Below are 55,116 nucleotides of genomic sequence, written 5' to 3'. Positions count from 1 at the left end.
TCGGCGAGGACGGCGGCTACAAGGCGGGCCTGTGCGGCGAGGCCTGCGAGTACAACCCCGACGAGGCCAAGAAGCTGGTCAGGGAGGGCGGCGGGCTGCCCGGCGGCCAGGTCAGGATCACCTACAACGCCGACACCGGCTCCCACGGGCAGTGGGTCGACGCGGTCTGCAACTCCATCAACAACGCCCTGGACAACGACCGCGCCTGCGCGGGCAACCCGGTCGGCACCTTCGCCGACTTCCGCAGCCAGATCACCGACCGCAAGATGAGCGGCCCCTTCCGCGCCGGCTGGCAGATGGACTACCCCCTCATCCAGAACTTCCTCCAGCCGCTCTACTACACCAACGCCTCCTCCAACGACGGCAAGTGGTCCGACGAGAAGTTCGACGACCTGGTCGACAAGGCCAACGCCGAGACCGACGCCGCCAAGGCCATCGGCCTCTTCCAGCAGGCCGAGGAGGTCCTGCGGGACGAGATGGGGGCCATCCCGCTCTGGTACCAGAACGGCAGCGCGGGCTACTCGGACCGGCTGTCCGACGTGGAGCTCAACCCGTTCAGCGTCCCTGTCTACAACGAGATCAAGGTCGGCTGAGGGGGCGCCATGGGACGCTACGTCGTCCGGCGGCTGCTCCAGATGATCCCGGTCTTCATCGGGGCCACGCTGCTGATCTTCCTGATGGTCAACGTGATGGGCGACCCCGTCGCGGGACTCTGCGGCGACCGGGAGTGCGACCCGGCGACCGCCGCGCAGCTGCGGCACGAGTTCGGCCTCGACCAGCCCGTGTGGCAGCAGTACCTGACCTACATGGGCAACGTCTTCACCGGCGACTTCGGTACCGCCTTCAACGGCCAGCCGGTCACGGAGCTGATGGGCACGGCGTTCCCGGTCACCATCCGGCTCACGATCATCGCCATCCTCTTCGAGATCGTCGTCGGCATCGTCCTCGGCGTCGTCACCGGCCTGCGCCGCGGCCGCCCCGTCGACACCGGGGTGCTGCTGCTCACCCTGGTCGTCATCTCCGTCCCGACCTTCGTCACCGGCCTGCTGCTCCAGCTCCTGCTCGGCGTCAAGTGGGGCTGGATCGACCCGGCCGTCTCCACCGAGGCCCGCTTCGGCGAGCTGATCGTCCCCGGCCTGGTCCTCGCCTCGGTCTCGCTGGCGTACGTCACCCGGCTGACCCGTACCTCCATCGCGGAGAACCGGAGCTCCGACTACGTCCGCACCGCCATCGCCAAGGGCCTGCCCCGCCACCGGGTCATCACCCGGCACCTGCTGCGCAACTCCCTGATCCCCGTCGTCACCTTCATCGGCACCGACATCGGCGCCCTGATGGGCGGCGCCATCGTCACCGAGCGGATCTTCAACATCCACGGCGTCGGCTACCAGCTCTACCAGGGCATCCTCCGCCAGAACACGCAGACCGTCGTCGGCTTCGTCACCATCCTGGTCCTGGTCTTCCTCGTCGCCAACCTCGTCGTCGACCTCCTGTACGCCGTACTCGACCCGAGGATCCGCTATGCCTGAGCAGCAGCAGCCGTACGAACCGGAGCGCGCCGTCGCCGGCACCGGCATGGGCGGGACGATGGACCTCGGCGCGAGCGAGGCGGTGACGCTGGAGAAGACCCCGGGAGGCCCGGGAGGCCCAGAAGGGGGAGGCCCGGACGGCGGACCCGGCCCTCAGGACAAGCCCCGCAGCCTCTGGTCCGACGCCTGGCACGACCTGCGCCGCAACCCCGTCTTCATCGTCTCGGCCCTGGTGATCCTCTTCCTGGTCGTCATCTCGGTCTGGCCGTCCCTGATCGCCTCCGGCAGCCCCCTCAAGTGCGACCTCGCCAGGGCCCAGGAGGGCTCCCGGTCCGGCCACCCCTTCGGCTTCAACGGCCAGGGCTGCGACGTCTACACCCGCACCGTCTACGGCGCCCGTACGTCGGTGGCGGTCGGCGTCCTCGCCACCCTCGGCGTCGCCGTCCTCGGCAGCGTCCTCGGCGGGCTCGCCGGCTTCTTCGGCGGCGCGGGGGACGCGGTCCTGTCCCGGATCACCGACGTCTTCTTCGCGATCCCGGTCGTCCTCGGCGGCCTCGTCCTGCTCTCCGTCATCACCAGCAACACCGTCTGGCCGGTCATCGGCTTCATCGTGCTGCTGGGCTGGCCGCAGATCTCCCGCATCGCCCGCGGCTCCGTCATCACCGCCAAACAGAACGACTACGTCCAGGCCGCCCGCGCGCTGGGCGCGTCCAACTCCCGCCTCCTGCTGCGGCACATCGCGCCCAACGCCGTCGCCCCCGTCATCGTCGTGGCGACCATCGCGCTCGGCACCTACATCTCCCTGGAGGCGACCCTGTCCTTCCTCGGCGTCGGCCTCAAGCCGCCCAGCGTCTCCTGGGGCATCGACATCTCCGCCGCCGCCCCCTACGTACGCAACGCCCCGCACGCCCTGCTCTGGCCCTCCGGAGCCCTCGCCGTCACCGTCCTCGCGTTCATCATGCTCGGCGACGCGGTGCGCGACGCCCTCGACCCGAAGCTGAGGTGAGCCGCCGCATGCTGCTGGAAGTGCGCGACCTGCACGTGGAGTTCCGCACCCGGGACGGCGTCGCCAAGGCCGTCAACGGCGTCAGCTACGGCGTCGACGCGGGCGAGACCCTGGCCGTCCTCGGCGAGTCCGGCTCCGGCAAGTCCGTCACCGCCCAGACGGTCATGGGCATCCTCGACGTGCCGCCGGGCCGGATCACGGCGGGCGAGGTCCTCTTCGAGGGCCGGGACCTGCTGAAGCTGAAGGAGGAGGAACGCCGGAAGGTCCGCGGCGCCGAGATGGCGATGATCTTCCAGGACGCGCTGTCGTCGCTGAACCCCGTCCTCACCGTCGGCGACCAGCTCGGCGAGATGTTCACCGTGCACCGCGGGATGTCCCGGAAGGACGCCCGGAGCAAGGCCGTCGAGCTGATGGACCGGGTCCGCATCCCGGCCGCGAAGGAGCGGGTGCGGCAGTACCCGCACCAGTTCTCCGGCGGCATGCGCCAGCGCATCATGATCGCCATGGCGATGGCGCTGGAACCGAAGCTGATCATCGCCGACGAGCCCACCACCGCCCTCGACGTCACCGTCCAGGCCCAGGTCATGGACCTGCTCGCGGAACTCCAGCGCGAGCTGCACATGGGCCTGATCCTCATCACCCACGACCTGGGCGTGGTCGCCGACGTCGCCGACAGGATCGCCGTGATGTACGCGGGCCGGATCGTGGAGACGGCGCCCGTCCACGACATCTACAAGGCGCCCGCCCACCCGTACACCCGCGGCCTGCTGGAGTCGATCCCGCGCCTGGACCAGAAGGGCCGGGAGCTGTACGCCATCAAGGGTCTGCCGCCCAGCCTCAACCGCATCCCGCCGGGCTGCGCGTTCCACCCCCGCTGCCCGATGGTCCAGGACGTCTGCCGCACCGACGTGCCACCGCTGTACGACGTGACGGAGTCCGACGCGGAGCGGGGCAGCGCCTGCCACTTCTGGAGGGAGTGCCTGCATGACTGAGCCGATCCTTCAGGTCAGGGGACTGGTCAAGCACTACCCGCTGACCTCCGGCATCCTCTTCAAGAAGCAGGTCGGCGCGGTGAAGGCCGTCGACGGCGTGGACTTCGAACTGGCCCGCGGCGAGACACTGGGCATCGTCGGCGAGTCCGGCTGCGGGAAGTCCACGGTCGCGAAGATGCTGGTGAACCTGGAACGGCCGACGGCCGGGGAGATCCGCTACAAGGGCGAGGACATCACCAAGCTGTCGGGCAAGGCCCTGAAGGCCGTACGCCGCAACATCCAGATGGTCTTCCAGGACCCGTACACCTCCCTCAACCCCCGTATGACGGTCGGCGACATCATCGGGGAGGCGTACGACATCCACCCGGAGGTGGCCCCGAAGGGCGACCGGCGCGGACGGGTGCAGCACCTGCTGGACGTCGTCGGCCTCAACCCCGAGTACATCAACCGCTATCCCCACCAGTTCTCCGGCGGCCAGCGCCAGCGCATCGGCATCGCGCGCGGCCTCGCCCTGCGCCCGGAGATCATCGTCGCCGACGAGCCCGTCTCGGCCCTCGACGTGTCCGTCCAGGCGCAGGTGATCAACCTGCTGGGCCGGCTCCAGGACGAGTTCGACCTGTCCTACATCTTCATCGCCCACGACCTGTCGATCGTCCGGCACATCTCGGACCGGGTCGGCGTGATGTACCTGGGCCGCATCGTGGAGACCGGCCGCGACGCCGAGATCTACGACCACCCGACCCACCCGTACACCCAGGCGCTGCTGTCCGCGGTGCCCGTGCCCGACCCGGAGGCCCGGGAGCACCGCGAGCGGATCATCCTCGCCGGGGACGTGCCGTCCCCGACCGACATCCCCTCCGGCTGCCGTTTCCGCACCCGTTGCTGGAAGGCCCGGGAGCGCTGCGCCCTGGAGGTACCGGCGCTCGCCGTGCCCGCCGAGTTCCGCACGGTCTCCGGCCCCGCGGCCCACGACTCGGCGTGCCACTTCGCGCAGGAGAAGCAGGTGGTGCCGCCGGAAGGGGAGACGGAAGGCGGGGGCGGCGGCGGGCACGGCAGCGGGCCGGGGTGACATGGCGCTCCCCGGCCCGCTTACGGCACCCGCACGGCCGCACGCTGACCAGCGTCGCGCGTCCGTATATCGGTGCCGATTCGATGAAGTTGCCCGCGTGTTAAAGCGGTTGGCGCATCCGTGCGGCGCTACGCCAGTGACCGCTTGAGGAAGTCCACCTGGAGCAGCAGCAGGTTCTCGGCGACCGACTCCTGCGGGGTCATGTGCGTGACGCCGGACAGCGGGAGCACCTCGTGCGGGCGGCCGGCGGCCAGCAGGGCCGAGGACAGGCGCAGGGAGTGGGCGACCACCACGTTGTCGTCCGCCAGCCCGTGGATGATCATCATGGGGCGGTGCGGCTCGGCGGGGTCGACCAGGCCCGCGTCGTCGATCACCGAGTTGCGGCGGTAGACCTCCGGCTGCTCGCCCGGGTGGCCGATGTAGCGCTCCTGGTAGTGGGTGTCGTAGAGGCGCAGGTCGGTGACGGGGGCGCCCACGACGGCGGCGTGGAAGACGTCCGGACGGCGCACGGCCGCCAGGGCCGCCAGGTAACCGCCGAAGGACCAGCCGCGGATGGCGACGCGGCCGAGGTCGAGCGGGAAGTCGGCGGCGAGCGCCTGGAGCGTGTCCACCTGGTCCTGGAGCACGACGGCGGCGATGTCGTCCTTGACGGCCTTCTCCCAGGCGGGGGAGCGCCCCGGAGTGCCCCGCCCGTCGGCGACGACGACCGCGAACCCCTGGTCGGCGAACCACTGGGAGGTGAGGTGGGCGTTGTGCGCGGCCACCACGCGCTGACCGTGCGGGCCACCGTACGGGTCCAGGAGGACGGGGAGGGGGGTGTCACCGTGGTAGTCCCTTGGCATAAGCACGGCGCACGGGACGCGGCGTGCGCCCCCCTGGGTGAGGGTTACGCGCGGGGACAAACCGGGGTCTTCGGCGTAAGAGACGACGGTCGCCGTCTGCTTCCCGTCCCGCAGCACCTGGGCCCGGGCGCCCGGCCGGCCGAGGGTGGCGGAGACGAGAACGGTCACGCCCCCGGCACGCACCGCCGAGTGCACGCCGGGCTCCTGCGAGACGCGCTCCACGCCGAGCTCGTTCACCCGGTACACGTGCACTTCGCCCGTCTCCGGCTCGGCCGCCTCCTCGCCGGCCGAAGCGGAAACCAGCACGTCGTCGCCGGAGACGTCCAGTACGGCCCGCAGGTGCAACTGGGCTCCGGTGAGCGGTCGTTCACCGACCGCCAGCACGCGCGCGCCGCCCTCGTCGGTGATCCGCACGAGCTGCCCGGAGGGACTCCAGCAGGGCACACCAGGGAAGAGTTCCAGCCAAATCGGATCTTCGTCGGCGTGCACCATCCGGGTCGCCCCGGACTCGGTGTCCACGGCGAGGAACAGCTGACTGCGCTGGTCGCGCGCCTGTACGAGGAGGAGCGGCGCACCCGCCGCTGACCAGTGGACTCGCGCCAGATACGGGTACCGCGCCCGGTCCCAGAGGACCTCCGTGCGCCCCCCGTCCAGCCCGATCGCGAACAGCCGTACGTCCGCGTTGGCGGTGCCCGCCGCCGGGTAGCGGACGTGTTGTGGATCACGCTCGGGGTGGGCCGGGTCGGAGATCCACCAGCGGCTCACCGGCGTGTCGTCCACGCGCGCCACCAGCAGCCGGTCCGACTCCGGACCCCACCAGAAGCCCCGGCCGCGCCCCATCTCCTCGGCGGCGACGAACTCGGCGAGCCCGTAGGTGACGTCCTCCGCGTCCGGCTCGGCCAGTGCCCTGTCGCCGTCCCCCTCGGCCCCCACGACCCGCAGGGCGCCCTGGGCGACGTAGGCGATGTGCCGGCCGTCGGGGGAGGGGCGGGGGTCGATGACGGGCCCGGCGGTGGGCAGTTCGCGTGCCGTGCCGGCCCGCAGCTCGGCCGCGAAGAGCCGCCCCGACAACGCGAAAGAGGCCAGCTCGACGGCCGCGTCGGTGGCGTAGCCGACGATGCCGGCGCCACCCTCGCGGCTGCGCTCACGCCGCGCCCGTTCCTCGGGTGACAGACGCTCCTCGGTGCCGCCGAGGAGGGCGCGCGGGTCGGCGGCGACGCGCTCCCCGCCCTCCTCGACGTCGAGGACCCACAGCGAGTTGGCCCGGTCCGTGCCGGTGCCGGAGCGCAGGAAGGCGACCCGTGAACCATCGGGTGCCACGGTGAACGAACGCGGCGCGCCGAGCGTGAACCGCTGGGTGCGGGCGTGCCGTTTGGGGAAGGAGTCGGACTCGGTCGTCATGCCTTGACCATATTGGCCATGCGCCCCCTTGTGCGGCTGTGCGCCGAGAGATGCGCGCGCACGGATAGTTATGATCACTAGCGCATAGTGGGTATCAACCAGATGCCCGCTGCGTGGATTTATCTGTCCCAAGGTTTCGACTGCGTTCGTTCGACTGCGTCCGACCCCCCCATGTCCCTGGGCTTATTGGAGGTGAGCCGCCGTGGCACTCTCGATTTCGGCGGTTGTGCTGCTGGCGATCATCGTCTTCCTGCTGGTCAAGAAGTCAGGGTTGAAGGCGGGGCACGCGGTCGTGTGCATGCTCCTCGGCTTCTACCTGGCCTCGTCGACCGTCGCGCCCACGATCAGTGAGCTGACGACGAACATCGCGGGGATGATCGGCAGTATCGACTTCTGACGTCGACGCCTGTCTCCGTGTGCTCGGCGCCTGTGGCGAGACGGGGACCGAGGCGGGTGGCGTGGCGTGCGCCGAGGGGGTGGTCCCCCTTCTCAGAAGGCGTGAACTTTTCGGGCCTATTGTCCTCGGGTCGCTCATGTGAGCACCCGGAGGACATTTGGCGTAGTTCGTTCATGCTTTGGGCGGAGTGTGCCCTCCGTCGGGGCCGACAGCCGCCGGATCAGCCCTCGACCACGTACGGCACGAAGCCGCCCCACGCGGCCGGTGTGAAGGCCAAGCGGGGGCCGTCCATGACCTTCGAGTCGCGGACGTGAACAGTCCGGGGCTCGGTGGCCACCTCGACGCAGGAGTCCGTCTCCGCGCCGCTGCTGTAGCTGCTCTTGAACCACACGAGATCGGTAGCGTCTCTGCGGGACGTGTCGCGGATCATGTCTCCCCCAGCAGTTGATCGATGAACGCGGCCGACTCGCGGGGTGTGAGAGCCTGCGCCCGGATGATGCCATACCGCAACTCAAGGATACGGAGCTGCCTCGGGTCGGTGACTGGTCGGCCGTTGGAAATCCCTGGCGAACGTCCCACTGCCGTACCGTCCTCGAACTTCAGCACCTCGATCGCACCGTCCACACCGGCGTGTTCCTCACGGCCCATCGGCATCACCTGGATCTCGACGTTCGGGAGCTTCCCGACTTCCAGGAGGTGTTCGAGCTGCTGCCGCATCACTGCTCCGCCACCGAGCCGCCGCAGGAGCGTCCACTCGTCCTGGACGAAGCTGAGTTCGGGTGCCGAGTCGCGTTCGAAGACGGACTTGCGGGCCGAACGGGCGGCGACACCCCGTTCCACCTCCTCCTCGGCGTAGCGGGGCCGCCGCATCCGGAACAGCGCTCGCGCGTATTCCGGCGTCTGCAAGAGGCCGTGGATGTTCACGGGGTCGTAAAGCTGAAGCTCCACCGCCCGCGCCTCCATCTGCGCCAGGTCGCGGACCTTCTTCGGGTACCGGACCTTCTTCACGTCCTCCTTCATCGCCGCGACGAGTCCGCCGGCGTTCAGTACCTCGTCCGCCGTGTCCAGATACTCGGGCCGAGGGATCCGCTTGCCGCTCTCGATCTTGTAGACCAGGTCCTCGCCGTATCCGACCGCCACCGCGAAGTCACCGACCCGCATCCCCGTCGCCTCCCGGCGGAGCCTCAACTGCCGTCCCACGGTGGCGACCACGGCGAGTGCCCAGTCGTCGTCCGGGTCCACCTCCCAGCCGGGCTCGTCCGCCTCGCTCACTACCCGCGTAGCCTCACCGTTCACCGACATGCCCGTCCTCCGTAACGCAGTGCTGTGCCGCCGAACCCTGTGCTGGGGGAGCCGCCTCGACAGTCCGGACAGCGTTGGACAGACCTTGGACCGTGGCTCTACGTAACAGGGCGATCACTCATCACGGTACGTCCGGTCGGCCACGCTGAGTGACGTGAATCAGGAAACTCATGACATCGCCGCTGTCGGTGCCCGTTCCCAACCCGGCGCCGGGTTCCGGGACTTCAGCACGCTTCTGTCGTCCACCCCGCGAGGCGCCCGCCTCGCCCGCCTGCTCGCGGTGAACGCGCTGCGGGACTGGGGGATCCCCGACGAGGCGGCGGGCCACGTCGTCGCGGAGCTGGCGGCCAACGCGGCCACCCACGGCCGACTTCCCGGCCGCAGTTTCCGCCTCGCGCTGTACGTCATCGGCGGCACACTCCGCATCGAGGTCACCGACACCCGCGGTGACCGACAGCCCGTGCCCCGAGCGCCCGACGCCGGGGCGGAGTCCGGCCGGGGGCTGCTGGTCGTCGAGGCGCTGGCCGACCGCTGGGGCGTCACCGAAGGGCGGTTCCCGCACAAGACCGTGTGGGCGGAAGTGTGCTTCGCGCCACCGGAACCCGGGACCTCGTGCTGCGGTGCCGTCGGCGACTGAAAGACAAGAAACATGGGGGAAAGCACCCCACCGAACCCCACCCCTCCCGCCCGTGGTCGCGCTCACTCGGGCGGGTGAACATCTCCGGTCCGGCTGGATTTCCGGGCATGGGAGGCCCGACGCTCAGGGCAACGCACCACCACGACCGCGGACATGAGACGGCCCCCGCCGGGACGGCAATCCCAAAGCGAGGGCCTCACCACCGAGGAAGAAGAGAGCTTCCAGAATGGGTACCAAGAACCCTAGCGTGCCCTCGCACGCCCGGACCCGCGATGCGGGCCACAACCACCCGCACCGGCGACCCGGCACGGGCCCCCGCACCGGCGGGCTCCTGCATGACAACACCCGCCACACCACCCGCTTCACGGTGGTCGGCAACCACCTCGCCCAGCACCGGGAGCTCTCGCTCCTCGCCATGGGGCTCAGCCTCCACCTCCAGTCGCTGCCCAAGGGCGCCCCGGCCGACATCAAGACCCTCGCCGCCAGGTTCCCCGAGGGGGCCACCCGTATCTCCGCCGCCCTGCGCGAACTGGAGGCCCACGGCTATCTGCGCCGGGAGCGCGTACGTACCCCCGACGGCCGTATCGTCACCCGCACGGTCTCCTGCAACCAGCCCACCCCGGCCCGTCGCCACGCCGAGGCCCCCACGCCCCCGTCGGTTCCTCCGGCGACGGCCCCACGACCGCCGGAACCGGGCGAGCCGCCCGAGCCGTACGGGCGGGATGAGCCGCCCGAGCTGCACGAGCCGCCCGAGCTGCACGAGCCGCCCGAGCCGCCCGAGCTGCACGAGCCGCCCGAGCCGCACGACGAGGGCCGCGAGCCGCGCCCGTCCCGCAAGGCGCTGCCCGCCGTGCCGCGTCCCGCATGCCCTGCCCCCGCCGCGCTCCGGGCTGCCGTCGATCTCCTCTCGGGGCTCCGCCGTCACGACCCCCACCTGCTGCTCTCCGCCCGCGACACGGCCCACCTGGCCCCCGGCGTCGCCGCCTGGCTGGAGCGCGAGGTCAGCCCGGCCGCCGTACGCCACGCCCTGACCGCAGACCTGCCACCCGAGGGGCTGCGCCGCCCCGCCGCCTTCCTCGCCCACCGCCTCACGGCTCAGCTGCCGCCCCCGCCACCGCTGCGCGCACCGGCCGCGCCGCCGCCCGTACGGCACCCCCTCCAGACCTGCGACGGCTGCGACCGCGCCTTCCGTGCCCCGGATCCCGGCCGCTGCCGCGACTGCCGAACGGAGTGGACGACCCCCACGGACGGTCTCCCGCATTACATGGACGAGGACGCGGCCTCATAGGGTGGAGCCCATGACGGAACTCCCCGCCCGGCGTCTGCTGCTGGTGCACGCGCACCCGGACGACGAGTCGATCAACAACGGCGTCACCATGGCCAGGTATGCCGCCGAAGGCGCCCACGTGACCCTGGTGACCTGCACCCTCGGTGAGCGCGGCGAGGTCATCCCGCCGGAGCTCGGGCACCTGACCGGAGCCGCCCTGGGCGGGCACCGCAGGGGTGAGCTGGCGGCCGCGATGCGCGCGCTCGGCGTCGACGACTTCCGGCTGCTCGGCGGGCCGGGCCGGTTCGCCGACTCCGGGATGACGGGACTGCCCGACAACGACGACCCCGGCTGCCTGTGGCAGGCGGACGTCGACCGGGCCGCCGAGCTGCTCGTCGACGTGATCCGCGAAGTGCGTCCCCAGGTCCTCGTCACCTACGACCCCGACGGCGGATACGGCCACCCCGACCACATCCAGGCCCACCGCATCGCCATGCGCGCCGCCGAACTGGCGGCCGAGGCGGGCTGCCCGATCGCCAAGGTCTACTGGAACCGCGTACCGCGCACGGTCGCCGAGGACGCCTTCGCCCGCCTCCGCGACGACCTGCCCGGCCTGCCCTTCGAGAAGGCGGCCGGCCTCGAGGACGTACCGGGCGTCGTCGACGACGAGCGGATCACCACCGAGATCAGCGGCGAGGGCAGCGCGCACGCCGCCAAGACCGCCGCGATGCGCGCGCACGCCACGCAGATCACCGTGGCCGGACCGTACTTCGTCCTCTCCAACGAACTGGCCCAGCCGGTCTTCACCACCGAGTACTACGAACTGGTGCGCGGCGAGCGGGCCGGTGACGGCGACGGGCGCGAGGCAGATCTGTTCGCCGGGATCGAGACCGAGGAGGCGCCGTGAGCGGGCGTACCGAACCGACGACGTCCGCGCTGGCCCAGCCGCTGCGCGCGCCCTCGCTCGGGCGGGCGGCCCTGTGTCTCGGGCTCTTCGTGCTCGGCGCCGTCGTCGGGGTGGCGGGCGCGCTGATGCAGCCGGCGTGGTTCCCGGGTGGGCTGCTGCTCGCGCTGGCCGCCGAGGCGGGACTCTGCCTCGGCGCGGGCCGCGCCGTCGGGCGCCGGAGCGGAGCCGTCGCGCCCGCCGCGGGCTGGGCCCTCGCCGTGGTCCTGCTCACCACCAGCCGCCCCGAGGGCGACTTCGTCTTCGCCGCGGGAAGCGGCTCCTACCTCTTCCTGCTCGGCGGAATCGCTGTCGCTGTGATGTGCGCCACCCTCGCGCCGGTGCGGCAACCGGACGGCGACGCCGTCCGACTTCGCAAGTGACGTACTACTTCGCCGTGGCGTGGCCGTGCGAGGCCGGTGTGGGTTTCCCCAGCGGTCACGGGATACGCCTGAGAAGTGGCCAGTATGGTGGTGCGCGCCGCCGAGCCGCCCGCTTTGAAGGTGTGACGGGCGGCGGAGCCAACCGGGAGAACCTGCCTTGAGTCGTGAAACTGACAGTTCGTCCTCCGGGCCCCACGGGCGCGGCGGAGCCGCATACCCCTCGGGCACCCCGCCCTACGGGACACCCACGGCTTCCGACGCCGGTGCGGACGCGGGCCGTTCGGCCACGCGGCCGGAGGAACGCAAGACCGAGACGACGCTGACGACCCGCATCCGGATCAACATCCCCGGATCACGGCCCATCCCGCCGGTCGTCGTGCGCAAGCCCGTCGCGGACGCCGCGGACGCCGCCGGTGACACGGAGACGACGGCCGAGTGGACCGCGCCGGCGCCGAGCGACGAGGTGCCGCCCGTGGGTGCCGTCGAGACTCCCGCCGAGGCCGAGCAGCACGCCCGGCCGGGCGAGGACAAGCCGACCAGCGACTGGTTCGCGCCGCGCAAGTCCGGCCCCGGCAAGGGCGCTCAGGGTGGCGGCTCCACCAACGGTGCCGGGATGCCCGGCGGTTCGGGAGCGCCGGCCGGTACGCCGGGCGCGGCTCCCGCGGGCCCGGGTGGTACCGGTGCTTCCGGTACCGGTACCGGTGCCGGTGCGCGACCGGGCGGCGGGAGTGGCCGTCCCGGTGGCGTCGTCGGCTCCATGAACGTGCCGGGCGGCTCCCGGCCCGGCTCCGCCAAGGGCGCCGGTCTCTCCGGGGCGACCGGCGGACCGGTGGCGCCCGGCCACGGCGGCGGCACCGGCTCCTTCGACGTGACCGAGGCACTGGCGGCGGGGCCGTTGGGCAACGGCAACGGCTCCCGCCCCGGCACCGACGGCGGCACCGCACCGCGCCGTGACGACCCGCCGTTCTTCCCGGGGAACGGGCAGGGCGGCCAAGGCTCCGGCCTCGGCCCCGGCGGTGCGCACAGCGGCCCGAACGGACAGTCCCCGTACGGCGACACCCAAGGCCCCGCGGGCCCGACGAGCGGCCCGGTCACCGGGGACAGCGCGCTGGCGCCGCCCCCGGCCGGCGGCCTCGGCGCACCCGGCATGCCCGGCGGCCCCGGCGCGCCCGACGGACAGCGCCGCCCCGCACCCCACGACGGCCTGCGCGGTCCCGGCGGCCCTGGTGGCCCCGGCGGCCCCGGTGGTCCGGGCAGGCCCCAGGGCCCCGGCGCCGGCCCGGAAGCCGCCCGTCGCGGCCCCGGCGGCGGCATGAGCGGCGGCATGAGCGGCGGTCTCAGCGACGACACCGCGATCCTCACCCCGCAGAAGCCGGCCCCCGAGCCGGGCACCCCCGGCTACGGCAACCCGGACCACGTCTCCGGGAACACCGTCACCAGCGGCATCCCCGTCGTGCCGACCGACCGGAACATGCCCTTCCAGGGCGCGTCCGCCGACGGACCGCGGCCGCACACGCCCCCGAAGCTGCCCGAGCCGGTCTCCGCGCCCCCGGCGGGCTCCGCCAAGCCGGCCAAGAAGAAGGGGCGCGGCAAGCTCCCGCTGCTCGTCGGCGGCCTGGTCGTGATCGCCGGTGTCACCTACGGCGCCGGCCTGCTCATGAACCGCTCCGACGTGCCGAAGGGCACCACCGTGCTCGGCGTCGACATCGGCGGCAGCACACGCGACGACGCCGTGGAGAAGCTGGACGACGTCCTCTCCGCCCGCGCGAACAAGCCGCTCAAGCTCACGGTGGGCGGCGAGACCGTCTCCCTGAAGCCGGACCAGGCGGGACTCCAGCTCGACACGCAGGCCACGGCCAGCGCGGCGGCGACGAGCGACTACAACCCGGTCTCCGTGATCGGCTCGCTCTTCGGGCAGCAGCGGGTCGTCGACCCGGTCATGCCCGTCGACGAGGAGAAACTGCACGCCGCCCTGGAGGAAGCCGCCGGCGGGGCCGGATCGGTGACCGAGGGCACGATCAAGTTCGAGCCCGGCAAGGCCGTCCCGGTGTACGGCAAGGCGGGCAAGGGCATAGACGTCGGCAAGTCGACCGAGGCCGTGCAGGAGGCGTACCGCGCCCAGGTGGAGACGGGCACCGCCACCCCCGTGAACGTGCCGACCACCACCCAGCAGCCCACGGTCTCCAAGGCCGAGGTCGACCGGATGCTGAAGGAGTTCGCCGAGCCGGCGATGTCGGCCAAGGTGACCGTGCGGACCGACGCCGCGCACTCCGTGCCGATGAGCCCGGAGAAGTCCCTGTGGAAGTTCCTCGGGGTCACGGCCGTCAACGGCAAGCTGACCGACAAGCCGGACCTGAAGGCCCTCGAGGACCTCTACGGCGGGGCGTTCGACGGGGTGCTCATCACCCGGGCCAACGGTGAGAAGACGCCCGTCACCCCCGAGGACGTCTACGTCGCCCTGCGCCAGGCGCTGAAGAGCAAGACCGACCGCGTCGCGGTCATCGAGACCAACCCCAGCTGACGCCGCTCACGAGGGGGCGCCCGGCGAGTGCCGGGCGCCCCCTCGGCGCAGGCGGGTGTTCCTTTCGCCGGTGTTCATCGCACCCATGTCCGGTTCGCCGGTGTTCAGTTCAACATCGCCCGGGCCGCCCGCGCCTCCCCCCGCACCTGCTCCGCGACCGCCTCGTCCACCGCCCCCACGACCTCCGCGTACGCCTCCAACTCCCCGGCCCCCGCCGAGAACTCCCCCCGCTGCACCAGCAACCGGGCCCGCTCGTACCGCAACCGCGCCGCGTGCGACGGCAGCAGCAACGCCAGCTCGATCGCCCACAGGCCGACGTCCGACCGCTCCGGCCGGGCCGCCGCCCACGCCCGGATGTTGTTCAGGACGCGCGACACCACCTCCAACGGCGTCGCGGGCTCCAGCATCGACGCACGCAGCCCCGCTCCCGTCGCCCCGGCGACCAGCACCTCCGCGTCGTTCCCGCTGAGCACCCGGCCCCCGTCGAACGGATCGGCGAGCACCCGCCCCTCCTCCGGCCCGAACCCGACCACGAAGTGCCCCGGCAGCGCTACCCCGTACACCGGCGCCCCCGCCCGCCGGGCCACCTCCAGCCACACCACCGACAGCATGATCGGCAGCCCGCGCCGCCGCCGCAGCACCTCGTGCAGCAACGACGACTCCAGCCGCTGGTAGTCCGCGGCGGCCCCGTGGAACCCGTACCGCTCGCCGAGCAGGTCCCGCAGCGCCGCCGCCCAGGCCCGCGGCGTGCCCGGCCGGAACGGCAGCTGTCCGGCGAGCCCGTCGAGCTCCATCTGCGCGGCGTCCAGCCCCGCCTCGTCCAGCGCCCCGTCCGCCTCGGCGCCCACCAGCAGGCACAGCGTGGCGAGGTCGGGCCGCTCGGACCGCGCCTCTTCGGAGAACCGCCGCCGCAGCTCGGCGGAGCGTTCCGGTGACGGGGGATGAGGGTGACGCATGACTGGCTCGTGCCCTTTCACGGCGATCGCTTACCGGGTCCGCTGACGACCGGTTACCGGTCCGCCCCGGAACCCGTGGGCTCCCGGTAGTGGTGGTAGGCGTGGTGCGCCGCGAAGCCCATCCCGGCGTACAGCGCCCGCGCGCCCGCGTTGTCCGTCTCCACCTGGAGCCACGCCGCCGACGCCCCCTCGTCGAGCGCCCGCCGGGCCAGCGCGGCCATCACGGTGGTCGCGAGCCCCCGGCGGCGCCGCGCGGGGTCCACCTCGACGGCCGCGAAGGAGGCCCACCGCCCGTCCACGACACACCGCCCGATCGCCGCCGGGGCGTCCGTACCGGGGACCGTCGCGAACCACACCGACGGCCCTCCGGCCAGCACCCGCAGGGCCACCTCGCTCACGCCCCCGCGCCGGTACCGCGCCAGCCACGCCTCGTCCGCCTCCCGGGACAGGACCGCACCGGTCCCCTCCGCCAGGTCGGCGACCGGCGCCAGAGCGCCGGTCCACACCTCGGCCGTCACCTCCCGCACCCAGCCCCGCCGCTCCAGCTCCGCGCACAGCAGCTCCTGCGTGCCCGCGGCCCCGGTGGCGGTCTGGACGTACGCGGGCAGGCCGCGTACGCCGTACCAGCGTCGTACGGCGGTCAGCGCCTCGTCGAGCGGCAGCCCCGGATCGCCGAGCGGGAGTACGGAGTTGGCCCGCCGGGTGAAGCCGGCGGCCGCCCGCAGCTCCCACTCGCCGAGCCGCTCGCTCTCCACCGGCGGCCAGGCACGCGCGGTGACCCGCGCCAGCTCCTCGTAGGAGGCGGCGGGACCGCGCCGGCGTGCGGGCGCCGGCGGCACGACCTTCCCCGCGACCAGTGCGGACTCCGCGACACGGACCGACTCGCCGCTCTTCCTTGTGATCAGCAGCACACCGTCGTCCCATGATGTGAGAACACCAACCGTGTCGGTGAACTTCTCACCCGGCGCACCAGCACCGCTCAAGCGTCGCACGGAGACTCGTTTGCCCACGTCAGCAGGGGTGATACGGACCTCGAGACGTCCTGCGGCAGAGATTTCCACGGGTCGGTTCACCCCTCCTGTTCGGATCATGCCCAAGAACGGAGATACTAGAGGCGGGCATCGACGACGCCGCGCTCCCGCGCGCCAGGCGGCGGAGCCTGAGGAGGCCCGCCAGCGCCCAATCGAGGAGGAACGACAGCGTGACCTACGTCATCGCGCAGCCTTGTGTCGACGTGAAGGACAAGGCGTGCATCGAGGAGTGCCCGGTCGACTGCATCTACGAGGGCCAGCGGTCCTTGTACATCCACCCGGACGAATGCGTCGACTGTGGTGCCTGTGAGCCGGTCTGCCCGGTCGAGGCGATCTTCTACGAGGACGACACCCCGGAGGAGTGGAAGGACTACTACAAGGCGAACGTCGAGTTCTTCGACGAGCTCGGCTCGCCCGGTGGTGCCAGCAAGCTGGGGCTGATCGAGCGCGACCACCCCTTCGTCGCCGCGCTGCCGCCGCAGAACCAGTAGGAGCGGCCCGCGCCGCCTCGGTCCCGCACGGCTGATCGCACCCGATCGGTGCCGTGCGGGACCGAGGCGTTTCGCCATGCAGCAGCACCGGCAGCACCGGCAGCACCGGCCGCACCAAGAAAGTGAGCCAGTAACCGTGTCCGCAGTCCTCGACCGCCTGCCCGCCTTCCCCTGGGACAAGCTGGAGCCGTACAAGAAGACGGCCGCCGCGCATCCGGACGGCATCGTCGACCTCTCCGTCGGCACCCCGGTAGACCCGGTCCCCGAGCTGATCCAGAAAGCCCTGGTCGACGCCGCGGACTCCCCGGGCTACCCGACCGTCTGGGGCACCCCGGCGCTGCGCGACGCGATCACCGGCTGGGTCCAGCGCCGCCTCGGCGCCCGCGACGTCACCCACCGCCACGTCCTGCCCATCGTCGGCTCCAAGGAACTCGTCGCCTGGCTCCCGACCCAGCTGGGCCTCGGCCCCGGCGACCGGGTGGCCTTCCCGCGCCTGGCCTACCCGACGTACGAGGTCGGCGCGCGCCTGGCCCGCGCAGAGTACGAGGCGTACGACGATCCCACCGAGCTGGACCCGGCGGGCCTGAAGCTCCTCTGGCTCAACTCCCCGTCCAACCCGACCGGCAGGGTCCTGTCGAAGGCCGACCTGACCCGGATCGTGGCCTGGGCCCGCGAGCACGGCATCCTGGTCGCCTCCGACGAGTGCTACCTGGAGCTGGGCTGGGAGGCCGACCCGGTCTCCGTCCTGCACCCGGACGTCAACGGCGGTTCGTACGACGGCCTGGTCGCCGTCCACTCGCTCTCCAAGCGTTCCAACCTCGCCGGCTACCGCGCGGCCTTCCTGGCGGGCGACCCGGCCGTCCTGGGCCCCCTCCTGGAGATCCGCAAGCACGGCGGCATGATGACGTCGGCGCCGACGCAGGCGGCCGTGGTGGCGGCCCTCGGCGACGACGAGCACGTCCGCGTCCAGCGCGAGCGCTACGCGGCCCGCCGCACGGCCCTGCGCGAGGCGCTCCTCGGCCACGGTTTCCGCATCGAGCACAGCGAGGCCAGCCTCTACCTCTGGGCGACCCGCGACGAGTCCTGCTGGGACACGGTGGCCCACCTGGCCGAGCGCGGCATCCTGGTGGCTCCCGGCGACTTCTACGGCCCGGCCGGCGAGAACTTCGTCCGCGTGGCCTTCACCGCCACGGACGACCGCGTCCGCGCGGCAGTCCGACGCCTGACGGCCTGACGGCCACCGGCGCGGGCACGCGAAACGCCGGGGCCCAGGGAACGAACCCTGGGCCCCGGCGCCGTACGCGTCGGATGATCAGCCGAGCGGCAGCCCCTGCACGGGCAGCGCGCCCTTGCCCAGCGCGCCCTTGCCCAGCGCGTCCGTCGGGAGCCCGCCCTTCGTGGCCGTCTGCGCCGTGTCACCGACGATGTCCCCGGCGGAGCCCGCCGCGTCCCCGGCGGCCTTCTGCGCCACCGGCGTGGCCTTCTTGACGACCGAGCCACCGGCCTTGCCGGCGTCCGGCACGGCCTTCTGGAGGGTCTTGCCGCCGGTCTCGCCCGCGGTCTCGGTGACGTTCTGGGCCGCGGCGTCCACGGTGTTGCCGACATTCGCCCCGTCCAGGGCGGTCAGTCCCCCGAGGTTCGGGGTGGCCGGCAGTTCGGGAGCCGCGCTGGCGGAGCCGGCCGCACCGACCCCGGCAGCCGCTCCCGCAGCGACGAGCAGCGCGGCACGGGCGATCCGGCGGGTCAGGGGGAGAGACATGATGCTCCTTCGACGGAAGTCAGTGATGAGGAAACCGACCGCGCCCGGCTGGTGATCGGCCGGGCTCGGACGCAGTGACTACCGCCCGAAGGCCGCGAAGGTTGCGGCGGCACAATGCAAAGAGTTGGTAATGCGTCGCATTATCAGTTGCCCAGAAAAACGGGCAAAAGGGCTGCGTCCGGAAAGCCTGCCGAATCCTTACAGCCCTTGATCCTCCTGGGCTCCGCCGGATTTCGGCATGACGGCGCGAAAACCGCGCACCGCGTCGACGCGACGCCCGTGCGGGTAACTCCCAGGAGTGGCGGCTCGTACGGTTGAGCGCTACCGCGCGGACGTGATCCGGACCGATCCCGCGGCCCGTTCCGCGCCCCGCGTGCCGCCGGCGTCCGTCGGGTGCCACTTGCTGCCGGTGTGTCCCGCGGTCCACTCCCGGCCCGCGTACGAGACCCGTTCGACACGCAGCTGGGAGGCGTTGGCCACCGCCCAGTGCGCCAGCTGCCAGCCGCGCCGCTCAAGGTGCTCCCGCGCACCCGGGCCGGCGGTCACGGGCAGCGTCACGGTCCGCCCGTCGGAGCCGCTCGCGTCGCCCGCGGGTCCCGCGGTCGGCGAAGGGGAGGCGGTGGGAGCCGTCGCGGCGTCGTCGGCGGCCGAGCCGGCCGACCGGAGCACGTCCTGCCCGAAGTCCCGTACGAGCGCCGCTCGGACCGCGTCCGGCCCCTGCGCGCGGGCCGCTTCCGGGCGTCCCTCGCAGGTCAGCGTCGCCGCGGACCGTCCGGTCAGCGCGGCTGCGAGCAGCGTGGCGTCCGGTTCGTGCTTGGCGTACGCCTGCGGGAAGCCGCTGCGCTGCACGCGCTGGGCGGCGACCGTGAGCGGAAGGCGCGTGTAGCCGGGGACCTCGACCAGATGCTCGTAGAACATGCCCGCCGAGTACGCCGGGTCCATGATCCGCTCCGGCGTGCCCCAGCCCTGCGAGGGGCGCTGCTGGAACAGGCCGAGCGAGTCGCGGTCGCCGTGTTCGATGTTGCGCAGCGACGACTCCTGCAGCGCGGTCGCCAGTGCGATCGTCACCGCCCGCTCCGGCAGGCCGCGCGCGGTGCCCGCGGCGGTGATCGCCGCCGCGTTCACCGCCTGCTCCGGCGTGAACTCGTAGACCGCGCCCCCGTCCTGGCCCGAGACGACCTTGCAGCCCGGAGAGCCCGCCCCTCCGGTGACGTACTGCACCGCGAGGTAACCGGCGACCGCGAGCAGGACCAGACAGGCCGCCCCGGAACGGAGCAGGCGGCCATGGCGTTTACGGGTTGGCGACGGCTGAAGCACGCGTACAAGGTACTGGAGGGCAGAACGTGGTGAGTGCCGGGCAAGGGCAGTGCCCGAAAGGGCAGGGGCGTTAGGGTCGGGCCATGGCCGATACCCCGCTTGACCTCACGCTGGACGCCGCGGAGCTCACCGCCCGGCTCGTCGACTTCCCCTCCGAGAGCGGCACCGAGGAGCCGCTCGCGGACGCCATCGAGAGCGCCCTGCGCGCCCTGCCGCACCTGTCGGTCGAGCGCTACGGCAACAACGTCGTGGCCCGTACGGATCTGGGCCGGGCCGAGCGCGTGATCCTGGCCGGACACATCGACACCGTCCCGATCGCCGGCAACGTACCGTCCCGGCTGGACGCCGACGGGGTCCTGTGGGGCTGCGGCACCTGCGACATGAAGGCGGGCGTCGCCGTGCAGATGCGCATCGCGGCGACCGTCCCGGCCCCCAACCGCGACCTCACCTTCGTCTTCTACGACAACGAGGAGGTCGCCGCCGAGCTGAACGGGCTGAAGCACGTCGCCGAGGCCCACCCGGAGTGGCTGGAGGGCGACTTCGCGGTGCTCCTCGAACCGTCGGACGGCCAGGTGGAGGGCGGCTGCCAGGGCACGCTGCGGGTGCTGCTGAGGACGACGGGGGAGCGGGCCCACTCCGCGCGCTCCTGGATGGGCTCCAACGCGATCCACGCCGCCGCCCCGATCCTGGCGCGCCTGGCCGCGTACGAGCCGCGCTACCCGGTGATCGACGGCCTGGAGTACCGCGAGGGCCTGAACGCGGTCGGCATCACGGGCGGGGTCGCGGGCAACGTCATCCCCGACGAGTGCGTGGTCACGGTCAACTTCCGCTACGCCCCGGACCGCAGCCCCGAGGAGGCCCTCGCCCACGTGCGCGAGGTCTTCGCGGACTGCGGGGTGGCCGAGTTCGTGGTCGACGACCACAGCGGCGCGGCCCTGCCGGGACTCTCCCACCCGGCCGCGGCGGCCTTCATCGAGGCGGTGGGCGGCACCCCGCAGCCCAAGTACGGCTGGACGGACGTCTCGCGCTTCTCGGCGCTCGGCGTCCCGGCGGTCAACTACGGTCCGGGCAACCCGCACCTGGCGCACAAGCGCGACGAGCGGGTGGAGACGGCGAAGATCCTCGCGGGGGAGGAGCGCCTGCGGTCCTGGCTGACGGCGTGATCCATACAGGGTTTACGCCGCTGCGTGGCGGACATGCTGAGGTCCCTCGCCCGTAACCCGCGTGGATCTACGCTGAGGTGGAAGAACCTGCAACTGGAGGGAGCGCGCATGGCTACTGGCAACCCCGAGGGCAAGAGGCGGCCACCGGAGGAGCAGCGCCTGGGCCCTGTCCTCCGGCGGCGGGGACAGGTCCAGAAGAGCACCACGGACCAGCGTCTGCTGGACGAGCGTGCCCCGACCGACTGGGTCCACACCGACCCGTGGCGTGTCCTGCGCATCCAGTCGGAGTTCATCGAGGGCTTCGGCACGCTCGCCGAACTCCCGCCCGCGATCAGCGTCTTCGGCTCGGCCCGTACAGCGGCGGACTCACCGGAGTACGAGGCGGGCGTGCGGCTCGGGCGGGGCCTGGTGGAGGCCGGCTTCGCGGTCATCACCGGCGGCGGCCCCGGCGCCATGGAGGCGGCCAACAAGGGCGCCCTGGAGGCCAAGGGCACGTCGGTCGGTCTCGGCATCGAGCTGCCCTTCGAGCAGGGGCTCAACCCGTACGTCGACATCGGCCTGAACTTCCGCTACTTCTTCGTCCGCAAGATGATGTTCGTGAAGTACGCGCAGGGCTTCGTGGTCCTGCCCGGCGGACTCGGCACCCTCGACGAACTCTTCGAAGCACTCACCCTGGTGCAGACCCAGAAGGTGACCCGCTTCCCCATCGTCCTGTTCGGCTCCGAGTACTGGGGCGGCCTGGTCGACTGGCTCCGCGGCACCCTGGTCGCCCAGGGCAAGGCCGCGGAGAAGGACCTCCTGCTCTTCCACGTCACGGACGACGTGGAAGAGGCGGTGGCCCTGGTCTCCAAGGAGGCGGGCCGCTAGCGGGACGGGCGGGCCGCCCGCCGGACCACCGCCGCCCGGGCGCCGGGGGGGGGGGGGGGGGGCGGCCCCCCCCCCCCCCCCCCCCGCGGCCCCCCCCCCCCCCCCCCCCCCCCCCCCCCCCCCCCCCCCCCCCCCCGCCTACGCCAGTCCCCGCCGGGCCACCGCGGGCTCCCGGTGCCCCGCGATCGTCGCCACCATGTCCAGCACCTGCCGCGTCTCCGCCACCTCGTGCACCCGGTACACCCGCGCCCCCAGCCACGCCGACACCGCCGTCGTCGCCAGCGTCCCGAGCAGCCGCTCCTTCACGGGCCGGTCCAGCGTCTCCCCGACGAAGTCCTTGTTGGACAGGGACACCAGCACCGGCCACCCCGTCTCCACCATCTCCCCGAGCCGGCGCGTCGCCTCCAGGCTGTGCCGCGTGTTCTTCCCGAAGTCGTGGCCGGGATCGATCAGCACCGACTCCCGCGGCACGCCCAGGGCCACCGCCCGCTCGGCCAGCCCCAGGGTCACCTTCAGGATGTCGGCCACGACGTCCTCGTACGTCACCCGGTGCGGCCGGGTCCGCGGCTGCGCACCGCCCGCGTGCGTGCAGACCAGCCCGGCCCCGTACCGCGCGGCGACCTCCGCGAGTCCCGGATCGACGCCGCCCCACGCGTCGTTCAGCACGTCCGCCCCCGCCTCGCACACGGCCTCGCCGACCTCGTGCCGCCAGGTGTCCACGCTGATCACGACGTCCGGGAAGCGCCGCCGCACCTCCGCGACGAACCCCACCGTCCGCCGCGCCTCCTCCTCGGCCGACACCTCGTCCCCCGGCCCGGCCTTCACCCCGCCGATGTCGATGATCGCGGCACCCTCGGCCACCGCCTGCTCCACGCGCGCGAGGGCGGGCTCGTCGCGGAAGGTCGCCCCCCGGTCGTAGAAGGAGTCCGGGGTCCGGTTCACGATCGCCATGATCACCGGTTCGTGCGCCGCGAATTCACGCCTGCCCAGCCTGAGCATCCCCTGTGACATCTCCTCGTCCATACCGTTCTCACGTCCCGCTCTCGGCCCTGGGGCCGGCCTCCGGACCCGGCCTGCGAATCCGGTCCTCATGTACGGCTTCGGCCGCCTGCGGCCCCGACTGTCAGACTCGCATGGCACGATCGGACCCGACACAACCGACTCCGACTCCGATTCCAGCCTCGACTCCGATCCAACCAGCCACGCGATCCGCCGAGTCCTCGAACCCGTGCGATCGCCGCGCTCGACCCGACCATGGGGGCCCCAGCGATGGTCATGTTCCTGTTCCTCGTCATCGCGCTGGCCGTCGTGGTCGCCGCGGTGACGCTCGCCGTGGTGAGCGGCGGCGACAGCGGGCCGCTGCCCGACGCCGCCCCCGAGCGGCTGCCGGACTCCCTGCCTCCGGACCGCCCACTGCGCCGCGCGGACGTGGAGCGCCTCCGCTTCCCGCTCGCCGCCCGCGGCTACCGCATGGCGGACGTCGACGACGCCCTCGGCCGCCTCGGCGCCGAGCTGGCCGAGCGCGACGCCCGCATCGCCGACCTGGAGTCCGCGCTGGCCGACGCCCGCGCTGCCGGCGCCCACCAGCACGTCTCCATGGAGAAGCCGGCCCAGGAGGAGCAGCAGTGAGCGCCGGGCAGGCCGTCGCGGGCCCGGACGGCGCACCGCGCTGCCCCTGGGCCCTGTCCACCACGGACTACGTGGCGTACCACGACGAGGAGTGGGGGCGTCCCGTCCACGGCGACGACGCCCTGTTCGAACGCCTCAGCCTGGAGGCCTTCCAGTCCGGCCTGTCCTGGATCACGATCCTGCGCCGCCGCCCGGGCTTCCGTACCGCGTTCGCCGCATTCGAGATCTCCAAGGTGGCGGCCTTCACCGACGAGGACCGCGAGCGCCTGCTCGCCGACGCGGGCATCATCCGCAACCGCGCCAAGATCGACGCGACCCTCGCCAACGCCCGCGTGCTGACCGAGTGGGCCCCCGGCGAGCTGGACGAGCTGATCTGGTCCCACGCCCCGGACCCCGACGGCCGCCCGGTCCCGAAGACCCTCGCCGACGTACCGGCCGTCACACCGGAGTCCACGGCGCTGTCCAAGGCACTGAAGAAGCGGGGCCTGCGCTTCGTCGGCCCGACGACGGCGTACGCGCTGATGCAGGCGTGCGGACTGGTCGACGACCACCTGGAGACATGCGTGGCGCGCAAAGGCCCGTCCGGAGGCAGCCACTCCGGAGCCTGAGGGCGACGCCGTCCGGGCCGGGCCGCGGCCTCCGGGACGGTCACCGCGGCCGACGATCAGCGGCTCACTTGCCCAGGTAGCGCGGCTTCTCCTTGCCGACGAACGCCCGCACCGCGATCGCGTGGTCCTCCGAGGAGCCGGCCCGGGACTGCAGCTCGTCCTCCTTCTCCAGCGTCTCGGAGAGCGAGTGCGTCAGCCCGTACGCCATCGCCTCCTTCAGCGCCGCGTACGCCACCGTCGGTCCCTCGGCCAGCGCCCGCGCCGTCTGCTCGGCCTCGGCACGCAGGTCGGCGGCGGGCACCACCCGGTTGGCGATGCCCAGCTCGTACGCCTCCCGAGCGCCGATACTGCGCGGGAAGAGCAGCAGGTCGGCGGCGCGTCCGGGGCCGACGACGCGCGGCAGCGTCCAGGAGACGCCCGAGTCGGCGGTGAGCGCGACCCCCGCGAAGGACGTGTTGAAGGCCGCGGTGTCCGCGACGATCCGGTAGTCCGCCGCGAGCGCGAACCCGAAGCCCGCCCCGGCCGCCACGCCGTTCACGGCGGCCACCACCGGCTTCTCGGCCTCGGCGAGCGCCCGCACGATCGGGTTGTAGTGCTCGCGGACCGTGCTCATGGTCCGGCCCGAGCCCGTCTCCCGGTCGGCGGCCAGCAGCCCGATGTGCTCCTTGAGGTCCTGGCCGACGCAGAACGCCCGCTCCCCGGCCGCGGTCAGCAGCACCGCCCGTACGGCGTCGTCCGCGGCCGCGGAGCGTGCCGCCTCCCGGAGCGCGACCTTGGTCTCGATGTTCAGCGCGTTCATCGCCTCGGGGCGGTTCAGCGTGATCGTCGCGAGCCCGTCGCTCACCTCGTAGAGCACGGTGTCGGCCATGTGAATCCCCTCCGCGTCGTGGCGTGTGTCGTGGAGTGCGTCAGTCGGTCACCTTCACCGCGTCGGCCGGTCCGGCGCCGGCCGGTCCCTGCGGCAGCGCGTCCTGGCGCGTCCGGAAGACAGCATGACGGAGATCACCGGTGGCGGATCGCTCCGCGGATGTGACCTGCGTCAAAGAATCGCGGGCCGTATCCATTCGGCGGAAGTGGGAAGGGCGCGCAGTATTGCAGTCACATCGCCGAATTGGGTGGTTTTGCTCGCGTGCGTTGCCCAAGCGATGCCGGCCGATGTTGGTCATCGGGTCCTGGGATGCGGGATAATGGCTGGGAAGCAATGTGTTCGATGCCGGTGTCGCGCGTCCATGCCGGACTGCGCGTGCCCTCACGGGCCGTCGGCGGTGACGGTGAGCTGGTATCAGGAAGGGGAACGAGCATGGCGGCCATGAAGCCGCGGACGGGCGATGGCCCGCTCGAGGTGACCAAGGAGGGGCGGGGCATCGTCATGCGCGTTCCGCTCGAAGGCGGCGGTCGACTCGTCGTCGAGCTGACCCCCGATGAGGCCGACGCGCTCGGCGACGCCCTCAAGAAGGTCGTCGGCTGACGCGCGAGCGACCATACCCGTTCAGTCGCCCCGGTACCGACCATGGTGCCGGGGCGATTGTTTTCGTGGTACCGGGAGGGGACCCGGGGTTCTCCGTGCGCTCCCCGGGCCGGTGGATCACCGCTTGACGGCGCACAGCAGCCCGTCGCCCACCGGCAGCAGTGACGGCACCAGCTCCTGGCTCTCCCGCACCGCGCGCAGGAGTTCCCGCAGCCGCAGCACCTCGGTGGGCTGCGGTCCGGAGTCGATCGTCCGGCCGGCGCCGAAGACACCCTCGAAGGCGACGAGACCTCCGGGGCGCAGCAGACGCAACGATTCAGCGAGATAGTCCAGGTACTCCAGGCGGTCCCCGTCACAGAAGACGAGGTCGTAACCGGCGTCCGCGAGCCGGGGCAGCACGTCCAGCGCCCGTCCCGGAATGAAGCGGGCCCGGTTGCTGGCGAAGCCCGCGGCGCGGAAGGCCTGGCGGGCGAACTGCTGGTGTTCCGGCTCCGGGTCGACCGTGGTCAGCACCCCGTCCGGCCGCATGCCCTGCAGGAGGTGGATCCCGGAGACGCCGCAGCCGGTGCCGATCTCCGCGACCGCCTTGGCGTCCACGGCGGCGGCGAGCAACCCCAGCGCGGAGCCCGTGCCCGGGGTCACCGAGCGCAGGCCCGCCTCGCGGGCCCGGTCGCGTGCCCAGAGCAGCGCGTCGTCCTCGGCGACATAGGCGTCGGCGAACGCCCAGCTCGTCTGCCGGTTGCCGGTAATGACCCTCTCCTGTCCCCGTCGTTGCCTCGGCGTGACTGTATCCGTTGGCGTCGGGAACCCGCAGATGGGACCAGTCGTTTGAAGGGGAGACCAAAGAGACGACTGAGCGGCCGGACTGCGACGGGGGGCGGCGGATGGACCAGGACGCCGAGCAAGTGCTGACGCAGCCGCACGAGCCGTGCCGGTTCAGATCAAATTCTCGTAAAACCGCTTATCCGGAGCTAACGGGCGAGGTGGCTATGGTAGGGGCTCCACTGGACACCACCAGAGCCGACAGGGGAGGTGCGGCCGCACCCGCGGATCGGGGAGGAGTGCTGCGGCGCTTCCTCGGATCGGCAGGCAGGCCGAAATCCGTGAACGACACCGCTGCTGACCACAGCCACGCAGGTCCCACCTCGGGACGCACCCAGACCGCGACCTTCACCAGCGACGCGGACGGGCAGGCGTGGACTCCGCCCACCTGGGAGGAGATCGTCAGCACCCACAGCGGCCGGGTCTACCGCCTCGCCTACCGCCTCACCGGCAACCAGCACGACGCCGAGGACCTCACCCAGGAGGTCTTCGTCCGCGTCTTCCGGTCGCTGTCGACGTACACGCCGGGCACCTTCGAGGGCTGGCTGCACCGCATCACCACGAACCTCTTCCTGGACATGGTCCGCCGCAAGCAGCGCATCCGCTTCGACGCGCTCGGCGACGACGCGGCCGAGCGGCTGCCCAGCAAGGAGCCCAACCCGCAGCAGGTCTTCCACGACGCCCACTTCGACGCGGACGTCCAGCAGGCCCTCGACACCCTCGCGCCCGAGTTCCGCGCCGCCGTCGTCCTCTGCGACATCGAGGGACTGTCGTACGAGGAGATCGCCGCGACGCTCGGCGTCAAGCTCGGCACCGTCCGCTCCCGGATCCACCGCGGTCGCTCCCAGCTGCGCAAGGCGCTCGCACACCGATCTCCGAAGGCGCGTGCCGAGCGTCGCTCGTTCGCGGCCCGTGTTCCCGCACTGGGAGGAGGGGGCACGAGCGCGTGAGTGGGTCACGGCCTGAATCCGAGGGACACCTCGCAGAGCAGCATCTGGGAGACCGACTCTCCGCCCTGGTGGACGGAGAGCTCGGTCATGACGCGCGTGAGCGCGTACTGGCGCACGTGGCCACCTGCCCGAAGTGCAAGGCGGAGGTCGACGCGCAGCGCCGGCTGAAGAACGTCTTCGCAGAAGCGGCCCCGCCGACGCCGTCCGAGAGCTTCCTGGCCCGCCTCCAGGGCCTCCCCGGGGGAGGTGACGCGGACGGCGGCGGATCGCCGCTGGGCGGCGGACAGTTCACCGGCGGCCTCGACGGGGTCTTCGGGACGAAGCGGGGCGAGCGGTTCGAGTTCGACTACGTCCCCGCCCGCCGGCACTTCCCCGTGCTGTCGTCGCCCTCCTCACCGGGGCGGGGCTTCCGGATCCACGACGTGAGCCGGCACGAGTCGGACCGGGCCTCCTCACGCGGCCTGCGGTTCGCGTGCGCCGCCGCCGGCGCGGTGTCGCTGGCCGCGATCGCGCTGGGCGGGGTCACCGTCGGCACACCGGACACCACCACGGAGGCTCGCGGCTCCGGCAGCGGCAGCAACGTGACGCCGACGCGCACCCAGGGCGCGGGAGCGGTCACGAGCTCCGACAGTCAGCGCCGTCGCGCGGGCGGTCCGCTGCTCGGCCAGGGTCAGCGGGCGTTCGGCGACACCTCCGTCGCTCCCACGGTCATGTCCGCGCCGCTGCTGCCGGGAGTGCCGGCCCCGTTGGGCGCCGATCCGGGGCAGCAGGCCGTGCGCGCGCTGACCACCCCGGTGACGGCCGGTGCCGCCGCCATGTCCCCGCTGATACGTCCGCTCGAAGCGGTTCCACCGCTCGTCGCGGCCTCCGAGGTCAGGCCGCCCGGCCTGCTCGCCGCACCCGTCCCCGATCCGGCCCCGACCCCTCGTCCGGCGGCTTCCCCCGCCACCTCCCACCGTCCGGTTCCCTGACCGGCGTCTGCGCGCCGGTCCGCGAACCTGATTGAATCCGGGGTGGCACCAGAGCCCTTGGAGCCGACGATCTGCGGCCAGCTGCGGGGGAGAACATGAACGAGGGGAAGCCCACGAAGGCGAAGTGGTGGAGTCGGCCCCGCTCGTCGGAGGACGCGACCGACGGCGCGACCGACGGCGACTTCGCACTGGAACGCCCTCGCACGGCCCGCACCACCGGCACCGGTGACGACGTGGCCGACGGCGGCGACTTCGAGCTCGAACGCCCGGTGGCACTCCGCGCGGCCGACGGGGGAGACGGCGACTACGAGCTCGAAGGCCCGGCGGCACACCGCGTGGCCGACGAGAGCGACGGCGACTACGAACTGGACCGCCCGGCGCCCGAAACGGCGACCGGGTCCGCGGCCGACAACGAGACCCCGGACACCGGCGCCCACACGGGCGTCGATGACCTCGACGGCTCGCTGTCCGCCGGACCCGTCGCCGAGCGCGGCAAGCCGCTGCACGACCCGGACCCGTACAGCACCCCTCCGTACGGCGAGCCGGGGCCCTGGGCCCCCGCTCCGCCGGTGCAGCACCCGTCGGCGACGCCCGCGCACGGCAGCGTCGCGCACGGCAGCGTCGCGCACGGCAGCGTCGCGCACGGCACGGTCGCGCACGGCACGCCTGCGCACGGCACGGTCGCGACGGGGGCGCCTCCCGCATCCGGCGTGCCGGCGGCACCGTCGCTGTCCGCGCCTGCGGGCGCGGTCCCCGACCCGGCGTTGGCGGATGCCGCGCCTCCCGCTCTGCCGGTGACGCCGGTGCCTGCCGGGTCGGCGTCGACGCCCCCCGGCACGGGCGGCGACAGCCCGGGCGCCGACCCCTGGGGGCGCTACGACCCCTGGGCCGCCCCGGCCGCCGCCGCGCCGCTTCAGCACAGCGGTACGGTCGCGCCGACGAGGGAGCAGCGGCGCAGGCGGGCCAGGAAGGCGTTGGCCGGCGGGGCGCTGCTGATCGCCCTGGTGTCCGGCGGCGTGGGCGGCGCCATGGGCGCGTACCTGGAGCGCAACGGCGGCGTGGGCACCGTGGAGCTGCCGCAGGCCGGGAAGGAGGCGGTGGAGCGGGCGCCGGACAGCGTCGCCGGCATCGCCGACCGGGCGCTGCCGGGCGTCGTGACCCTGCACGTGAGCGGCGGCGACGCCGCGGGCACCGGCACCGGCTTCGTCCTCGACGACCGCGGACACATCCTGACCAACAACCACGTCGTGGAGCCCGCCGGGTCCGGCGGCGAGATAACCGTGACCTTCAACAGCGGCGACACCGCCGAGGCCACGGTCGTCGGCCGCGACGGCGGGTACGACCTCGCCGTGGTGAAGGTGAAGGGCGTCAGCGGCCTCACCCCCATGCCCCTCGGCAACTCCGACAACGTGAGGGTCGGCGACCCCGTCGTCGCCATCGGTGCCCCCTTCGACCTGGCGGGCACGGTCACCTCCGGCATCATCAGCGCCAAGGAGCGGCCCATCACGGCCGGCGGCGAGGAGGGTGACGGCAGTGACGTCTCGTACGTCGACGCCCTGCAGACCGACGCGCCCATCAACCCCGGCAACTCCGGTGGCCCCCTCCTGGACGCCCAGGGCCGGGTCATCGGCATCAACTCCGCCATCAGGTCCGCCGGCAGCGGCGACGCCGAGCCGGACGGCGGCCAGGCCGGTTCCATAGGACTCGGCTTCGCCATTCCCATCAACCAGGGCAAGCGCGTCGCCGAGGAGCTGATCAACACCGGCAGGGCCACCCACCCGGTCATCGGCATCACCCTCGACATGAACTACACCGGCGACGGCGCCCGCGTCGGCGCCGAGGGCAGCGACGGCGGCCCCGCGGTCACCACGGGCGGCCCCGGAGCCGAGGCCGGTATCGAACCGGGGGACGTGATCACGGCCGTCGACGGCCAGCGCGTGCACTCCGGCGAGGAACTCATCGTCAAGACCCGCGCCCACCGCCCCGGCGACCGCCTGGAGCTGACGCTGGAGCGCGACGGCAAGGAGACGAACGTCTCACTGGTACTCGGCTCGTCCGACGGCTGAACGGCCGCCCAGGCCCCGACAAGGGGCCAGGAAGGCAAACAATTCGGAAAGCGCCCGCATACACGCACTCGGGGCTCACGGGACGGTACCGGTCGGACGGGATCGGCGGGTACCGTGGTGGCGGCCCGGACATCCAAGGAGCTTCAGGTGTTCAATGACATAGGCGCACTAGAGCTGGTGACGCTCGTCGTCCTCGCCGTGCTCGTCTTCGGTCCGGACAAGCTTCCCAAGGTCATCCAGGATGTGACGCGCACCATCCGGAAGATCCGGGAGTTCTCGGACAGCGCCAAGCAGGACATCCGGCAGGAGCTGGGCCCCGAGTTCAAGGACTTCGAGTTCGAGGACCTGAACCCCAAGACGTTCATCCGCAAGCAGCTGGACAACGACGAACTGGGGCTCAAGGAGATCCGCAACGGCTTCGACCTGAAGAAGGAGATGGCCGAGGTCACCGACGCGGTCCACGGCCGCGAGTCGGATTCGTCGTCCGGCTCCTCGTCCTCCGGCTCCTCCGGTGGTCGGATCGACATGTCCAAGAAGCCCGAGACGCCCGCCCGGGACGACCGCCCGCCGTTCGACGCGGACGCCACCTGAGCCTCCCCCCCCCGAGCGTCACCCGCGTGCCGACCGGGTGTCGCCCGAGTGCCACGTGAGTGCCACCTGAGCCAGGCCCGCGTACCGCCGCATGCCACGGAAGCCGGCTCCGTCGCCGCACGTGACACGTCTCACACTCCGGGCAGGGCGTGCAGGGCCTGAAGGCGGCGTCCGCGCGACCCACGCGCCGGGCGGTTTCCCGACTGCCGCCTGTGGTGTGGCTATGCTTCCCGAGTTGTTGTGCGGACCGGACGAGTGCGCCCGAAGGGGGGCGGGCCGTTCCGGTCCGACGAGAGCGAGGAGGCGTCCGGGCACATGGAGACGACGAGTGGCGCAGTCGCGCAGGCGCCGGCCGCGGAGGACGGACAACAGGTCCCCTCCGCCCGGCGTACGGTCGACGGCTACCTGCGCGCGCCCTTCCCTTGGTACGGCCTCGACGAGGCCTTCACGGGGCGGCGCTGGCTGATGCAGGTCGGCACGGCGGCCGACGGGGCCGTGGAGCACGGCTCGATCGGGCACGGCGACGAACCGTCGGTGCGCAACGAGCACCGGGCGGGCGACGAGCGGGACGCCAAGGAGAAGTTCGCGGTCGTGGTGACCGTCGCGGCCAACCCCGACCGGCACAGCGCCGACGGCACCGGTCTGCTGGAGGCCACCTCGGTGTCCTCGGCCGCCTGGCTCGCCGGCGTGGGTCTGCTGTCCTTCACCTGGCCGGGCCAGATGGACCACTCGCTGCGCGACGACTGGCTGGAGCAGCAGACGGAGACCGCGTGGGTCCTCGCGGACGATCTCGACGGTGACGACTGGTCGACGCTGTCGCTCCCCGTGGACGGCGTGCCGACGTCCTTCCACTACCGGGAGTCCGAGTTCGGCTGGGTGCTCGCCGGTTCCACCGAGCAGGGCGTGCACGTGGGGGCGTACGGCAGGGGCATGAGCGCGTACGGGCTGGCCTTCTCCGTGGTCAAGGACATCACCGCGTACGTCTAGCCGGCGGGCGGGTGCACGGCGTTCGACGGGTGCACGGCGTACGACGGGTGTACGGCGTACGGCGGGTGCGCGACGAGGGGCGCCGTCCCGGCGGACAGCGCCCCTGTTCCCTTGCGGAGTTCCCTCGCGAAGCGTCAGAATTTGTTCTTCGGCGTGATCCCCAGCGACAGCCCCGAAAGGCCACGCTGGCGCCCGCCCAGCTTCCCCGCGATCGACCGCAGGGCCGCGCCCGCCGGGGAGTCCGGGTCGGACAGGACGACGGGCTTGCCCTCGTCGCCGCCCTCGCGCAGGCGGACGTCGATCGGGATGGAGCCGAGGACCGGGACGGACGCGCCCGTGGTGCGGGTCAGGCCGTCGGCGACCGCCTGGCCGCCCCCGGTGCCGAACACGTCGACCATCTCGCCGCAGTGCGGGCAGGGCAGCCCCGACATGTTCTCGACCACGCCGACGATCTTCTGGTGGGTCTGCACGGCGATCGCGCCCGCCCGCTCCGCCACTTCGGCGGCGGCCTGCTGAGGGGTCGTCACGACCAGGATCTCGGCGTTCGGCACGAGCTGCGCCACCGAGATGGCGATGTCACCGGTGCCGGGCGGCAGGTCGAGGAGCAGGACGTCCAGGTCGCCCCAGTACACGTCCGCCAGGAACTGCTGGAGCGCGCGGTGCAGCATCGGGCCGCGCCAGACGACCGGCGCGTTGCCCGGGGTGAACATGCCGATGGAGATGACCTTCACGCCGTTGGCCGAGGGCGGCATGATCATGTTCTCGACCTGGGTGGGACGTCCGTCGGCGCCCAGCATGCGCGGCACGGAGTGGCCGTAGATGTCGGCGTCGACGACACCGACCTTCAGGCCGTCCGCCGCCATCGACGCCGCCAGGTTCACCGTCACCGACGACTTGCCGACGCCGCCCTTGCCGGAGGCGACCGCGTACACCCGGGTCAGGCTGCCGGGCTTGGCGAAGGGCACCTCGCGCTCGGTCTGGCCGCCGCGCAGGGCGGTGGCCAGCTCCTTGCGCTGCTCGTCGCTCATCACGTCGAGCTCGACGTCGACGCGTGTGACACCCTCGACCCGCGACACCGCGTCCGTCACACGCTGCGTGATGGTGTCCCGCATGGGACAGCCGGAGACCGTCAGGTACACGGCGACCGCGACCGCTCCGTCCGCGCCGATCTCCACCGACTTGACCATCCCCAGCTCGGTGATGGGCCGGTTGATCTCGGGGTCGTTCACCGTCGCCAGTGCTTCGCGCACCGCGTCTTCCGTAGCCATAGGGTCGATGGTACGGCGCCGCCCACGGGGCACGGAAAGCCCCGTCACCGGTCGTGTACGTCACGCCCCGCGGACCGGTCTGCCGGGAATACGCCGCGGTCGGGGTGGTGGCCGTCGTGCCGCTCCTCCAGGTCCTTGATCACGTCCTGCAGTTCGGAGCGGATCCAGTCCCGGGTCGCGACCTCGCCGAGCCCGATGCGCAGGGCGGCGATCTCCCGGGTCAGGTACTCGGTGTCGGCGATCGACCGCTCGTTCTGCTTGCGGTCCTGCTCCAGGTTGACCCGGTCCCGGTCGTCCTGCCGGTTCTGCGCGAGCAGGATCAGCGGGGCCGCGTAGGAGGCCTGCAGCGACAGCATCAGCGTCAGGAAGATGAACGGGTACTCGTCGAAGCGCAGGCTGCTCGGCGCGGACACGTTCCACACCACCCACAGGATGATGACGACGGTCATCCAGACGATGAACCGACCGGTGCCCAGGAAGCGCGCGACGCGCTCCGACAGCCGGCCGAAGGACTCCGGGTCCCACTCGGGCAGCAGCCGGCGCCGCGGTGGGCGGGGCTGGTCCAGCCGGGCCCGGGTGCGGGAAGCCGCCGTGGCGCCCGACGCGGCCCGCTCACGGGGCGCGGTCTCACGCTCAGGCACCATCGGCGCCCACCTCCCCCGTCGTCTCCTCGAGGTGGTACTCGGTCTCCCGCCAGTCGTCGGGCAGCATGTGGTCCAGTACGTCGTCCACGGTGACCGCGCCCAGCAGAGCTCCGGAATCGTCGACGACGGGCGCCGCGACCATGTCGTACGCGGCGAAGAACCCGGCGACCACGGGCAGCGCGGCGTCGGGATCCAGGGGTTGCAGTCCGTCGTCGATGATCGAGCCGACCAGGGTGTACGGGGGGTCGCGCAGCAGGCGCTGGAAGTGGACCGTGCCCAGGTACTTGCCGGTCGGGGTCTCCTCGGGCGGCCGGCAGACGTAGACCTGGGCGGCGTGCGCCGGGGACAGGTCGGGGTTGCGGATGCGGGCCAGCGCGTCCGCGACGGTCGCGTCCGGCCGCAGCACGATCGGCTCGGTCGTCATCAGACCGCCCGCCGTGTGCTCCTCGTACGCCATCAGGCGCCGCATGTCGGCCGCGTCGTCGGGCTGCATCAGACTCAGCAGCCGCTCCTTGTCCGCCTCGGGCAGCTCACCGAGCAGGTCGGCCGCGTCGTCCGGGTCCATCGCCTCCAGGACGTCCGCGGCGCGCTCCTCCTTGAGCTTGCCGAGGATCTCGATCTGGTCGTCCTCCGGCAGCTCTTCCAGTACGTCGGCCAGGCGGTCGTCGTCGAGGGCGGCGGCGACCTCGGCGCGGCGCTTGGCGGACAGGTGGTGCAGGACGTTGGCGAGGTCGGCCGGGCGCAGCTGCTCGAACGTGGCGAGGAGGTTCTCGGCGCCCTGCCCCTGCTCCTCCACGGAGAAGCCGGTGACGCCGGACCACTCGACGGTCAGTGTCTCGCCCTTGTTGCGCCGGAAGGCGCCGCCCTTCTTCCCCTTGCGGACGAAGACCTTGTCGATCTCCCAGTCCCGGCGGGCGGGCAGCTGCTGCACCGACAGGTCCAGGACGGTGACCTCCTCGCCGGTCTCGGTGAGGGTGACCCGCCGGTCGAGCAGCTCGCCGAAGACGAGGCGCTCGGTGGGCCGCTGCTCGAAGCGCCGGACGTTGAGCACGCCGGTGGTGATGACCTGGCCGGACTCGATGCCGGTGACCCGGGTCATGGGCAGGAAGATGCGGCGGCGGGTGGTGAGTTCGACGACGAGGCCGAGCACCCGCGGGGGTTTGCGGGCCACGCGGAGCATGACGACCAGATCGCGCACGCGTCCCACCTGGTCGCCGGTCGGGTCGAAGACGGCGATGCCGGAGAGATGGGAGACGAAGATCCGGGGGGCGCCCGCTGCCATGGCCGCGGCTCCTTTTCGTAAGCGTGCGTCAGACTGCGTGAGAACTGTTTCGTACGGTGTCTCTTTCCCGAATTGCCCGCTCGGACGGGCTTCAGGCTAGCCCGTCCCGAACCGCTCCGCTCTGGCGGCCGGTCCGGACGGACTGGCTCCGCCCGCCGTTCACGGCCCCGGTACGCTGCCGTACGCCGCTCGGACCCCTCTCAGCTCCTTGCCGGCCCCTGCCAGACCCCTTGCCCGTCCTCGCCCGCCCTTTGCCAGTCCCTGTCAGTCCTTGTCAGTCCTTGTCAGAAAGGCAGCCCTACCTGTGTCTGTGACTCCCCGGCGCCGAATCCGCAGGGTCGCGATGATGGGCGCGGTGTGCGCCCTGGCGGTGACGGGAGCGGGGCTGACGGGATGCGGCAGTGAGGACCCGGACGCGGGCACCAACGGCGTCGGCAGACTCCCGGCCGACAAGATCCACGCCAAGACCCGCACGGCCGCCGAGTCCGCCCGGGCGGTACGCCTGCACGGGAGCGTCGCCGCCGGTGGGGACACGTACACCCTCGACATGCGTCTGAAGCCCGACGGAGGGACCGGGTCGGTCGCCGCCGACGGGACGACGTTCGGGCTGCTGCGCGTCGGCGAGCAGCTCTTCCTCAAGGCGGACGCCGGGTTCTGGAGCGGCGGCGGTGACACCGGGGCCGCCGAGAAGCTGGCCGACAAGTACGTCAAGGTGCCGCAGAGCGACCCCGTGTACAAGAAGTTCAGCGGCTTCGCGGACAAGGACGTCCTCCTCGGCGATCTGCTGTCCCTGCACGGCACGGTGGAGACGGACGGACGCCACGAGCAGGCCGGCGTGCGCACCATCCGGATCACCGGCGACGAGGGCTCCGGCGGCTCGCTGGACGTCTCCCTGGAGGGCACGCCGTACCCGCTGCGCCTGGTGCGGGCGGGCAGCGCGGGCACGCTCAGCTTCTCGGACTGGAACAAGGACTTCGCGCTCACGGAGCCGGCGAAGGACGACACGCTGGACTACGGCAAGCAGCTGCCGACGTCCTAGGACGCGCTAACGCCTCTTCCGGCGTTTCAGCAGCAGGCGCCCCAGCGCCGCCGGGGCCGGTTCGCGCGTCGTCGCCGGACTCGGCAGCGGCGCCTGGGCCAGCGAACCGTCGGGCAGGGGTGCCGTCGCCCCCGTCGGCTCCAGGCGCACCACCCGGCACTCACGGGCCCAGCGGTCGGTCATCGCCTCGCCGTCCGGGGCGTTCAGCCGCTTGCCCTTGAGGTCGGCGACCGCGGCCTGCCACGCCTCGGAGCCGGGCGGCAGCTCCACGACCCGGGCCGTCCAGGAGACCAGCCGGCCCCCCTTGTCCTTGCTGCGCACCGTCACCTCGGCCGTGACCCCGTCGGCCAGCCCCGGCAGCGGCTGCTCGCCGGGGCCGTCACCGATGACGCAGGCCGCGCCCTCGTGCCAGACGTGCCACAGTGGACGCGCGGCCGCCCCGGGCCCGCCGGCCCAGATGAGACCGGACTTCTTCGTGGCCTCCTCGACGAGGGCCTGGTCGAGCAGCTCGCTTGTCATGCGGCCAGCCTATCCAGCCCTCTTCTGCCCCCGTCAGAGCCAGCCGTTGCGCTTGAGCGTGCGGTGGATGCCCAGACAGAGACCGACCGTGATCGACAGGACCAGCGGGTAGCCGAACTTCCAGTGCGTCTCCGGCATGTAGTCGAAGTTCATTCCGTACACCCCGCACACCATCGTCGGTACGGCGATGATCGCGGCCCACGAGGTGATCTTGCGCATGTCCTCGTTCTGCGCGACGGACGCCTGGGCGAGGTTGGCCTGGAGGATGGAGTTCAGGAGTTCGTCGAAGCCGACGACCTGCTCCTGCACCCGCGCCACGTGGTCGGCGACGTCCCGGAAGTACTTCTGGATCTCCGGGTCGATCAGCCGCATCGGCCGCTCGCTGAGCAGCTGCATGGGCCGCAGAAGGGGCGACACCGCCCGCTTGAACTCCAGCACCTCGCGCTTGAGTTGGTAGATCCGGCCGGCGTCGGTGCCCCGCGGACTGCCCTTGCGGCCCGGCGAGAACACCTCCGTCTCGACCTCGTCGATGTCGTCCTGCACCGCGTCGGCGACCGCGATGTAGCCGTCGACGACGTGGTCGGCGATGGCGTGCAGCACCGCGGAGGGGCCCTTGAGCAGCAGCTCGGGGTCCTCCTGCAGCCGGTGTCGCAGCGCGCGCAGCGAGCCCTGCCCGCCGTGCCGGACGGTGATGAAGAAGTCCCGCCCGGTGAAGCACATGACCTCGCCGGTCTCGACGACCTCGCTGTTGGCGGTGAGCTCGTCGTGGTCGACGTAGTGGATGGTCTTGAAGACCGTGAACAGGGAGTCGTCGTAGCGCTCCAGCTTGGGCCGCTGATGGGCCTGGACGGCGTCCTCCACGGCCAGCGGGTGCAGTCCGAACTCCCGGGCGATACCGGCGAATTCGTCCTCGGTGGGCTCGTGCAGACCGATCCACACGAACCCGCCGTCGCGGCGCACCTGGCGCATCGCCTGGTGCGGGCCGAGGGGCGTGTCCGTTTCGACACGGGCGCCGTCGCGGTAGACGGCGCAGTCGACGACGGCGGAGGCGGTCGCCGGGTCGCGGGTGGTGTCGTAGGCGCCACTGTCCTTGCGCAGAGAGACGCGGGACGGGCGGACCGCGGCGCGCAGGTCACGGATCATCGACATGGCAGGCTCCTTCGCGACGGGCAGCGAACGGCGCCGGTGGCGGGTGGAACCACCCGGAATGAGGACGTCCTGAGTACGTGTGTTCCGCACGTCCACAAAGCGGGGAGCACCGCACCGTCGCGGTGGCCGGCTTCGCTGCTGATTCAGCTGCTGGTTTCAGCTGCTGACACGGATCGATGAGTCGACGAATCGACGAATCGACGGACCGGATCAGACAAAACGAGACGAAGTGCTCTTCCGCGTGAAGGTGCGCGGATGATGGGAGGCGGCAGGGGCGAGGAGCCGGAGCAGCTGCATCAGCGGCCGGAAGAGCGGGTGGTACTGCACGGTCGACTTCGGTCCATGCCAGCCCCACCTCCTCCGGCCGGTCCCTCGTGAGGGACGATCGATTCCCTCTGTTTGGGAGGGTTCCCCGTAGGGGAGTCTTCAGAGCGTCGGGGTCTTGATCGCGACGCACTGCGTGCTGCCCCGAACCGCTGGGCCAGAGTACCAGTCACCCGGCGTGTCAAGGCGCCGCTTTGCCGTATCCCGACGAGTTCTATGCTCGCCGCATGGCTGATGTTCTTCCTCTGGTCGAGGCCCGGTTGCGCAGCGCGCTGGGCGAGCCGGACGCGCGCGCCGCGGTCACCTTCCTCGGCACCGACCGTATCGAGGTGCTCCGCTTCCCCGGAGGCGGCCAGGAGGGCGACATCGTCCGTTACGCCACCCTCGGTATGGCGGCGCAGCCCATGGCGGACCCCACGGCCGTGCTCGCCGATCCGGTCAGGGGTCCCCGTGCCGAGCTGGTCCTCTCCGTCCGGGCCGGTCTCGCCGACACCGACAAGGTGCTCCGTCCGCTCGCCGTGCTGGCCGCGTCCCCGCAGGTCGAGGGTGTGATCGTGGCGCCCGGCGCATCTCTGGACGTGGGCGGGGCGCTGTGGCCCGGCGCGCCGTTCACCTCGGTCCTGGTCGCCGAGCCGGGCGGCCTGGTCGAGGATCTGGAGCTGGACGCCCCGCTGGACCCCGTACGGTTCCTGCCTCTGCTGCCGATGACGCCGAACGAGGCGGCCTGGAAGCGGGTGCACGGCGCACAGGCCCTTCAGGAGCGATGGCTGACGCACGGGACTGACCTGCGCGATCCGTCCCGCAGGTCAGTCCCGCTGGAGTGACGGAACTCACCGGGCTCCGGTCCGCGTCCGTCAGCTGTCGGTGAAGGCCGCGACTCCGTCCTCGGCCGCGTGCCGCGGCTCCGGCTCCCGCGCCACGGGGGTCCCCCCGCTCGAGCGAAGCCGGGAGTGGGGGAGGGTGAGGGCGCGACGCCGTACGACGACCACGACCGCGCCCAGCACGGCGGTGACGGCCGCCACGACGAAGGGCATGTGGACGTCGGCCCACTCCTCGATCTTCGGCGCGAAGTAGGGAGCGGCGGCCGCCGCGAACCAGCGCACGAAGTTGTAGCCCGCGCTCGCCACCGGACGCGGCGCGTCCGACACCCCGAGGGCCAGTTCGGTGTAGACGGTGTTGTTCACGCCGATGAACGCGCCGGACAGGATCGTGCAGACGATCGCCGCGGTGTGGTTGCCGTAGCCGAGGACCAGTACGTCGGCCGCGAGCAGCACCAGCGAGCCGCCGAGCACCGTCAGTGAGCCGAACCGCTTCTGCATGCGCGGCGCCACGAGCACCGAGAAGACGGCGAGCAGCACGCCCCACGCGAAGAACACGGCACCCGACTTGTACGGCGTCATGTTCAGCACGAACGGCGTGAAGGCCAGCACGGTGAAGAACGTGTAGTTGTAGAAGAACGCCGACACGGCGGCGGAGGCGAGACCGCCGTGGCCCAGCGCCTTGAGCGGGTCCAGCAGCGACGTCTTGCGGGCCGGCTTCGGCTGCTCTTTCAGGAACACCGTGATGCACAGGAAACCGATCGCCATCAGGAACGCCGTGCCGAAGAACGGGTAGCGCCAGCTGGCGTCGCCGAGCAGCGCGCCCAGCAGGGGCCCGCAGGCCATGCCGAGGCCGAGGGCGGACTCGTACAGCAGGATCGCCGCGGCGCTGCCGCCGGCCGCCGCGCCGACGATGACCGCGAGGGCCGTCGAGACGAACAGCGCGTTGCCGAGGCCCCAGCCGGCCCGGTAGCCGACGAGCTGGCCGACCGTGTCGGAGGTGCCCGCCAGGCCCGCGAAGACCACCACGAAGGCGAGGCCGAGCAGCAGGGTCTTGCGGCCGCCGATGCGGCTGGAGACGAAGCCGGTGACCAGCATCGCGAGTGCGGTGATGAGGAAGTACGAGGTGAACAGGAGGGAGACCTGGCCGGCACTCGCGTCCAGGCCCTCGGCGATGGACGGCAGGATCGGGTCGACGAGTCCGATGCCCATGAAGGCCACGACGGATGCGCCGGCGGTCGCCCACACGGCCTTGGGCTGTCGCAGGATGCCGCCCGCACCCGCTTCGAAGGGGTCCATGCAATCGCTCCAATGCCGACGAGGGGGGTCGGGTAGTTGGTGTATACACACAGTAAGTTAGCGGAGCTAATTAATGCAAACTACATCTAGTTCCCGCTGGTCGGTCCTTCCGTCCGGATGGGTGATCGTCCTTGACGCGGGCGGGCGAGGGTAGGACCGTGGGACTCTATGAGGGGCGAACCCAGTTGCCCGAAATGTGGTGGCCGGGTCAGGGCTCCCGGCCTCTTCGCCGATTCCTGGCAGTGCGACCTGCACGGCACCGTGCACCCGGTACAGCCCGTGCTTCCGCCCAGCGTCGAGGCGCTCGGCGTCGTGGTGCACCGCACGCAGGTGCCGGTCTGGATGCCGTGGCCGCTGCCGGTCGGCTGGCTGTTCACCGGCGTGGCCTGCGCGGGCGACGACCGCAGCGGTGGCCGGGCGACCGCCGTGGCCTGCTCCGGCCCCGGACCCCTCGGCGGCATCGGTGAGCTCATCCTGATCGCCGAGGAACTCGGCGTCGGCCTCGGGGCGCGGTACGCGGGCATCGACGCGCCGGACCCCGGGCCGTACATGAACGTCGAGAAGCCGCCCCAGGCGAAAGTCCTGGCCGCCGGCCGTCCGGCCCCGCTCTGGCATGTCACCGGCGCGCCCGTCGACCGTGCCGTCTTCGCCGGGGAGGCCCTCGGGATGTGGTTGTGGGCCGTCGTCTGGCCCGAGCGTTCGGGGCTGCTGATGTACGAGGAGCTGGTGCTGACCGACCTCCGGGACGCGGGCGCCGAGGTGGACCTGGTGCCGTGCGGGGCGCTGTCACCGAGGTTGATCCAGCCGTAGGCGCCGTGGCGCGGGGCCGGGGGTGGGCGTGTGCTGGAGGGGGCGAGCTTGGTGCGAGTCCGGGGGCGGGCGCGTGCTGGAGGGGTGCGAGCTTGGTGCGGGGCCGGGTGGGCGTAGGGGGCGTAGGGGTGCTGCGGGTGTGACAGTGGTGCGTGGAGTTCCGGTTATCCTTGAGCGTCCCCATCCGTCCCGTCACCGCTTGGAGCCAGCGTCGTGCGCATCGATCTGCACACCCACTCCACCGCGTCCGACGGCACGGACACCCCCGCCCAGCTCGTACGCAAGGCCGCCACGGCCGGGCTGGACGTCGTCGCGCTCACCGACCACGACACCACGCGCGGACACGCCGAGGCGGTCGCCGCGCTCCCCGAGGGGCTCACCCTCGTCACCGGCGCCGAACTCTCCTGCCGGCTCGACGGCGTCAGCATGCACATGCTGGCCTACCTCTTCGACCCCGAAGAGCCCGCCCTGCTCGCCGAGCGCGAGCTGGTCCGGGACGACCGGGTGCCGCGGGCCAAGGGCATGGTCGCCAAGCTCAACGCGCTGGGCGTGCCCGTCACCTGGGAGCAGGTCGCGCGCATCGCCGGCGACGGTTCGGTCGGACGGCCGCACGTGGCCACCGCCCTCGTCGAACTCGGCGTGGTGCCGACCGTGGGCGACGCCTTCACTCAGGAGTGGCTGGCCGACGGCGGCCGGGCCTTCGTGGAGAAGCACGAGACCGACCCCTTCGAGGCGCTCCGGCTGATCAAGGCGGCGGGCGGCGTAGCCGTGTTCGCGCACCCGGCCGCCACCAAACGGGGCCGCACGGTACCGCAGACCGCGATCGAGGAGCTCGCCGCCGCCGGGCTCGACGGCATCGAGGTCGACCACATGGACCACGACGCGGACACGCGGGCACGGCTGCGGGGCACGGCGAAGGAGCTGGGGCTCCTGGTGACCGGCTCCAGCGACTACCACGGCACCCGGAAGACCTGCGTACTCGGCGAGTACACGACGGACCCCGAGGTGTACGGGGAGATCACGCGGCGGGCGTTCGGGGCGTTTCCCGTGCCGGGGGCCGGCGGGGTCTGAGTCCTGCCCCGGTCACACCCTTCTTCCCCTCTTCCGCAAGGCCAGTAGCTCACCCATGTTCGACGTCGCCGTCTTCGGCTCTCTGTTCCTGACCCTTTTTGTCATCATGGATCCCCCTGGGATCACCCCGATCTTCCTCGCGCTGACCTCGGGCCGGCCCGCCAAGGTGCAGAAGCGGATGGCCTTCCAGGCCGTCTGTGTGGCCGGCGGCGTCATCACGGTGTTCGGCCTGCTGGGCCACCAGATCCTGGGGTACCTGCACGTGTCCGTACCCGCGCTGATGATCGCCGGCGGGCTGCTGCTCCTCCTGATCGCGCTCGACCTGCTCACCGGCAAGACCGACGAGCCCAAGCAGACCAAGGACGTCAACGTCGCCCTCGTACCGCTGGGCATGCCGCTGCTCGCCGGGCCCGGGGCGATCGTGTCGGTCATCCTGGCTGTGCAGAAGGCGGACAGCGTGACCACCCAGGTGTCGGTGTGGGCGGCGATCCTCGCGATCCACGTGGTGCTGTGGCTGGTGATGCGGTACTCGCTGCTGATCATCCGCGTCATCAAGGACGGCGGCGTGGTCCTGGTGACCCGTCTCGCCGGCATGATGCTCTCCGCGATCGCCGTGCAGCAGATCATCAACGGCGTCACGCAGGTGATCCAGGGCACGTGAGCCCCGGGCGCGCGCAGGGCCCCGCACGGAACGCCGTGCGGGGCCCTGCGCGTGTGCAGAGGGACTGCGGAGGTCCGCGCTACAAAGCCGAGGTGTCGGCGGGGCGGATCCACAGGCGCTGCCCGATGGCGGCGGCCTGCTGAACGATGCGGTTCACGGAGGCGGCGTCCACGACGGTCGTGTCCACGGGGGTTCCGTCGACATCGTCGAGTCGCATGACTTCAAAGCGCATGGCCTCTCCCTTGATCTGGTCATCCTCCTGAGGAGAACTACTGGTGTGGCTCCCGGGTCGTCGGTGCCCGGGCTTCCGTCATGTTCAACGGGCTGCGTGATGCAAACATTCCCTACGCTAAGGAAATTTTTCGAACTGCTAACTACTAACTGGTAAGGCGCCTGCTCCCGGGGCAGCGGACGTCCGGTACAAGACTGATCGGGACCGGTTGTATTCGCTGCGTGACCGCCGGGACAATGGAGGCGATGAACGACGACCTCACGTCCCTGGACGCCCGCATCGATCGCACCAACGAGCTGCTGCAGCGCATGCTCGCCGAGGTGGCCAAGACGCCCTCGACACACGCGATCTTCGTCGACGCCGGGTACCTCTACGCGGCAGGGGGACGTCTGGTGGCCGGGACCGAGGACCGCCGGGCCTTCGACCTCGACGCCGAGGGACTGATCGACGCGCTCATCGACAAGGCGCGCACCATCTTCGCGGACAGTCGCCTGCTGCGCGTCTACTGGTACGACGGTGCCCGGCGCCGCATCCACACCGCCGAGCAGCAGTCCATCGCCGAGCTGCCGGACGTGAAGGTCCGCCTGGGCAACCTCAACGCCAACAACCAGCAGAAGGGCGTCGACTCACTCATCCGCTCCGACCTGGAGTCCCTCGCGCGGCACCGCGCCATCAGCGACGCGGCCCTGCTCGGCGGCGACGAGGACCTGGTGTCGGCGGTCGAGGCCGCCCAGGGCTACGGAGCCCGCGTCCATCTGTGGGGCATCGAGGCGCCGGAGGGCCGCAACCAGGCCGACCCGCTGCTCTGGGAGGTCGACAGCCAGCGCACCTTCGACCTGGACTTCTTCAAGCCGTACGTCTCCCGGCGCACGGCCCACGCCTTCGAAGCGACGGGCGTGGCCCGGCCGGCCCGCGAGGACGTCCGCTTCGTGGGCGCGCAGATCGCGGCGAAATGGCTGGCGGCACGAGGCCGCGAATCGCTGGTCGATCTGCTCCCCGGCCACCCGTACCTCCCCGGCTCGGTGGACCAGGACCTGCTGGTGGAGGCCGAGGGGCTGCTGCAGTACTCGCTGCGCGGCCAGCCCGACCTGCGCCGGGCGCTGCGGGACGGCTTCTGGGAGCACTTGCGGGCGCAGTACTAGGCGCAGTATCAGCGCATTACCAGGGCGCGCGGTATCCGGCGCAGTACCGGGCGCGGTGCAGTACCAGGCGCGGTGCAGTGCCAGGCGAGGTGCGGTGCCAGGCGCGGCGCTGTGCCGCGTGCGGTACTAGCGGTCCGTCCGCAACCGGGCGGGGGTGCCGTCCCAGAAGTCGGCGAGGGCGTGCGCGGTCGGCAGGGGCCGGTCGGTGTTGGGGGAGTGCTCGGCACCGGCGATCACGGTCCTGCGCGCGTCCAGCCGTACGGCCATCTCGTCCAGGAGGGGTACGGGCCAGGTGTCGTCGTAGGCGCCCGACAGCACGTGGAACGGCAGCGGCACGGCGGAGAGCTCGGCCACACGGTCCGGCTCGGTGCACAACTGCTGTCCCGTGGCGAGCAGTTGGGCGGGCCTGGTGCCCAGCCAGCGGCTGCGGAGCCGTTCCGGATCGCCGGGGCCCACGGCGGGACCGCCGACCTCCTCGGGCGGCCCCATCGCCTGGATCACCTGCCAGACCTCGGCCATCGTCATGGTGTCGAGCGCGTCCCGGAGGAGCTTCACACGCTGCTGCTGGGAGACGGAGATCCGCGCCGGGCCCGAGGACATCAGTGTGAGAGAGGTGAAAGGGGCGTGGTCGAGCAGGACGGCGGCACGTGCGATCTGACCACCGAGGGAGTGCCCGAGCAGGTGCACGCGGGTGCCGAGGGCGGCGACCTGGGCGAGCACGTCCCGAGCCAGTTCGGTCTGCGCGTAGCCGGTTTCGTCGTGCTCGGGCCCGTCGGACTCGTACTGCCCCCGCCCGTCCACGGCGACCGTACGGTACCCACGCGCCCCGAGCGGCTCGTGCAGCAGCGTGAAGTCCTCCTTGCTCCCCGTGAACCCGGGCAGCATCAGCACCGTCCCCTTCGCCTCGGCCCCGGGGGCCACGGGCGAGTCGACGACGGCGAACTCACCGCGCGCGGTACGCAGCCGGTAGGCGCGGGCGTCGGAGGGCGGGGTGAAGGTGGCGTTACTGCTCACGGGCAGAGGCTATCGGGCGGTACGCGTGGGGAGCGGGGCGGCCGGCTGCCGGGGCGTCGTCCGCCCGCCCGGCAGCGGGCCGCCCCTGTGCGGCCCGTGTCGCTTCCGCCGTCCCCGCGGTTTCGCGCACACGCTCGGCGGCGGGCGGCGGGCGGCGGGCGGCGGGCGGCGGGCGGCGGGTGGCGGGGAGGCGAAGCGGGCGGTGCGGGCGCTGGGCCGGAGGACGGGCGGGGGCCGGGTGTGGGAACGCCGTCGGCCCGGGCCCGCGTGGGTGGCGGGACCGGGCCGACGGTCGGGTGAGCGGCGTTGATCAGCTTCCGCTGGTCTCCGCGGGCTGCGTGGCCGCCGTGGCCGCCTTGCGGGTGCGGCGAACCTTCGGCTTCGCCTCGGCCGTGTCGGCGGCCTCGGCGGACACCTCGACGGCAGCGGCTGCCTTACGGGTCCGGCGCCGCGGGGCGACCTCCGGCTCCTGCGATGCCTGCGCCGGAATCTCGGCGGCGGCTCCGACGGGCTCGGAGGCCTTGCGGGTGCGGCGGCGCGGCTTGGTCTCCGCGCCCTCGGCCGCGCCTTCGGCCGTGTCGACGGCGGCCTCGGCCTTGGCGGTGGCCGTCTTGGTGGCGGCCGCCTTGCGGGTGCGGCGCGGCTTGGCCTCGGCGGCCTCCGGCTCCTGCGCGGGCGTCTCGGTGGCCTCCGCGGCCTTGCGGGTGCGGCGGCGCGGCTTGGTCTCCACGCTCTCGGCCGCGCCTTCGGCCGTGTCGACGGCGGCCTCGGCCTTGGCGGTGGCCGTCTTGGTGGCGGCCGCCTTGCGGGTGCGGCGCGGCTTCGCCTCGGCCGCGTCCGGCTCCTGCGCCGTCTGGGCCGGGATGCCGGCCGTGGCCTCCGTGGCTCCGACAGGCTCGGCGGCCTTGCGGGTGCGGCGGCGCGGCTTGGTCTCCGCGCCCTCGACCGCGCCCTCGACCGCGCCCTCGACCGTGCCTTCGGCCGTGTCGACGGCGGCCTCGGCCTTGGTAGTGGCCGTCTTGGTGGCGGCCGCCTTGCGGGTGCGGCGCGGCTTGGCCTCGACGGCTTCCGGGGCCTGCGCTGCCTCGTCGGCCTTCGCGGGCTCGGCGGCCGCCGCCTTGCGGGTGCGTCGGGGCTTGGCCTCCACGGTCTCCGTGAGGTCCACCGGGTCCGTCGCGGTCGACGCCGTCGCGGCCTTCTTGCGGGTGCGGCGCGGCTTCGTCTCCGACGGTTCGGACGCGGGCTCGGTCACTCCCTCGGCCGTGTCGGCCGCCGTCTCGGCGGCCGTGGCCGCGGCCTTGCGGGTGCGGCGGCGCGGCTTCTCCACCGGAGCCTCGGCCACCTGGGCCTCGGCCACCTGGGCCTCGACGACCGCCGGCTCGACGACCGCCGGCTCGATCACCGGGGTGGTTTCCAGCGGCGCGGTCGGCGCCTCGGCCGACTTGCGGGTGCGACGGCGACGCGACTTCGCAGGCGCCTCCGCGATCTCGGAGGTGACGGGCGCGGTGTCCGCCCCCCGCGCCGAGGGCGCGTCGGTCGCGGGGGCGTCGGTCGTCGTGGCCGTCACCGGCTGGCGCGACTGCTCTCCACTGCGCGTGCGGCGTCGGCGACGCAGCGTGCGGGGACCCGTGGCCGCGTCCGTGTCCGCGTCGGCGGCGCGGTCCGCACCGCCGGTCACGGCCTCGGGTGCGGTGGTCGTGGACGCGTCCGCGTCCACCGGTGCCCCACCGCGCATCCGACGGCGGCGACGCGGCGTCGTACCGGACGAACGCTCGCGCTCGGCGGAACGGGACTCGTCCCGGCCGCCCCGGCCACCTCGGCCGCCCCGGTCGCCGCGCGCGCGGCCGCCCGGCTCGCCCAGGTCCTCCAGCTCCTCCGCGTCGAGCCCGGCGCGCGTGCGCTCCGAGCGCGGCAGGACGCCCTTGGTGCCCTCGGCGATGCCGAGGTCGGTGTACAGGTGCGGGGAGGTGGAGTAGGTCTCCGGCGGGTCGCTGAAGCCCAGGTCCAGCGCCTTGTTGATCAGCTGCCAGCGCGGGATGTCGTCCCAGTCGACCAGCGTGATCGCCGTACCCTTGGCGCCCGCGCGGCCGGTGCGGCCGATGCGGTGCAGGTACGTCTTCTCCTCTTCCGGCGACTGGTAGTTGATGACGTGCGTCACACCTTCGACGTCGATGCCGCGGGCGGCGACGTCGGTGCAGACGAGTACGTCCACCTTGCCGTTGCGGAAGGCGCGCAGGGCCTGCTCGCGGGCGCCCTGGCCGAGGTCGCCGTGGACCGCGCCGGAGGCGAAGCCGCGCTGCTTGAGCTGGTCGGCCAGGTCGGCAGCGGTGCGCTTGGTGCGGCAGAAGACCATGACCAGTCCCCGGCCGTCGGCCTGCAGTATGCGCGCCACCATCTCGGGCTTGTCCATGTTGTGCGCGCGGTAGACGAACTGCTTCGTGTTCGCGACCGTCGCGCCCGCGTCGTCCGGCGAGGTGGCGCTGATGTGCGTGGGCTGCGACATGTAACGACGGGCCAGCCCGATCACCGCGCCCGGCATGGTGGCCGAGAAAAGCATGGTCTGGCGCCTGGCCGGGAGCATGTTGATGATCTTCTCGACGTCGGGCAGGAAGCCCAGGTCGAGCATTTCGTCGGCCTCGTCGAGGACCAGGCTCTTGATGTGCTTCAGGCTCAGCTTCTTCTGGCCCGCCAGGTCCAGCAGGCGGCCCGGGGTGCCGACGATCACGTCGACGCCCTTCTTCAGGGCCTCCACCTGCGGCTCGTAGGCCCGGCCGCCGTAGATCGCCAGGACGCGCACGTTGCGGACCTTGCCGGCGGTCAGGAGGTCGTTGGTGACCTGCTGGCACAGCTCGCGCGTCGGGACGACGACGAGGGCCTGCGGGGCGTCGGTCAGGGCTTCGGGGGCGGCGCGGCCCGCCTCGACGTCGGCGGGGACGGTGACGCGCTCGAGGAGCGGGAGGCCGAAGCCCAGCGTCTTGCCGGTACCGGTCTTGGCCTGGCCGATGACGTCCTTGCCCGAAAGGGCTACGGGGAGCGTCATCTCCTGGATGGGGAAGGGAGTGTTGATGCCGACGGCCTCAAGGGCTTCGGCGGTCTCGGGGAGGATCCCGAGGGATCGGAACGTCGTAGTCAGGGTGCTGCCTCTTCTGTGTACGTGGTGCGAGGCGAGCGCGCGGGTGGTGCCGGACCGTGTCGGGGACGTCGGCTGCCTTACGGGTGAGCCGTAGGACACGGGACCTCTGTCGACGCTCCAGCGCTCGTACCACTGAGGGTCCCCCTCCGGATTCCGTACGCAGTGTGGCGTACGGCAGGGAGGGCTGTCGGGTCGGAGCCGATCGGGCCACCGACCGGGCATCCTCATGCGTGCGGCCCGACGAGATGTCACGTACCCGTACGTCACATACTCGGCAGGCGCATTACCACCATACCCCGGATTCGCGCACACGCGATGGCCGATTTGGTCAAGTAGTTGTCGTCACACTGATCGACCTGGGCCGACCTGGGCCTGAGCCGGGGCCGCCCTGGGGCGACCGGGGCCTTCCGGCGGACGGCAGGCGGGCTATTGTGCGCTGCATGACGAGCTCGGACAAGCCTGGCAACGCCGCAGACGCCCCCGCCGAAACCACCGCAGTCCCAGGAGTCGCCGGAGCCACTGGAGACACCGGTGTCACCGGTGTCACCGGTGTCGCCGCCCGGGACTGGGCGACGGCAGCCGCCGACCCCCAGTACCGTGCCGCGGTCGTGGACCTGCTCGGCGCGCTCGCGTACGGCGAGCTGGCGGCGTTCGAGCGGCTCGCGGAGGACGCCAAGCTGGCGCCCACGCTCGCCGACAAGGCGGAGCTGGCGAAGATGGCGTCGGCGGAGTTCCACCACTTCGAGCGGCTGCGCGACCGGCTCGCCGAGATCGGCGAGGAGCCGACGGAGGCTATGGAGCCGTTCGTGGCCGCCTACGACGGCTTCCACAAGCAGACGGACCCCTCGGACTGGCTGGAGGGGCTCGTCAAGGCCTACGTCGGCGACTCCATCGCGAGCGACTTCTACCGTGAGGTCGCGGCCCGCCTCGACTCCGACACCCGCGAACTGGTGCTGGCCGTGCTCGACGACACCGGTCATGCCGGTTTCGCCGTGGAGAAGGTGCGTGCGGCGATCGACGCGGACCCGCGTGTGGGCGGGCGGCTCGCGCTGTGGGCGCGGCGGCTGATGGGGGAGGCGCTCTCGCAGTCCCAGCGGGTGGTCGCCGACCGGGACGCGCTGTCGACGATGCTGGTGGGCGGTGTCGCGGACGGCTTCGACCTTGCCGAGGTCGGCAGGATGTTCTCCCGGATCACCGAGGCGCACACCAAGCGGATGGCGGCGCTGGGCCTGGCGGCCTGAGCGCTGCCGGGCGCATCTGCGGACGCGGGTCCCGTCGGGCCCTCACTTCCGGCGTCGACCCCGCCGGGCGCGGCGGCCGCTCAGGCGGTCGCCGATCGGCCACGGAGTCTTCCCGCGGGCCGCAGCAGCAGCGACAGCGAGGCCGCGGAGAGAGCCGCCGAGCCCAGGAGGACCAGCAGCAGCCCGCCGGCGCCCAGCGCGGTGTGCGTGACGAACGCCCCGAACAGGGCCCCGGCGATCCCCGTCGGCAGCACCAGGACGCGGGCCGGCAGACGGTGTGGCAGACGGTGGACGGCGGCCCAGGCCAGGGCAAGGCCGAGAATCGCGGCGCTGAGCGCTTCCAAGAGCATGTCGGGGTCCCTCCCACATGGCCGGCCTGCCCGAAACGGTCACTGCCGTCTTACCCCTGACCTGCGGAATGCAACCCTCCCTCTGTGTGTGAACTGTGGTCCGTGGTGTGAACGGAGGGCACGGACAACTCAAGGGCTCGCACAACGGGGGAGCTCGGACCACGGAGGCTCGCAGCAGGGGGGAGCTCGGACCACGGGGCAGCTCGGAATCGGGAGGGTTCGGACCACGGAAGGGTTAGGACCACGGGAGGGCTCGGACCACGGGAGGGTTCGGACCATGGAAGGGTTCGGACCATGGGAGGGGCCCGGCGGCTGGTCGCCGCCGGGCCCCTCCCTTTGTTCGTCCGTCATCCGGCTTCCGCCGGCTACAGCGCGCCGAAGCCCACCTTGCGCGGGGCCGGCTCGCCGATCTCGACGTAGGCGAGACGGTCGGCCGGCACCAGGACCTTGCGACCGTGTTCGTCCACCAGGCTCAGCAGCGCCGACTTGCCGGCCAGTGCCTCGGCCACCACCCGCTCGACCTCTTCGGCACTCTGACCGCTCTCCAGAACGATCTCGCGGGGCGCGTGCTGCACGCCGATCTTGACCTCCACGGCTATGTCCCTCCGACGGTCAGTGAAGTGCGCGATCTTCCGCGCCGTACCCAGCACACATTAGCCCGGTGAGGGGACGTACACGCTGCGGCGGAGAACGCCAGGAGCGAACAGCCGCCGGGAACAGAGTCGCCGTACGTCCGTCGCCGCCCGGCGCACCGTGCCGGTCAGTGCTGCTCGTTGCCGTGCAGCGGGAAGCCGGCGATGCCCCGCCAGGCCAGTGAGGTCAGCAGCTGGACCGCCTGATCGCGCGGCACGCTGCGGTCGCTGTGCAGCCAGGAGCGGGCCACCACCTGGGCGAGACCGCCCAGACCGGAGGCCAGCAGCATCGACTCGGCGCGCGAGAGGCCGGTGTCCTCGGCGATGACGTCGCAGATAGCCTCAGCGCACTCGTTCGTGACCTTGTCGACGCGCTCGCGCACGGCGGGCTCGTTGGTCAGGTCCGACTCGAAGACCAGGCGGAAGGCGCCGCCGTCGTCCTCGACGTACGCGAAATAGGCGTCCATGGTCGCCCGGACTCGCTGCTTGTTGTCGGTCGTCGACGCGAGCGCGATCCGTACGGACTGGATCAGGGCCTCGCAGTGCTGGTCCAGCAGGGCGAGGTAGAGGTCGAGCTTGCCCGGGAAGTGCTGGTAGAGCACCGGCTTGCTGACGCCGGCGCGTTCGGCGATGTCGTCCATCGCGGCCGCGTGGTAGCCCTGGGCCACGAACACTTCCTGTGCGGCGCCCAGCAGTTGGTTGCGTCGGGCTCGGCGGGGAAGGCGTGTGCCCCGCGGGCGTACCGCCTCTGTCTGCTCGATGGCTGTCACGCCGCCTCCCATAGTCGTCCTCGTGCGGTGTGCGCCGCGTCGCCATCGTACTTTTCGGTAACCGTGGTGTGTGCGCCGCGAGCGCAGAATTTCACGGACCGGACGGTGGCGAAAGTCGCACAACAGGTTTCAAAAGGGTTCAGGCCGGGCAGGGATGGGCCTCCCTTCTGCTCGGCGGCCTCTCCGTCGCCTCGCGGCGCCGCGCTTCAGCGGTAGTCGTCCTCGTCGTGGGACACGACCCTGGCCTGTTCCGCCAGGTCGGCCTCGTTGGCGCGGCCCGGTTCGACACCGGTCAGCGGATCGTCGCGTTCCGGCGCGATGTCCGCCTGTTGCTCGGCCGCGTCGGCGTCGGGTGCCTCGACGTCGAATTCCTCCGGTTCCTGTGCCTCGTCGTCGAAGGTCTCGGGGTCGGTCGGATCGACGGTCATGCTGGGCTCCCTTCCTACGAACGTCCCTGAGGATGCAGGGGCCACACGCGGGTGCCCACTCCATGAGCCTAGGAGACACCCGATCCGGACGCCATGCGTCGGCTCCTGCCCGCTGCGGGGGCTGCCTCCGCGGGTTGTCCCTGGGAGCTGTTCTCGTGAGCTGCTCCGGTGAGCTGTCCTCGTGCGCTGTCCCTGTGGGTCCGGGCTGTCCCCGTGGGCGCCCCCGTCCGTGCGCCGGGCCCATGGGCGTCCAGCGCGTTGCCGCATCCGGCATCCGTGCCCGGCTGCCGCGCCGATGCACCCGCGCTTGTGACGGCGAACACATGAGCCACTGTGTGATCGTCTCGTAACATTGCCGCATGCCTTCGACCGAGCCGCCGTCCGTGCCGCCCGCCAACGTGCTGCCGAAGGTCGCGGCAGTCAAGGTCGCCGCCGGTGAGCGGCTCCGGTCGGTGCAGCTGCCCGGCATCACCCTGACGGTGCGCTCGAGGCCGCCCGCCCGCGAGGGGCTGCCGCCCGCGCTCTACGTCCACGGCCTCGGCGGCTCCTCGCAGAACTGGTCGGCACTGATGCCGCTGCTGGACGGCGTCGTCGCCGGCGAGGCCGTCGACCTGCCGGGATTCGGAGACTCCCCGCCGCCGGACGACGGCGACTACTCGATCACGGGCCACGCGCGCGCGGTCATCCGCCACCTCGACGCGGCCGGGCGCGGCCCCGTCCACCTCTTCGGCAACTCGCTCGGCGGTGCCGTCGTCACCCGCGTGGCCGCGGTACGGCCCGACCTGGTGCGGACGCTGACCCTCGTGTCGCCCGCGCTGCCGGAGCTCCGCGTGCAGCGCAGCGCCGTGCCGACGGGACTGCTGGCGCTGCCGGGGGTGGTGTCGCTGTTCACCCGGCTCACCCGGGAGTGGACCGCGGAACAGCGGGTCCGGGGGGTGACGGCGCTCTGCTACGGCGACCCGGGAAGAGTGTCGCCGGAAGGCTTCCGCAACGCCGTGGAGGAGATGGAACGGCGGATGCGACTGCCGTACTTCTGGGACGCGATGGCCCGTTCCGCGCGCGGGATCGTCAACGCGTACACGCTGGGCGGCCAGCACGGGCTGTGGCGACAGGCCGAACGGGTTCTCGCGCCGACGCTGCTGGTCTACGGTGGACGGGACCAACTCGTCGGCTACCGCATGGCCCAGCGGGCTGCCCGCGCCTTCCGCGACTCCCGGCTGCTGACCCTGCCGGACGCGGGACACGTGGCGATGATGGAATATCCGGAGACCGTGGCCACGGCGTTCCGCGAATTCCTCGCGGACACCGGAGAGTCGGCGGTCGGCGAGAGGACCGAAGGGGCCGTCGACGACGAGCCCGCCAACCAGACCACAGGAGGCTGAGGCGCGACGTGGGACGCCACAGCCGCCGTGGACCCGCCCCCAAGGCCGACGCCGCGGACACCGCCGCGGCGCGCGAGCCCCGGCCCGGCCTGCTGGGCCGCCGCCGGGCGCCCGGGCCTCCGGCGGGAGAGCAGGCATCACCGGTGAACGGAACGCCCGGCGCGGCGCCCCACAGGGCGACGAATGAGGCACCGGGTGGGGCGTACGGGACCCAGGACGGGGTCCGGGGCGGTCCCCAGGGATATGCGGGCCCGCCGAGCCCGGGACCACGGTTCCCGGACGGGACGCCGACACATGGTTTCGTGACGGTTCCCGGCGGCACCCCGGTGCGTGGTTTTCCGACGGTTTCGGAAGGGACGCCGGCTCAGGGGTTTCCGCGGACGGGGGACGGTACACCGCCTCGGGGCGCCCAGGGGTTCCCCGACGGGACCCCGGCTCACGGTGTGCCACGGACCCGTGGTGGCCATCCCGAGCAGCGTGAACCCGGCGGTGGCTGGGGTGAGCTGAGCGGGCGGACCGGGCCCGGGCAGGGCGCCCCGGCGGGGCCGTCCGCCGGTGCCCCCTCGCAGCCAGGGCACCCCGCACATCCCTCGCACCCCGCGCACCCCGGGCCTCCCGGTCGGTCCGTGAGGTCCGGCCCGTCCTTCCCGCGGCAGCGGCAGGCGGCTGCGGGAGAACCGCGGCAGGAGTACCTGGACGCCTTCGGCGAGGACGGCGACGTCTTCGCGGCCCGCCCCCCGCGCCGTAACCCTGTCTCCCCGCAGTCCGCCGGCCCGTACGCCTCCGTCACCGACTGGAGCGCCGCCGACGGGGGCGGTGGCATCACGGGCGGTGGCATCACGGGCAGTGGCGTCGGAGGCGGCGTCGCAGCGTCCGGCGCCGATTCCGACGCGCCACCCACGGGTGAACCCGCGCCGGTCAAGGGCGGCAAGGGCAGGACGTTCACCGGCATCGCCGCGGCCGCCGTCACCACCGTGCTGGCGGTCGTCGTGGCCGGACAGGTCGCCGACGGATCGGACGGCGAGGACCTGCGGGCACAGTCCGCCACCGACCAGGCCCGCGGCGTCGACGACTCGGCGTCGCGGGCGGACGGACGGCCGACGCCCTCAGCGCCCGAGACCGCGGCGCCGCTGACGTACGAGCAGAAGATGGAGAAGAGGTACCCGCTCAGCGCCACGCTCGAGGGTTCGGGGAAGTTCGACGCGGTCCCCGGCATCGCCAAGGGCCCGGGGACGGGACGGAAGTACACCTACCGCGTGGACGTGGAACAAGGGCTTGGACTCGACGGGCAATTCTTCGCCGAGGCGGTGCAGAAGACGCTCAACGACGACCGGAGCTGGGCCCACAACGGCGCCCGTACCTTCGAGCGCGTCCACTCCGGGCAGCCCGACTTCGTCATCACGCTGGCCAGCCCCGGCACCACCGCCGACTGGTGCGCCAAGTCCGGCCTGGACACCACCGTGGACAACGTGTCCTGCGACTCGGCCGCCACCGAACGCGTGATGATCAACGCCTACCGGTGGGCGCAGGGTGCGGAACCGTACGGCGACGACCTCCACGGGTACCGGCAGATGCTGATCAACCACGAGATCGGCCACCGCATCGGCTTCAACCACGTCACGTGTGACAAGGACGGCGAACTCGCCCCGGTCATGCAGCAGCAGACCAAGTTCATCGACCATGACGGAATCGACTGCCGCCCCAACCCCTGGGCGTACCCCAACAGCTGACCGTGAGGGCATGGCCGCGGCCTCACGCATGGTGACCGTTCAACCCCTTAGCGCGACAGAACGCGCCCCGTAGTGGAAAGTTACGGCCGTTCACCCCTTTTGGTGGGGGGGGGGGGAAACCCCCACACCCCCCCCCCCCCGGCCCCCAAACAGAGGGGCCCCCCCCGCCCCCCCGGCCCCCCCCCGGCCCCCCACCCCCCGGCGGGGGGGGGCGGG

55 protein-coding genes (1 of these 55 only partly in view) are annotated in these 55,116 nt (G+C 72.2%); 32 read left to right on the top strand and 23 right to left on the bottom strand.

From position 1 onward, the window contains the following. The 5 genes in view from ACH4F2_RS29490 to ACH4F2_RS29470 are tightly spaced (at most 9 nt apart) and all read left to right on the top strand, a layout consistent with a single transcriptional unit that may run on beyond the window. On the top strand, positions 1–593 hold the final stretch of the coding sequence (locus tag ACH4F2_RS29490; protein WP_398135792.1) for an ABC transporter substrate-binding protein. Its footprint begins 1,036 nt before the window's first position; only the last 593 of its 1,629 coding nucleotides appear in the window; the start codon falls outside the window, past its left edge; the stop codon is at positions 591–593. 9 nt (positions 594–602) lie between these two features. After that, positions 603–1,526, top strand: a complete 924-nt coding sequence (locus tag ACH4F2_RS29485; protein WP_398135791.1) for an ABC transporter permease — start codon at positions 603–605, stop codon at positions 1,524–1,526. Then, positions 1,519–2,532: an ABC transporter permease gene (locus ACH4F2_RS29480; RefSeq protein WP_398135790.1), complete on the top strand. Its 1,014-nt coding sequence runs from the start codon at positions 1,519–1,521 to the stop codon at positions 2,530–2,532. The genes ACH4F2_RS29485 and ACH4F2_RS29480 overlap by 8 nt, the downstream gene beginning before the upstream one ends. An 8-nt stretch (positions 2,533–2,540) precedes the next feature. Further along, positions 2,541–3,524 (top strand): ABC transporter ATP-binding protein, encoded by a 984-nt coding sequence (locus ACH4F2_RS29475; RefSeq protein ID WP_398135789.1) that lies wholly within the window; start codon positions 2,541–2,543, stop codon positions 3,522–3,524. Further along, a complete protein-coding gene (locus ACH4F2_RS29470; protein ID WP_398135788.1) occupies positions 3,517–4,593 on the top strand; it encodes an ABC transporter ATP-binding protein in 1,077 nt (358 codons plus the stop codon). Before ACH4F2_RS29475 ends, ACH4F2_RS29470 begins: the two co-directional genes overlap by 8 nt. 128 nt (positions 4,594–4,721) lie before the next feature. Here the strand turns inward: ACH4F2_RS29470 and ACH4F2_RS29465 are convergent, their stop codons facing one another. Continuing rightward, complete coding sequence (locus ACH4F2_RS29465) at positions 4,722–6,836, bottom strand: prolyl oligopeptidase family serine peptidase (RefSeq protein WP_398135787.1); 2,115 nt, start codon at positions 6,834–6,836, stop codon at positions 4,722–4,724. A gap of 202 nt (positions 6,837–7,038) precedes the next feature. Here ACH4F2_RS29465 and ACH4F2_RS29460 point away from each other — a divergent pair, with 202 nt between their 5' ends. Then, positions 7,039–7,233, top strand: coding sequence for a hypothetical protein (locus ACH4F2_RS29460; protein WP_383644924.1), 195 nt, complete (start codon positions 7,039–7,041; stop codon positions 7,231–7,233). Between the two features lie 220 nt (positions 7,234–7,453). Here ACH4F2_RS29460 and ACH4F2_RS29455 read toward each other — a convergent pair whose 3' ends face one another. Both ACH4F2_RS29455 and ACH4F2_RS29450 read right to left on the bottom strand, forming a co-directional pair. Next, a complete protein-coding gene (locus ACH4F2_RS29455) occupies positions 7,454–7,663 on the bottom strand; it encodes a DUF397 domain-containing protein (protein ID WP_398135786.1) in 210 nt (69 codons plus the stop codon). Then, positions 7,660–8,535 carry a helix-turn-helix domain-containing protein gene (locus tag ACH4F2_RS29450; protein ID WP_398135785.1) on the bottom strand — a complete coding sequence of 292 codons (876 nt, stop codon included), beginning with the start codon at positions 8,533–8,535 and terminating at the stop codon, positions 7,660–7,662. The genes ACH4F2_RS29455 and ACH4F2_RS29450 overlap by 4 nt, the downstream gene beginning before the upstream one ends. Before the next feature lie 154 nt (positions 8,536–8,689). On the opposite strand from ACH4F2_RS29450, the gene ACH4F2_RS29445 reads away from it, so the two are divergent. The 5 genes from ACH4F2_RS29445 (at position 8,690) to ACH4F2_RS29425 (ending at position 14,286) form a co-directional block, all read left to right on the top strand. Then, on the top strand, positions 8,690–9,172 hold the full coding sequence (locus ACH4F2_RS29445; protein WP_398135784.1) for an ATP-binding protein: 483 nt from the start codon (positions 8,690–8,692) through the stop codon (positions 9,170–9,172). A 226-nt stretch (positions 9,173–9,398) separates the two neighbouring features. After that, positions 9,399–10,460 (top strand): helix-turn-helix domain-containing protein, encoded by a 1,062-nt coding sequence (locus tag ACH4F2_RS29440; RefSeq protein ID WP_398135783.1) that lies wholly within the window; start codon positions 9,399–9,401, stop codon positions 10,458–10,460. A 10-nt stretch (positions 10,461–10,470) separates the two neighbouring features. Continuing rightward, positions 10,471–11,346: an N-acetyl-1-D-myo-inositol-2-amino-2-deoxy-alpha-D-glucopyranoside deacetylase gene (gene mshB / locus ACH4F2_RS29435; protein ID WP_398135782.1), complete on the top strand. Its 876-nt coding sequence runs from the start codon at positions 10,471–10,473 to the stop codon at positions 11,344–11,346. Next, positions 11,343–11,765 (top strand): DUF6113 family protein, encoded by a 423-nt coding sequence (locus ACH4F2_RS29430; protein WP_398135781.1) that lies wholly within the window; start codon positions 11,343–11,345, stop codon positions 11,763–11,765. Before mshB ends, ACH4F2_RS29430 begins: the two co-directional genes overlap by 4 nt. Before the next feature lie 157 nt (positions 11,766–11,922). Then, on the top strand, positions 11,923–14,286 hold the full coding sequence (locus ACH4F2_RS29425) for a hypothetical protein (RefSeq protein WP_398135780.1): 2,364 nt from the start codon (positions 11,923–11,925) through the stop codon (positions 14,284–14,286). A 104-nt stretch (positions 14,287–14,390) separates the two neighbouring features. Here ACH4F2_RS29425 and ACH4F2_RS29420 read toward each other — a convergent pair whose 3' ends face one another. Continuing rightward, positions 14,391–15,242 carry a tetratricopeptide repeat protein gene (locus ACH4F2_RS29420; protein ID WP_398135779.1) on the bottom strand — a complete coding sequence of 284 codons (852 nt, stop codon included), beginning with the start codon at positions 15,240–15,242 and terminating at the stop codon, positions 14,391–14,393. Positions 15,243–15,295: 53 nt separating this feature from the next. Beyond that, positions 15,296–16,303 (bottom strand): GNAT family N-acetyltransferase, encoded by a 1,008-nt coding sequence (locus ACH4F2_RS29415; protein ID WP_398135778.1) that lies wholly within the window; start codon positions 16,301–16,303, stop codon positions 15,296–15,298. Between the two features lie 140 nt (positions 16,304–16,443). Here ACH4F2_RS29415 and fdxA point away from each other — a divergent pair, with 140 nt between their 5' ends. Both fdxA and ACH4F2_RS29405 read left to right on the top strand, forming a co-directional pair. Continuing rightward, positions 16,444–16,764, top strand: a complete 321-nt coding sequence (gene fdxA / locus ACH4F2_RS29410) for a ferredoxin (RefSeq protein WP_003973842.1) — start codon at positions 16,444–16,446, stop codon at positions 16,762–16,764. Positions 16,765–16,900: 136 nt separating this feature from the next. Then, positions 16,901–17,998 carry a bifunctional succinyldiaminopimelate transaminase/glutamate-prephenate aminotransferase gene (locus ACH4F2_RS29405; RefSeq protein ID WP_398135777.1) on the top strand — a complete coding sequence of 366 codons (1,098 nt, stop codon included), beginning with the start codon at positions 16,901–16,903 and terminating at the stop codon, positions 17,996–17,998. Between the two features lie 78 nt (positions 17,999–18,076). On the opposite strand, the gene ACH4F2_RS29400 is transcribed toward ACH4F2_RS29405, so the two are convergent. Continuing rightward, positions 18,077–18,523, bottom strand: a complete 447-nt coding sequence (locus tag ACH4F2_RS29400) for an ATP-binding protein (protein ID WP_398135776.1) — start codon at positions 18,521–18,523, stop codon at positions 18,077–18,079. A gap of 321 nt (positions 18,524–18,844) precedes the next feature. Beyond that, positions 18,845–19,840, bottom strand: coding sequence for a heavy metal transporter (locus ACH4F2_RS29395; protein ID WP_398135775.1), 996 nt, complete (start codon positions 19,838–19,840; stop codon positions 18,845–18,847). An 83-nt stretch (positions 19,841–19,923) separates the two neighbouring features. Here ACH4F2_RS29395 and dapE point away from each other — a divergent pair, with 83 nt between their 5' ends. Together dapE and ACH4F2_RS29385 are read left to right on the top strand one after the other, a co-directional pair. Next, complete coding sequence (gene dapE / locus ACH4F2_RS29390; RefSeq protein WP_398135774.1) at positions 19,924–21,003, top strand: succinyl-diaminopimelate desuccinylase; 1,080 nt, start codon at positions 19,924–19,926, stop codon at positions 21,001–21,003. A 108-nt stretch (positions 21,004–21,111) separates the two neighbouring features. Continuing rightward, on the top strand, positions 21,112–21,870 hold the full coding sequence (locus ACH4F2_RS29385) for a TIGR00730 family Rossman fold protein (protein WP_398135773.1): 759 nt from the start codon (positions 21,112–21,114) through the stop codon (positions 21,868–21,870). A 138-nt stretch (positions 21,871–22,008) separates the two neighbouring features. On the opposite strand, the gene folP is transcribed toward ACH4F2_RS29385, so the two are convergent. Further along, on the bottom strand, positions 22,009–22,869 hold the full coding sequence (folP, locus tag ACH4F2_RS29380; RefSeq protein WP_398135837.1) for a dihydropteroate synthase: 861 nt from the start codon (positions 22,867–22,869) through the stop codon (positions 22,009–22,011). 276 nt (positions 22,870–23,145) lie between these two features. Here folP and ACH4F2_RS29375 point away from each other — a divergent pair, with 276 nt between their 5' ends. Continuing rightward, a complete protein-coding gene (locus ACH4F2_RS29375) occupies positions 23,146–23,499 on the top strand; it encodes a DivIVA domain-containing protein (RefSeq protein WP_398135836.1) in 354 nt (117 codons plus the stop codon). Beyond that, positions 23,496–24,107, top strand: coding sequence for a DNA-3-methyladenine glycosylase I (locus ACH4F2_RS29370; RefSeq protein ID WP_398135772.1), 612 nt, complete (start codon positions 23,496–23,498; stop codon positions 24,105–24,107). Before ACH4F2_RS29375 ends, ACH4F2_RS29370 begins: the two co-directional genes overlap by 4 nt. 64 nt (positions 24,108–24,171) lie before the next feature. Here ACH4F2_RS29370 and ACH4F2_RS29365 read toward each other — a convergent pair whose 3' ends face one another. After that, the gene (locus ACH4F2_RS29365) at positions 24,172–24,975 is read right to left on the bottom strand and encodes an enoyl-CoA hydratase/isomerase family protein (RefSeq protein WP_398135771.1); all 804 of its coding nucleotides are present in this window, start codon (positions 24,973–24,975) and stop codon (positions 24,172–24,174) included. A gap of 432 nt (positions 24,976–25,407) precedes the next feature. Between ACH4F2_RS29365 and ACH4F2_RS29360 the strand changes: the two genes are divergently transcribed. Then, positions 25,408–25,575 (top strand): DUF3117 domain-containing protein, encoded by a 168-nt coding sequence (locus tag ACH4F2_RS29360; protein ID WP_003966491.1) that lies wholly within the window; start codon positions 25,408–25,410, stop codon positions 25,573–25,575. A gap of 117 nt (positions 25,576–25,692) precedes the next feature. Here the strand turns inward: ACH4F2_RS29360 and ACH4F2_RS29355 are convergent, their stop codons facing one another. Beyond that, on the bottom strand, positions 25,693–26,391 hold the full coding sequence (locus ACH4F2_RS29355) for an O-methyltransferase (protein ID WP_398135835.1): 699 nt from the start codon (positions 26,389–26,391) through the stop codon (positions 25,693–25,695). 245 nt (positions 26,392–26,636) lie between these two features. Between ACH4F2_RS29355 and sigE the strand changes: the two genes are divergently transcribed. From sigE to ACH4F2_RS29330, 5 genes are all read left to right on the top strand, one after another. Next, positions 26,637–27,347: an RNA polymerase sigma factor SigE gene (sigE, locus tag ACH4F2_RS29350; RefSeq protein ID WP_398135770.1), complete on the top strand. Its 711-nt coding sequence runs from the start codon at positions 26,637–26,639 to the stop codon at positions 27,345–27,347. Further along, entirely contained in the window at positions 27,344–28,318 is a 975-nt protein-coding gene (locus ACH4F2_RS29345) for a zf-HC2 domain-containing protein (protein WP_398135769.1), read from the top strand. The genes sigE and ACH4F2_RS29345 overlap by 4 nt, the downstream gene beginning before the upstream one ends. 95 nt (positions 28,319–28,413) lie before the next feature. Then, positions 28,414–30,384, top strand: a complete 1,971-nt coding sequence (locus tag ACH4F2_RS29340) for a trypsin-like peptidase domain-containing protein (protein WP_398135768.1) — start codon at positions 28,414–28,416, stop codon at positions 30,382–30,384. A gap of 147 nt (positions 30,385–30,531) precedes the next feature. Continuing rightward, positions 30,532–30,975 carry a sec-independent translocase gene (locus ACH4F2_RS29335; protein WP_398135767.1) on the top strand — a complete coding sequence of 148 codons (444 nt, stop codon included), beginning with the start codon at positions 30,532–30,534 and terminating at the stop codon, positions 30,973–30,975. A 315-nt stretch (positions 30,976–31,290) separates the two neighbouring features. Beyond that, a complete protein-coding gene (locus ACH4F2_RS29330) occupies positions 31,291–31,962 on the top strand; it encodes a hypothetical protein (protein ID WP_398135766.1) in 672 nt (223 codons plus the stop codon). A gap of 134 nt (positions 31,963–32,096) precedes the next feature. On the opposite strand, the gene ACH4F2_RS29325 is transcribed toward ACH4F2_RS29330, so the two are convergent. From ACH4F2_RS29325 to ACH4F2_RS29315, 3 genes are read right to left on the bottom strand one after another with little or no spacing between them, the layout of a single operon-like run. Beyond that, complete coding sequence (locus tag ACH4F2_RS29325) at positions 32,097–33,230, bottom strand: Mrp/NBP35 family ATP-binding protein (protein WP_373902575.1); 1,134 nt, start codon at positions 33,228–33,230, stop codon at positions 32,097–32,099. 44 nt (positions 33,231–33,274) lie between these two features. Then, positions 33,275–33,874 carry a DUF1003 domain-containing protein gene (locus tag ACH4F2_RS29320; protein ID WP_398135765.1) on the bottom strand — a complete coding sequence of 200 codons (600 nt, stop codon included), beginning with the start codon at positions 33,872–33,874 and terminating at the stop codon, positions 33,275–33,277. Continuing rightward, a complete protein-coding gene (locus ACH4F2_RS29315; RefSeq protein ID WP_398135764.1) occupies positions 33,864–35,156 on the bottom strand; it encodes a magnesium transporter MgtE N-terminal domain-containing protein in 1,293 nt (430 codons plus the stop codon). The genes ACH4F2_RS29320 and ACH4F2_RS29315 overlap by 11 nt, the downstream gene beginning before the upstream one ends. Positions 35,157–35,460: 304 nt before the next feature. On the opposite strand from ACH4F2_RS29315, the gene ACH4F2_RS29310 reads away from it, so the two are divergent. Next, positions 35,461–36,195, top strand: a complete 735-nt coding sequence (locus tag ACH4F2_RS29310) for a hypothetical protein (RefSeq protein ID WP_398135763.1) — start codon at positions 35,461–35,463, stop codon at positions 36,193–36,195. Between the two features lie 6 nt (positions 36,196–36,201). Here the strand turns inward: ACH4F2_RS29310 and ACH4F2_RS29305 are convergent, their stop codons facing one another. Then, on the bottom strand, positions 36,202–36,714 hold the full coding sequence (locus tag ACH4F2_RS29305; protein WP_398135762.1) for a hypothetical protein: 513 nt from the start codon (positions 36,712–36,714) through the stop codon (positions 36,202–36,204). Between the two features lie 33 nt (positions 36,715–36,747). Next, positions 36,748–37,863, bottom strand: coding sequence for a magnesium and cobalt transport protein CorA (locus tag ACH4F2_RS29300; protein ID WP_398135761.1), 1,116 nt, complete (start codon positions 37,861–37,863; stop codon positions 36,748–36,750). Between the two features lie 551 nt (positions 37,864–38,414). Between ACH4F2_RS29300 and ACH4F2_RS29295 the strand changes: the two genes are divergently transcribed. Continuing rightward, complete coding sequence (locus ACH4F2_RS29295; RefSeq protein WP_398135760.1) at positions 38,415–39,011, top strand: suppressor of fused domain protein; 597 nt, start codon at positions 38,415–38,417, stop codon at positions 39,009–39,011. A 30-nt stretch (positions 39,012–39,041) separates the two neighbouring features. Here the strand turns inward: ACH4F2_RS29295 and ACH4F2_RS29290 are convergent, their stop codons facing one another. Then, positions 39,042–40,304 (bottom strand): MFS transporter, encoded by a 1,263-nt coding sequence (locus tag ACH4F2_RS29290; protein ID WP_398135759.1) that lies wholly within the window; start codon positions 40,302–40,304, stop codon positions 39,042–39,044. Between the two features lie 168 nt (positions 40,305–40,472). Between ACH4F2_RS29290 and ACH4F2_RS29285 the strand changes: the two genes are divergently transcribed. The 3 genes from ACH4F2_RS29285 (at position 40,473) to ACH4F2_RS29275 (ending at position 42,846) form a co-directional block, all read left to right on the top strand. Then, entirely contained in the window at positions 40,473–41,114 is a 642-nt protein-coding gene (locus tag ACH4F2_RS29285) for a DUF6758 family protein (protein ID WP_398135758.1), read from the top strand. Positions 41,115–41,327: 213 nt separating this feature from the next. Continuing rightward, a complete protein-coding gene (locus ACH4F2_RS29280; protein WP_398135757.1) occupies positions 41,328–42,185 on the top strand; it encodes a PHP domain-containing protein in 858 nt (285 codons plus the stop codon). 55 nt (positions 42,186–42,240) lie between these two features. After that, entirely contained in the window at positions 42,241–42,846 is a 606-nt protein-coding gene (locus ACH4F2_RS29275) for a MarC family protein (protein ID WP_398135756.1), read from the top strand. Positions 42,847–42,925: 79 nt separating this feature from the next. Here ACH4F2_RS29275 and ACH4F2_RS29270 read toward each other — a convergent pair whose 3' ends face one another. Further along, positions 42,926–43,078, bottom strand: a complete 153-nt coding sequence (locus tag ACH4F2_RS29270; protein WP_007444413.1) for a hypothetical protein — start codon at positions 43,076–43,078, stop codon at positions 42,926–42,928. A 236-nt stretch (positions 43,079–43,314) separates the two neighbouring features. Here ACH4F2_RS29270 and ACH4F2_RS29265 point away from each other — a divergent pair, with 236 nt between their 5' ends. Continuing rightward, positions 43,315–44,220 (top strand): NYN domain-containing protein, encoded by a 906-nt coding sequence (locus ACH4F2_RS29265; RefSeq protein WP_398135834.1) that lies wholly within the window; start codon positions 43,315–43,317, stop codon positions 44,218–44,220. A gap of 126 nt (positions 44,221–44,346) precedes the next feature. Here ACH4F2_RS29265 and ACH4F2_RS29260 read toward each other — a convergent pair whose 3' ends face one another. Both ACH4F2_RS29260 and ACH4F2_RS29255 read right to left on the bottom strand, forming a co-directional pair. After that, positions 44,347–45,234 carry an alpha/beta fold hydrolase gene (locus ACH4F2_RS29260; RefSeq protein WP_398135755.1) on the bottom strand — a complete coding sequence of 296 codons (888 nt, stop codon included), beginning with the start codon at positions 45,232–45,234 and terminating at the stop codon, positions 44,347–44,349. A gap of 310 nt (positions 45,235–45,544) precedes the next feature. After that, entirely contained in the window at positions 45,545–48,274 is a 2,730-nt protein-coding gene (locus tag ACH4F2_RS29255) for a DEAD/DEAH box helicase (protein WP_398135754.1), read from the bottom strand. 533 nt (positions 48,275–48,807) lie between these two features. Here ACH4F2_RS29255 and ACH4F2_RS29250 point away from each other — a divergent pair. Beyond that, the gene (locus tag ACH4F2_RS29250) at positions 48,808–49,608 is read left to right on the top strand and encodes a ferritin-like domain-containing protein (RefSeq protein ID WP_398135753.1); all 801 of its coding nucleotides are present in this window, start codon (positions 48,808–48,810) and stop codon (positions 49,606–49,608) included. Between the two features lie 80 nt (positions 49,609–49,688). Here the strand turns inward: ACH4F2_RS29250 and ACH4F2_RS29245 are convergent, their stop codons facing one another. The 4 genes from ACH4F2_RS29245 to ACH4F2_RS29230 all read right to left on the bottom strand — a co-directional run bounded on the left by ACH4F2_RS29245 (position 49,689) and on the right by ACH4F2_RS29230 (position 51,788). Further along, the gene (locus tag ACH4F2_RS29245; RefSeq protein WP_398135752.1) at positions 49,689–49,958 is read right to left on the bottom strand and encodes a hypothetical protein; all 270 of its coding nucleotides are present in this window, start codon (positions 49,956–49,958) and stop codon (positions 49,689–49,691) included. A gap of 365 nt (positions 49,959–50,323) precedes the next feature. Next, on the bottom strand, positions 50,324–50,551 hold the full coding sequence (locus ACH4F2_RS29240) for a DUF3107 domain-containing protein (protein WP_279559911.1): 228 nt from the start codon (positions 50,549–50,551) through the stop codon (positions 50,324–50,326). A gap of 167 nt (positions 50,552–50,718) precedes the next feature. Beyond that, positions 50,719–51,360, bottom strand: a complete 642-nt coding sequence (locus ACH4F2_RS29235) for a TetR/AcrR family transcriptional regulator (RefSeq protein ID WP_398135751.1) — start codon at positions 51,358–51,360, stop codon at positions 50,719–50,721. A gap of 206 nt (positions 51,361–51,566) precedes the next feature. Then, positions 51,567–51,788, bottom strand: coding sequence for a hypothetical protein (locus ACH4F2_RS29230; RefSeq protein ID WP_398135750.1), 222 nt, complete (start codon positions 51,786–51,788; stop codon positions 51,567–51,569). Between the two features lie 359 nt (positions 51,789–52,147). Between ACH4F2_RS29230 and ACH4F2_RS29225 the strand changes: the two genes are divergently transcribed. Both ACH4F2_RS29225 and ACH4F2_RS29220 read left to right on the top strand, forming a co-directional pair. Continuing rightward, positions 52,148–53,170 carry an alpha/beta fold hydrolase gene (locus tag ACH4F2_RS29225; RefSeq protein ID WP_398135749.1) on the top strand — a complete coding sequence of 341 codons (1,023 nt, stop codon included), beginning with the start codon at positions 52,148–52,150 and terminating at the stop codon, positions 53,168–53,170. 8 nt (positions 53,171–53,178) lie between these two features. Then, on the top strand, positions 53,179–54,900 hold the full coding sequence (locus tag ACH4F2_RS29220) for a DUF3152 domain-containing protein (RefSeq protein WP_398135748.1): 1,722 nt from the start codon (positions 53,179–53,181) through the stop codon (positions 54,898–54,900). Positions 54,901–55,116: the final 216 nt, after the last annotated feature.

Source organism: Streptomyces sp. NPDC017890, from assembly GCF_044328675.1.
Classification (GTDB): domain Bacteria; phylum Actinomycetota; class Actinomycetes; order Streptomycetales; family Streptomycetaceae; genus Streptomyces.
Note: the sequence above shows the minus strand (reverse complement) of the source record. Positions and strands in the feature narration are given on the sequence as shown.

Bases quoted from the DNA above. Each gene is read 5' to 3' on its own strand.
- ACH4F2_RS29485 (WP_398135791.1), top strand. From the start codon at position 603: ATGGGACGCTACGTCGTCCGGCGGCTGCTCCAGATGATCCCGGTCTTC.
- ACH4F2_RS29480 (WP_398135790.1), top strand. From the start codon at position 1,519: ATGCCTGAGCAGCAGCAGCCGTACGAACCGGAGCGCGCCGTCGCCGGC.
- ACH4F2_RS29475 (WP_398135789.1), top strand. From the start codon at position 2,541: ATGCTGCTGGAAGTGCGCGACCTGCACGTGGAGTTCCGCACCCGGGAC.
- ACH4F2_RS29470 (WP_398135788.1), top strand. From the start codon at position 3,517: ATGACTGAGCCGATCCTTCAGGTCAGGGGACTGGTCAAGCACTACCCG.
- ACH4F2_RS29465 (WP_398135787.1), bottom strand. From the start codon at position 6,836: ATGACGACCGAGTCCGACTCCTTCCCCAAACGGCACGCCCGCACCCAG.
- ACH4F2_RS29455 (WP_398135786.1), bottom strand. From the start codon at position 7,663: ATGATCCGCGACACGTCCCGCAGAGACGCTACCGATCTCGTGTGGTTC.
- ACH4F2_RS29450 (WP_398135785.1), bottom strand. From the start codon at position 8,535: ATGTCGGTGAACGGTGAGGCTACGCGGGTAGTGAGCGAGGCGGACGAG.
- ACH4F2_RS29440 (WP_398135783.1), top strand. From the start codon at position 9,399: ATGGGTACCAAGAACCCTAGCGTGCCCTCGCACGCCCGGACCCGCGAT.
- mshB (WP_398135782.1), top strand. From the start codon at position 10,471: ATGACGGAACTCCCCGCCCGGCGTCTGCTGCTGGTGCACGCGCACCCG.
- ACH4F2_RS29420 (WP_398135779.1), bottom strand. From the start codon at position 15,242: ATGCGTCACCCTCATCCCCCGTCACCGGAACGCTCCGCCGAGCTGCGG.
- ACH4F2_RS29400 (WP_398135776.1), bottom strand. From the start codon at position 18,523: ATGTCTCTCCCCCTGACCCGCCGGATCGCCCGTGCCGCGCTGCTCGTC.
- dapE (WP_398135774.1), top strand. From the start codon at position 19,924: ATGGCCGATACCCCGCTTGACCTCACGCTGGACGCCGCGGAGCTCACC.
- ACH4F2_RS29385 (WP_398135773.1), top strand. From the start codon at position 21,112: ATGGCTACTGGCAACCCCGAGGGCAAGAGGCGGCCACCGGAGGAGCAG.
- folP (WP_398135837.1), bottom strand. From the start codon at position 22,869: ATGCTCAGGCTGGGCAGGCGTGAATTCGCGGCGCACGAACCGGTGATC.
- ACH4F2_RS29375 (WP_398135836.1), top strand. From the start codon at position 23,146: ATGTTCCTGTTCCTCGTCATCGCGCTGGCCGTCGTGGTCGCCGCGGTG.
- ACH4F2_RS29365 (WP_398135771.1), bottom strand. From the start codon at position 24,975: ATGGCCGACACCGTGCTCTACGAGGTGAGCGACGGGCTCGCGACGATC.
- ACH4F2_RS29360 (WP_003966491.1), top strand. From the start codon at position 25,408: ATGGCGGCCATGAAGCCGCGGACGGGCGATGGCCCGCTCGAGGTGACC.
- ACH4F2_RS29340 (WP_398135768.1), top strand. From the start codon at position 28,414: ATGAACGAGGGGAAGCCCACGAAGGCGAAGTGGTGGAGTCGGCCCCGC.
- ACH4F2_RS29330 (WP_398135766.1), top strand. From the start codon at position 31,291: ATGGAGACGACGAGTGGCGCAGTCGCGCAGGCGCCGGCCGCGGAGGAC.
- ACH4F2_RS29325 (WP_373902575.1), bottom strand. From the start codon at position 33,230: ATGGCTACGGAAGACGCGGTGCGCGAAGCACTGGCGACGGTGAACGAC.
- ACH4F2_RS29320 (WP_398135765.1), bottom strand. From the start codon at position 33,874: ATGGTGCCTGAGCGTGAGACCGCGCCCCGTGAGCGGGCCGCGTCGGGC.
- ACH4F2_RS29315 (WP_398135764.1), bottom strand. From the start codon at position 35,156: ATGGCAGCGGGCGCCCCCCGGATCTTCGTCTCCCATCTCTCCGGCATC.
- ACH4F2_RS29305 (WP_398135762.1), bottom strand. From the start codon at position 36,714: ATGACAAGCGAGCTGCTCGACCAGGCCCTCGTCGAGGAGGCCACGAAG.
- ACH4F2_RS29300 (WP_398135761.1), bottom strand. From the start codon at position 37,863: ATGTCGATGATCCGTGACCTGCGCGCCGCGGTCCGCCCGTCCCGCGTC.
- ACH4F2_RS29295 (WP_398135760.1), top strand. From the start codon at position 38,415: ATGGCTGATGTTCTTCCTCTGGTCGAGGCCCGGTTGCGCAGCGCGCTG.
- ACH4F2_RS29290 (WP_398135759.1), bottom strand. From the start codon at position 40,304: ATGGACCCCTTCGAAGCGGGTGCGGGCGGCATCCTGCGACAGCCCAAG.
- ACH4F2_RS29285 (WP_398135758.1), top strand. From the start codon at position 40,473: ATGAGGGGCGAACCCAGTTGCCCGAAATGTGGTGGCCGGGTCAGGGCT.
- ACH4F2_RS29275 (WP_398135756.1), top strand. From the start codon at position 42,241: ATGTTCGACGTCGCCGTCTTCGGCTCTCTGTTCCTGACCCTTTTTGTC.
- ACH4F2_RS29270 (WP_007444413.1), bottom strand. From the start codon at position 43,078: ATGCGCTTTGAAGTCATGCGACTCGACGATGTCGACGGAACCCCCGTG.
- ACH4F2_RS29265 (WP_398135834.1), top strand. From the start codon at position 43,315: ATGGAGGCGATGAACGACGACCTCACGTCCCTGGACGCCCGCATCGAT.
- ACH4F2_RS29255 (WP_398135754.1), bottom strand. From the start codon at position 48,274: ATGACGCTCCCCGTAGCCCTTTCGGGCAAGGACGTCATCGGCCAGGCC.
- ACH4F2_RS29250 (WP_398135753.1), top strand. From the start codon at position 48,808: ATGACGAGCTCGGACAAGCCTGGCAACGCCGCAGACGCCCCCGCCGAA.
- ACH4F2_RS29245 (WP_398135752.1), bottom strand. From the start codon at position 49,958: ATGCTCTTGGAAGCGCTCAGCGCCGCGATTCTCGGCCTTGCCCTGGCC.
- ACH4F2_RS29230 (WP_398135750.1), bottom strand. From the start codon at position 51,788: ATGACCGTCGATCCGACCGACCCCGAGACCTTCGACGACGAGGCACAG.
- ACH4F2_RS29225 (WP_398135749.1), top strand. From the start codon at position 52,148: ATGCCTTCGACCGAGCCGCCGTCCGTGCCGCCCGCCAACGTGCTGCCG.